Here is a 57,671-nt window from a genome sequence, read left to right as displayed (position 1 = left end):
CGGCCCCTCGGCCAGGGCCCGCGCCACCTTCTCGGCCTCCGCCCGCAGCTCACCGGCCGGCACCAGCCGGTTCGCGATACCCAGCTCGTACGCCTCCTGCGCGCTGATGCTCCGCGGGAAGAGCAGCAGGTCAGCGGCCCGCCCCGGTCCGACAACCCTCGGCAGCGTCCAGGAGATCCCCGAGTCGGCAGTCAGCGCCACCCCCGCGAACGAGGTGTTGAACGCCGCCGTGTCCGCCACGATCCGGTAGTCCGCGGCGAGCGCGAAGCCGAAGCCCGCCCCGGCCGCCACCCCGTTCACGGCGGCGACGACCGGCTTCGCCGCCCCGGCCAGCGCCCGCACGATCGGGTTGTAGTGCTCCCGCACCGTGCTCATGGTCTGCCCCGACCCGGCCTCCCGGTCCGCGGCCAGCAGCCCGATGTGCTCCTTGAGGTCCTGCCCGACGCAGAAGGCCCGGTCACCGGCGGCGGTCAGCAGGATCGCCCGCACGGCGGCGTCGTCCGCCGCGGACCGGACCGCCTCCCGCAGGGCGACCTTCGCCTCCACGCTCAGCGCGTTCATCGCCTCCGGGCGGTTCAGCGTGATCGTCGCGAGTGCGTCGCTCACCTCGTAGAGCACGGTGTCGGTCATGGCGTATCCCCTCCGGGTCGCGGATCTGCGGCGTACCGGCCGGTACGCCCCGGGTCTGCAGGACAGCATGACGGAGATCGCCTACGGCGAACCGGACCGGACGTGTGACCTGCGTCAAAGAATTCTCGTCCGGATTGCTTCGGCGGATGTGTGTGCGGTGGCGGAGTATCGCAGTCTCATCGCCGAATTGAGTGGTTTTGCTCGCGTGCGTTGCCCAAGCGATGCCGACCGATGTTGGTCATCGGGTCCTGAGATGCGGGATAATGGCTTGGAAGCAATGTGTTCGATGCCGGTGTCGCGGGTCCTGCCATAAGGGCCGCGCACGTGTGCCCTTCTTCAGGGCCGTCGGCTTTGACGATGAGCTGGGTTTCAGGAAGGGGAACGAGCATGGCGGCCATGAAGCCGCGAACGGGTGATGGCCCGCTCGAGGTGACCAAGGAGGGGCGGGGCATCGTCATGCGCGTTCCGCTCGAAGGCGGCGGTCGGCTCGTCGTCGAGCTGACCCCTGACGAGGCCGACGCGCTGGGCGACGCCCTCAAGAAGGTCGTCGGCTGACGCGCAAGCGACCATACCCCTTCAGTTGCCCCGGCATCACCTGTGGTGCCGGGGCGGCTGTTTTCTCACCGATGACACTCGCCTGCCCCGGCTTCCGGCTCCGCTAACGTCCGGCCCGGCTAGCGTTTCACCGCGCACAGCAGCCCGTCGCCGACCGGCAGCAGGGACGGCACCAGCTCCTGGCTCTCGCGCACCGCGCGCAGCAGCTCGCGCAGCCGCAGCACCTCCGTGGGCTGCGGACCGGAATCCACCGTCCGGCCGTTCGCGAAGGCGCCCTCGAAGACGACCAGCCCGCCGGTGCGCAGCAGACGCAACGATTCAGCGAGGTAGTCCATGACCTCGAGGCGGTCACCGTCGCAGAAGACCAGGTCGTAACCGGCGTCCGCGAGGCGGGGCAGCACGTCCAGGGCGCGGCCCGGGATGAAGCGGGCCCGGTTGCTGGCGAAGCCGCAGGCGCGGAAGGCCTGGCGGGCGAACTGCTGGTGCTCCGGCTCGGGGTCCACGGTCGTCAGAACACCGTCGGGCCGCATACCGTGCAGGAGGTGGATCCCGGAGACACCGCAGCCGGTCCCGATCTCCGCCACGGCCTTGGCGTCGACGGACGCGGCCAGCAACCGCAGCGCGGCGCCCGTGCCGGGCGTCACCGAGCGCAGCCCTGCCTCACGGGCGCGGTCCCGGGCCCAGTGCAGCGCTTCGTCCTCGGCGACATAGGCGTCGGCGAACGCCCAGCTCGTCTGCCGGTTGCCGGTAATGACCCTCTCCTGTCCCCGTGAATGCCTGGGCGTGACTGTATCCGTTGGGCACGGGAACCCGCAGATGGGACCGGTCGTTTAAAGGGATGAGCAAGTGGCGCGGGCCAGGACGGGGGGCGGGCGGTGAAACAGGACGTCGAGCAAGTGCCGACGCAGCAGTACGAGGCGTATCAGCCCAGATCAAATTCTCGTAAAACCGCTTATCCGGTCCTAACGGGCGAGGTGGCTATGGTAGGGGCTCCACTGGACACCACCAGAGCTGACAGGGGAGGTGCGGCTGCGCCTGTTGATCGCGCAGGAGTGCTGCGGCGCTTCCTCGGATCCGCGGGCAGGCCGACATCCGTGAACGACACCGCTGCTGACCACAGTCACGCCGCTGACTTCGCCCAGACCGCGACCTTCACCACCGACGCGGACGGGCAGGCGTGGACTCCGCCCACGTGGGAGGAGATCGTCAGCACGCACAGCGGCCGCGTCTACCGGCTCGCCTACCGTCTGACCGGCAACCAGCACGACGCGGAGGACCTCACGCAGGAGGTCTTCGTCCGCGTCTTCCGCTCCCTGTCGACCTACACGCCGGGCACCTTCGAGGGCTGGCTGCACCGCATCACCACGAACCTGTTCCTGGACATGGTCCGCCGCAAGCAGCGCATCCGCTTCGACGCGCTCGGCGAGGACGCGGCCGAGCGGCTGCCCAGCAAGGAGCCCTCGCCGCAGCAGGTCTTCAACGACGCGCACTTCGACGCGGACGTCCAGCAGGCCCTCGACACCCTCGCCCCGGAGTTCCGCGCCGCGGTCGTCCTGTGCGACATCGAAGGACTGTCGTACGAGGAGATCGCCGCGACCCTCGGGGTCAAGCTGGGCACGGTCCGTTCGCGGATCCACCGCGGCCGCTCCCAGCTGCGCAAGGCTCTCGCGCACCGTTCTCCGGAGGCGCGTGCCGAGCGCCGCTCCTTCGTGCCCCGTGTTCCCGCCCTGGGAGGAGGGGGCGCGAGCGCGTGAGCGGATCTCGTCCGAAAGCTTCCGAGGGTCACCTCGCAGAGCAGCATCTGGGAGACCGACTCTCCGCCCTGGTGGACGGAGAGCTCGGTCATGACGCGCGTGAGCGCGTACTGGCGCATGTGGCCACCTGCCCGAAGTGCAAGGCGGAGGTGGACGCCCAGCGCCGGCTGAAGAACGTCTTCGCGGAGGCGGCCCCGCCGCCCCCTTCCGAGAGCTTCCTGGCCCGCCTGCAGGGACTACCCGCGGGCGGCGGCCCGGACGGTGATGTCACACCGCCGGGCGGGGGAGGGCTGCCCGGAGGCCTCTCCGGACGGTTCGGATCCTCCGGGGCCTTCGGAGTGAAGCGCGGCGAGCGGTTCGAGTTCGGGTACGCCCCGGCCCGGCCGCACCTGCCGGTGCTGCCCGCCTCCCCGGGAAGCCCGAGCCTCCCCTCCGGCCACCGGGGCGTGCCCCCGGGGAGGGGCTTCCGCATCCACGACGTCGGCCGGCCCGACACCGACCGGTCCTCCTCGCGGCTGCGGTTCGCGTTCGTCGCCGCCGGTGCCGTGTCGCTGGCCGCGATCGCGCTGGGCGGCGTCACCACCGTCACCCCGACCGACACGGAGGCCCGCGGCGGCCAGGGCACGGGCAGCAACGTGACACCGATGCGCACCCAGGGCACCGGCGCCGCGGCACCGCCGGAATCCCAGCGCCGCCGGACGGCGCCGCTGCTCGGGCAGGTGCACGGCCAGAACATGCTCGGCCACGCCCCGGTCGCCCCGACCGAGGTGTCGGCGCCGCTGCTGCCCGGGATGCCGTCCGCCGCCCGGCACCACGCGCTGCACGCACTGACCGCCCCGGTCGTGGCCGGTGCCGCCGCCATGTCCCCGCTGATACGCCCGCTCGAGGCGGCCACGCCGGCCGCCCTGACCTCGTGGTCCTCGGTCCCCGAGATCACTGCTCCCCTGTTCGCCGTGCCCCTCCAGGGCCCGACCTCGTCCCCCTCTTCCCCTGCCTCCTCGCGTACGGCTCACTGACCGGCCTCTGCGCACCGGCCCGCGAACCTGATTGAATCCGGGGGTTGTCGCCCGCGGCCGAGGTGTGGCCGGGCGCCGATTCGACGAACTGCGGCCACCGCGACGAGCCGTGCCGCGGCTGTGGGGAGAGCATGAACGAGGGGAAGCCCACGAAGGCGAAGTGGTGGAGCCGTCCACGGCCGCAGGACCTTCCGGGGGGCCCGGAGGGTACGGACGGAGCCGCGGCGGAGAACCAGGGCGCGCACGGGCCGGTGACGGCCCCGGCGGACCCGGCCGGCACCGACGGGGACTTCGAGCTGGCCCGTCCTGCGGCTCGGCACGACGGAGACGGTGACTACGAGTTGAGGCGTCCCGAAGCGGTTCCGGCCGGGGGCGCGGGGGATTCCGCCGCATCGCCACCCGGGTCGGCGGAGACCGGCGACGGCGTCGCCGACGGCGCCCCGGAGGCCCCTGCCGCGGTCCCCGCTGCCCGGGAGGCCGGCCAGGACGTCCCCGTCGCCTCCGGCGCACCCGCCGTGCCCGCCGAAGGCGCTCGCAGGCCGCTGCACGACCCCGACCCCTACAGCACCCCGCCCTACGGCGAACCCGGCCCCTGGGCGCCCGCGCCGCCCGTGCAGCACCCTGCGACGCCCCCCGCGCCGGGCGGGGCGATACCGGGGCAGCCGACCCTGCCGGGCACCCCCGCCGTGCCGTCGGCGCACGGCGTACCGCCCGCTCCGGCTCCTGGCGTTCCCGCGCCTGCCGTTCCCGGGTCGCCCGAGATGCCGCCGCCTGGCGTTCCCGCGCCCGGCATCCCTGCGCCTGCCGCTCACGCGCCTGCCGCTCACGCGCCTGCCGCTCACGCGCCTGCCGCTCACGCGCCCGTCGAGGTGCCGCCCCCCGGCACCCCCGTGCCCGTGCCGGCCCTGCCGGTCCACGTCGACGCGCCGGCTTCCGCCTCCGACCCGTGGCAGCGCTACGACCCCTGGGCGGCTCCCGCTACCGCCGGGGGGCACGGGCCTCTCCAGCAGAATGGCGCCGCCGTGCTCAGCACGGAACAGCGGCGCAAGCGGGGCAAGAAGTCCCTGGTACTCGGTGCCGTGCTGCTCGCGCTCGTGTCCGGCGGCATCGGTGGCGCCGTGGGGACGTATCTGGAGCGGAACGGGGGCGTCGGGACCGTCGAGCTGCCGCAGGCCGGGAAGGAGGCCGCCGCGCGGGACGCGGACAGTGTGGCCGGGATCGCCGGGCGGGCCCTGCCCAGCGTGGTCACCCTGCATGTCAGCGGCGCGGGCGAGCAGGGCACGGGCACCGGCTTCGTGCTCGACACCCGCGGGCACATCCTCACCAACAACCACGTCGTGCAGCCCGCCGGATCGGGCGGCGAGATCACCGTGGCCTTCAACGGCGGCCAGTCCGCCCAGGCCGAGGTCGTCGGCCGGGACAGCGGCTACGACCTCGCCGTCGTGAAGGTGAAGGGTGTCAGCGGACTCACCCCACTGCCTCTCGGCAACTCGGACAACGTGCAGGTCGGCGACCCGGTCGTGGCCATCGGCGCCCCCTTCGACCTGGCCGGCACGGTCACCTCCGGCATCATCAGCGCCAAGCAGCGGCCCATCACGGCCGGCGGTGAGAAGGGCGACGGCAGCGACGTGTCGTACGTCGACGCGCTGCAGACCGACGCGCCCATCAACCCCGGCAACTCCGGAGGGCCCCTGCTCGACGCCCGGGCCCGGGTCATCGGCATCAACTCGGCCATCCGCTCGGCGGACAGCGGCTCCACGCAGGACAGCAGCCGGTCCGGATCGATCGGCCTCGGCTTCGCCATACCCATCAACCAGGGCAAACGCGTCGCCGAAGAGCTGATCAACACGGGGAAGGCGACCCACCCGGTCATCGGCATCACCCTGGACATGGACTACACGGGTGACGGCGCCCGCGTCGCCACCGAGGGCAGCGAGGGCGGGGCGCCGGTCACCGCGGGCGGCCCGGGCGCCAAGGCCGGGATCAAGGCGGGCGACGTCATCACGGAGGTCGACGGACAGCGTGTGCACTCCGGCGAGGAACTGATCGTCAAGACCCGGGCGCACCGGCCGGGCGACCGGCTGGAGCTGACCGTCGAGCGCGGCGGCAAGGAGCGGAGGGTCTCACTCGTCCTCGGATCGTCCGGTGGCTGAGACATGAGGTCCGGGGCCCGCGAAGACGTCTCATCAGGCCCCACAAGGGACCGACAGGGCAAACAATCGGGAAAGCGCTCCCACCTCCCGCACTCGGAGGTCCCGGGACAGTACCGGTCGGACAGGATCGCCGGGTACCGTGGATCCGGCCCGGACCACGGCAAGACCCGCACCGACCACGAGGGCCGAGGACCGAGGACATCGCTAGGAGCTTCAGGTGTTCAATGACGTAGGACCACTCGAGCTGGTGACGCTCATCGTCCTTGCCGTGCTCGTCTTCGGTCCGGACAAGCTCCCCAAGGTCATCCAGGACGTGACGCGCACGATCCGGAAGATCCGTGAGTTCTCGGAGAGCGCCAAGAACGACATCCGGGAGGAACTCGGCCCGGAGTTCAAGGACTTCGAGTTCGAGGACCTCAACCCCAAGACGTTCATCCGCAAGCAGCTGGACAACGAGGACCTGGGGCTCAAGGAGATCCGCAACGGCTTCGACCTGAAGAAGGAGATGGCCGAGGTCACCGACGCCGTCCACAGCCGTGACTCCGACGCCTCCTCCGCGTCGTCCGCGGGCGCCGCCGGTTCGTCCGGTGGCCGCATCGACATGACGAAGAAGCCGGAAACGCCCGACCCGGACGACCGGCCGCCTTTCGACGCGGACGCCACCTGAGCGACACGCCCGGGGGCGTACGCCCCCGGGCGCGTGACGCGTTTCATACTCCGGTCGGGCTGTCTACGGCCTGAACCGGGCGCCCGTGCGGCCCACGCGCCGGGCGGTTTCCCTGCTGCTCGCAGCGGTGTGGCTATGCTGCCGAGTTGTTGTGCGGACCGTGACGAGTACGCCCGAAGGGGGGCGGGCCGTTCCGGTCCGACTAGAGCGAGGAGGCGTCCGGGCACATGGAGACGACGAGTCGGGCAGTCGCGCAGACGCCGGCCGCGGAGGGTGGCCAACAGGCCCCCTCCGCCCGGCGTACGGTCGACGGCTACCTGCGTGCGCCCTTCCCGTGGTACGGCCTCGACGAGGCCTTCACGGGACCGCGCTGGCTGATGCAGGTCGGTATGACGGCCGACGGGGCCGTGGAACACGGGTCGATCGGGCACGGGGACGCGCCCACGGTGCGCAACGAGCATGCCGCCGGGGGTGACCAGGAGGCCAAGGAGAAGTTCGCGGTCGTCGTGACCGTGGCGGCCAATCCCTCACGGCGCACGGCGGACGGAACGGGGCTGCTGGAGGCCACGTCGGTGTCGTCCGCGGCCTGGCTCGCGGGGGTGGGGCTGCTGTCCTTCACCTGGCCCGGGTCGATGGACCACGCGCTGCGGGACGACTGGCTGGAGCAGCAGACCGAGACGGCGTGGGTGCTGGCGGACGACCTGGACGGGGACGACTGGTCGACGCTGTCGCTTCCCGTGGACGGGGTGCCGACGGCGTTCCACTACCGGGAGTCGGAGTTCGGCTGGGTGCTCGCCGGGTCCACCTCGGCCGGGGTGCATGTCGGGGCGTACGGCAGGGGCATGAGTGCGTACGGGCTCGGCTTCGCCGTGGTGAAGGACATCGCCGCTTACGCGTGAGTTCCGGGGCGCCGGTCGGTTCGGCGCCCCTTCGCCACAGGGCCTCGGCTGTGTGGGCGGCTGCGGGTGCGACGTGGTTGCTCGCGCAGTTCCCCGCGCCCCTGGGGGGCGCCGCCCCCCAGGGCTTCTTGATCTAGAACTTGTTCCTCGGAGTGATCCCCAGCGACAGGCCCGACAGGCCCCGCTGCCGCCCTCCGAGCTTTCCGGCGATCGCTCGCAGCGCCGAGCCCGCCGGGGAGTCCGGGTCCGTCAGGACGACCGGCCTGCCGTCGTCGCCGCCCTCGCGGAGGCGCACGTCGATGGGGATGCTGCCGAGGACCGGGACGTTCGTGCCGGTCGTGCGGGTCAGGCCGTCGGCGACCGTCTGGCCGCCGCCCGTGCCGAAGACGTCGACCATCTCGTCGCAGTGCGGGCAGGGCAGGCCCGACATGTTCTCGACCACGCCGACGATCTTCTGGTGGGTCTGGACGGCGATGGAGCCCGCGCGTTCGGCGACCTCGGCCGCCGCCTGCTGAGGGGTCGTGACGACGAGGATCTCGGCGTTCGGGACCAGCTGGGCGACGGAGATCGCGATGTCGCCGGTGCCGGGCGGCAGGTCCAGGAGCAGCACGTCCAGGTCGCCCCAGTACACGTCCGCCAGGAACTGCTGGAGGGCGCGGTGGAGCATCGGGCCGCGCCAGACGACCGGGGCGTTGCCCGGGGTGAACATGCCGATGGAGATGACCTTCACGCCGTTCGCCGACGGCGGCATGATCATGTTCTCGACCTGGGTGGGACGGCCGTCGGCGCCCAGCATGCGCGGCACGGAGTGGCCGTAGATGTCGGCGTCGACGACACCGACCTTGAGGCCGTCGGCCGCCATCGCCGCGGCCAGGTTGACCGTCACCGAGGACTTGCCGACGCCGCCCTTGCCGGAGGCGACCGCGTAGACGCGGGTGAGGCTGCCGGGCTTGGCGAAGGGCACCTCGCGCTCGGTCTGGCCGCCGCGCAGGGCGGACGCCAGTTCCTTGCGCTGCTCGTCGCTCATCACGTCGAGCGTGACGTCGACGCGGGTGACGCCCTCGACCGCGGAGACCGCGTCGGTCACGCGTTGCGTGATCGTCTCCCGCATCGGGCAGCCCGAGACCGTGAGGTACACGGTGACCGCGACCGCCCCGTCCGCGCCGATCTCAACGGACTTGACCATCCCGAGGTCGGTGATGGGCTTGTGGATCTCGGGGTCGTTCACCGTCGCCAGTGCCTCGCGCACCGCGTCTTCCGTAGCCATAGGACGATGGTACGGCGCTGTACCGGTGCGTAGGAAAGCGTCTCACCGGTCGTCTGCGTCACGTCCCCGTGACCGTTCCGCCGGGAATACGACGGGGTCGTGACGGTGGCCGTTCTGCCGTTCCTCCATCTCCTTGATCGTGTCCTGCAGCTCCGAGCGGATCCAGTCGCGGGTGGCGACCTCGCCCAGACCGATGCGCAGGGCGGCGATCTCGCGCGTCAGGTACTCGGTGTCCGCGATCGACCGCTCGTTCTGCTTGCGGTCCTGCTCCAGGTTGACCCGGTCCCGGTCGTCCTGCCGGTTCTGCGCGAGGAGGATCAGCGGGGCGGCGTAGGAGGCCTGGAGGGACAGCATCAGGGTCAGGAAGATGAACGGGTACTCGTCGAAGCGCAGGCCGCGCGGCGCGAAGATGTTCCACACCACCCACAGGATGATGGCGACCGTCATCCAGACGATGAACCGCCCGGTGCCCAGGAAGCGCGCGATGCGTTCCGACAGCCGCCCGAAGGCCTCCGGGTCGTACTCGGGCAGGATCCGGCGCCGGCGCGGCAGCGGCTGGTCGAGGCGGGTGGTGCGCGGCCGGGAGGCGGCCGTGGCGCCCGCCGGGGTGCGTTCGCGCATGCTCTCGCGCTCAGGAACCATCGGTCGCCACCTCCTCGTCCAGGTGGAACTCCGTCTCCCGCCAGTCCTCCGGGAGCATGTGGTCGAGTACGTCGTCCACGGTCACCGCGCCCAGCAAGGAGCCGGCCTCGTCGACGACGGGCGCCGCGACCATGTCGTACGTGGCGAAGAAGCCCGCGATGGCGGGCAGCTCCGCCTCGGGGTCGAGCGGCTGCAGGTCGTTGTCCAGGATGGAGCTGACCAGGGAGGGCGGTGGTTCGCGCAGCAGGCGCTGGAAGTGGACCGTGCCCAGGTACTTGCCGGTCGGCGTCTCGTCCGGGGGCCGGCACACGTACACCTGGGCGGCGAGAGCGGGGGAGAGGTCGCGGTTGCGGACCCGGGCCAGGGCGTCGGCGACGCTGGCATCCGGGCGCAGCACGATCGGCTCGGTGGTCATCAGACCGCCCGCCGTGCGGTCCTCGTACGACATGAGGCGGCGCATGTCGGCCGCGTCGCCGGGCTGCATCAGGCTCAGCAGCCGCTCCTGCTCGTCCGTCGGCAGCTCGCCCAGCAGGTCGGCCGCGTCGTCGGGGTCCATGGCCTCCAGGACGTCCGCTGCGCGCTCCTCCTTCAGCTTGCCGAGGATCTCGATCTGGTCGTCCTCCGGCAGCTCCTCCAGCACATCGGCCAGCCGGTCGTCGTCGAGGGCGGCGGCGACCTCGGCCCGGCGCTTGGGGGAGAGGTGGTGCAGGACGTTGGCCAGGTCGGCGGGGCGCAGCTGCTCGAAGGTGGCCAGCAGGTTCTCGGCGCCCTGCCCCTGCTCCTCCAGGGTGAAGCCGGTGACGGCCGTCCACTCGACGGTCAGCGCCTCGCCCTTGGCACGCCGGAACGCGCTGCCCTTCCTGCCCTTGCGGACGAAGACCCGGTCGATCTCCCACTCCCGGCGGGCCGGCAGCTGATGCACCGACAGGTCGAGAACGGTGACCTCCTCACCGGCCTCGGTGAGCGTCACCCGCCGGTCCAGCAGCTCCCCGAAGACCAGCCGCTCGGTGGGCCGCTGCTCGAAGCGCCGGACGTTGAGCACGCCGGTGGTGATGATCTGGCCGGACTGGATCGCGGTGACCCGGGTCATCGGCAGGAAGATACGGCGGCGGGTGGCGAGTTCGACGACGAGGCCGAGCAGCCTCGGCGGTCGCTGACCCATCCGCAGCATGACGACCAGATCGCGCACCCGCCCCACCTGGTCGCCGGCTGGGTCGAAGACGGCGACACCTTGGAGGTGCGATACGAAGATCCGGGGGACGCCCGCTGCCATGGCCGCGGCTCCTTTTCGTGCGGGGTGGTTCGTGGTGGCTGTCTGTGCGGCTGTCTTTGTGCCTGTGTCTTCCGAATTGCCCGCTCGGGTGGGCTTCAGGCTAGCCCGTCCCGATCGGGGCCGCGTCGGCGGGCGGTCCGGACGGACTGGCTCCGATCTGCCCGCACGACCCCGGTACCCTGCGGTACGCCGTTCAGGTCTCCCGTCAGAGAGGCAGCCCCACCTGTGACTCCGATTCGCCAGAGCCGCAGCCGCAGCCGCAGTGCCGCACTCGCCAGCGCGACGTGCGCGTTGCTCGCGACGGGAACGGTGATCACCGGCTGCGCGGAGGATCCGAACGAGGGCACCAACGGGGTCGGCAGACTCCCCGCCGCCAAGATCCAGGGGCAGACCCGGTCGGCCGCCGAGTCCGCCGGGGCGGTCCGGGTGCACGGCAACGTCGTCAGCGGCGGGCGGACCTACGCGCTCGACATGCGACTGAAGGACGACGGCGGCGACGGTTCCGTCACCTCGAAGGGCGCGACCTTCAAGCTGCTGCGCATCGGCGAGCAGCTCTACGTCATGGCGGGCGCCGAGTTCTGGAGTCACGGCAGCGGCCAGGGCGGGGACGGCAAGGGGGACGCGGCGGCGGCCTCCAAGCTCGGCGGCAAGTTCGTGAAGGTGCCGCAGGGCGACCCCTCGTACAAGAAGTTCAGCGGTTTCACGGACAAAGCTCTCCTCCTCGACGGTCTGCTGACCCTGCACGGGACGCTCGCCACGGACGGCCACGACGAGGAGGCCGGCGTCCGCACCATCCGCGTCACCGGCGACAAGGGCTCCGGCGGCACGCTGGAGGTGTCCCTCGAGGGCAAGCCGTATCCGCTGCGCCTGGAGCGGGCCGGTGGCGCGGGCACCCTCACGTTCTCCGGCTGGGGTGAGGACTTCTCCCTCAGGGAGCCGGAGAAGAACGAGACGGTGGACTACGGCCGGCAGCTGCCGGCGTCCTAGGCCGTCACGTCTTGCGCTTCTTCAGCAGCAGGCGCGGCAGGCCGGCCGGGACGGGCCGGCGGGTGAGCGCCGGGGACGGCAGGGGCGGCTCGGACAGGGAGCCGTCGGGCAGGGGCGCCGTCGCCCCCGTCGGTTCCAGGCGCAGCACCCGGCACTCGCGGGCCCAGCGCTCGGGCACGGCCTCGCCGTCGGGCGCGTTCAGCCGTTTGCCCTTCAGCTCGGCGACCGCCGCGTCCCACGCCTCGGAGCCCGGTTCGAGCTGGGTGACCCGCGCCGTCCAGGTGACCAGTCGGCCGCCCTTGTCCTTGCTGCGGACCGTCACCTTCGCCTCGGTGCCGTCGGCCAGCCCCGGCAGCGGCTGCTCGCCCGGCCCGTCGCCGACCAGGCACGCGGCACCCTCGTGCCACACGTGCCACAGCGCGCGCGCCGGGCCGTCGGGGCCCTGGACCCAGACGAGGCCGGACTTCTTCGTGGCCTCCTCGACGAGGGCCTGGTCGAGCAGCTCGCTTGTCATGGGACCCAGCCTAACCAGGCTGCTCACAGCCATCCGTTCCGCTTCAGCGTGCGGTGGATGCCGAGGCAGACGACCACGGTGAAGCCCAGGATCACCGGATAGCCGTAGCGCCAGTGCAGCTCCGGCATGTGGTCGAAGTTCATGCCGTACACGCCGCACACCATCGTCGGCACGGCGATGATCGCGGCCCATGAGGTGATCTTCCGCATGTCCTCGTTCTGGGCGACGGACGCCTGCGCGAGGTTGGCCTGGAGGATGGAGTTGAGCAGCTCGTCGAACCCGAGGACCTGCTCCTGGACGCGGGCCAGGTGGTCGGCGACGTCCCGGAAGTACTTCTGGATGTCCGGGTCGATCAGCCGCATCGGCCGCTCGCTCAGCAGCTGCATGGGCCGCAGCAGCGGCGACACGGCCCGCTTGAACTCCAGCACCTCGCGCTTGAGTTGGTAGATCCGCCCGGCGTCCGAACCGCGCGGAGCGCCCTTGCGCCCCGGGGAGAACACCTCGGTCTCGACCTCGTCGATGTCGTCCTGCACCGCGTCGGCGACGGCGATGTACCCGTCGACGACGTGGTCGGCGATGGCGTGCAGCACGGCCGAGGGGCCCTTGGCGAGCAGCTCGGGGTCGTCCTGGAGGCGGTGCCTGAGGGCCCGCAGGGAGCCCTGTCCGCCGTGCCGGACGGTGATGAAGAAGTCCCGTCCGGTGAAGCACATGACCTCGCCGGACTCGACGACCTCGCTGTTGGCGTCGAGCTGGTCGTGCTCGACGTAGTGGATGGTCTTGAAGACCGTGAACAGGGAGTCGTCGTAGCGCTCCAGCTTGGGTCGCTGGTGGGCCTGGACGGCGTCCTCCACGGCCAGCGGGTGCAGCCCGAACTCGCCCGCGATGCCGGAGAATTCGGCCTCCGTCGGCTCGTGCAGGCCGATCCACACGAAACCCCCGTCGCGGCGCACCAGGCGCACCGCCTCGTGCGGGGTCAGGGCGGTCTCGGTCTCGACGCGGCGGCCGTCCCGGTAGACGGCGCAGTCGACGACGGCCGTGGCCGCCCCGGGGCTGCGGGTGGCGTCGTACGTCCCGCCGTCCTTGCGCAGTGACACACGGGACGGACGGACGACAGCGCGCAGGTCGCGGATCATCGACATGGCGGGCTCCTTCGCGGGCAGGCAACGAACGGCGCCGGCGACGGGTGGAACCACCCGGAATGAGGACGTAGTGACTACTGATGTTTGGCACGTCCACAAAGCGGGGAGCACCGCACCGTCGCGGTGGCCGGTTTCGTTACTGATTCAGCTACTGAGGCAGATCAGGCAAAGCGAAACGAAGCGCTCTTCCGCGGTGAAGCGAGTGCGAGAGGTGGCAGCCAGAGACAGAAGCAGCTACATCGGCGGCGCGAAGAGCGTGGTGCTACTGCACGGTCGACTTCGATCCATTGCAGCCCCACCTCCTCCGGCCGGTCCCTCGTAAGGGAGTTCCTTCGGCGTCGGGGCTTGATCGCGACGCTTCTGCGTGCTACCCCGAACCACCGGGCAAGAGTAGCAGCCGGCACAACTGTCAAGGTGCTGCTTTGCCCGCTACTGACGAGTTCTATGCTCGCCGCATGGCAGATGTTCTTCCTCTGGTCGAAGCCCGGTTGCGCACGGCGCTGGGCGAACCGGACGCGCGCGCGGCCGTCACCTTCCTGGGCACGGACCGTATCGAGGTGCTCCGCTTCCAGGAGGGCGACATCGTCCGCTACGCCACGCTCGGCATGTCCGCGCATCCCATGACGGACCCCACGGCGGTGGTCGCCGACCCGGTCAAGGGCCCGCGCGCCGAGCTGGTCCTCTCGGTCCGTACCGGGCGCGCCGACACCGGCAAGGTGCTCCGGCCGCTCGCCGTGCTGGCGGCGTCTCCGCAGGTGGAGGGTCTGGTCGTGGCTCCCGGGGCGTCCCTCGACGTCGGTGAGCCGCTGTGGCCGGGCGCCCCGTTCACCTCGGTCCTGGTCGCCGAGCCGGGCGGTCTGGTCGAGGACCTGGAGCTCGACGAGCCCCTCGACCCGGTGCGGTTCCTGCCGCTGCTGCCGATGACCCCGAACGAGGCGGCCTGGAAGCGGGTGCACGGCGCCCAGGCGCTCCAGGAGAGGTGGCTGAACCAGGGGACGGACCTCCGGGATCCGTCCCGGAAGTCCGTCCCGCTGGAGTGAGCAAGCTCACCAACCCTCGTTCGCGAGGCGTCAGTTGGCGAACACGGTGACGCCGTCCTCGGTCGCGTGCTTCGGCTCCAGCTCCTCGGCTTCGTATGTGAGGGCCTTCCGCCGCACGACCACCACGACCGCGCCCGCGACCGCGGTGAGTGCCGCCACCACGAACGGGATGTGGATGTCGGTCCACTCCTCGATCTTCGGCGCGAAGTACGGAGCGGCCGCCGCCGCGAACCAGCGCACGAAGTTGTAGCCCGCGCTCGCCACCGGCCGGGGGGCGTCCGAGACGCCGAGGGCCAGCTCGGTGTAGACGGTGTTGTTCACGCCGATGAAGGCGCCGGACAGGATCGTGCAGACGACGGCCGTGGTGTGGGAGCCGTAGCCGAGCACCAGCACGTCGGCCGCGAGCAGCACCAGCGAACCGCCGAGCACCTTCAGCGAACCGAACCGCTTCTGGAGCCGGGGCGCCACGATCACCGAGAAGACGGCGAGCAGCAGACCCCAGGCGAAGAACACCGCTCCCGACCGGTACGGGCTCATGTTCAGCACGAACGGCGTGAAGGCCAGCACGGTGAAGAACGTGTAGTTGTAGAAGAACGCCGAGACCGCCGCGGAGGCGAGGCCGCCGTGGCCGAGGGCCTTGATCGGGTCCAGGAGCGAGGTCTTGCGGGCCGGCGTCGGCTGCTCCTTCAGGAACACCGTGATGCACAGGAATCCGATGGCCATCAGGAACGCCGTGCCGAAGAACGGGTAGCGCCAGCTGGCGTCGCCGAGCAGGGCGCCCAGCAGCGGACCGCAGGCCATGCCGAGGCCGAGAGCCGACTCGTACAGCAGGATCGCCGCGGCGCTGCCGCCGGCCGCCGCGCCGACGATGACCGCGAGGGCCGTGGAGACGAACAGAGCGTTGCCGAGGCCCCATCCGGCCCGGAATCCGACCAGTTCGCCGACGGAGCCGGAGGTGCCCGCGAGTCCGGCGAACACCACGACGAACGCGAGGCCGAGCAGCAGGGTCTTGCGGCCGCCGATCCGGCTGGAGACGAAGCCCGTCACCAGCATCGCGACGGCGGTGATGAGGAAGTACGAGGTGAAGAGCAGGGAGACCTGGCTCGCCGTGGCGTCGAGGCCCTGGGCGATGGACGGCAGGATCGGGTCGACGAGCCCGATGCCCATGAAGGCGACGACCGACGCCCCGGCGGTCGCCCATACGGACTTGGGCTGCTTCAGGAGGCCGCCCGCTCCGGCGTCGAAGGGGTCCATTGCTTGCTCCCTTTCTCAAGCGCGGATAGTTGGTATATACACATACTAAGTTAGCGAGGCTAATTAATGCAAGCTACATCTAGTGCGGGTGGTGACGGGTTCCGTCCGGATGGGTGATCGTCCTTGACGCGGCGGGGCGGGGGTAGGACCGTGGGGCCCTATGAGGGGCGAACCCAGTTGCCCGAAGTGCGGTGGCCGGGTCAGGGCTCCCGGCCTCTTCTCCGACTCGTGGCAGTGCGATGCGCACGGCACCGTCCATCCGGTGCAGCCCGTGATACCGCCGAGCGTCGACGCCCTCGACGTCGTGGTGCACCGCACCCGGGTGCCGCTGTGGATGCCGTGGCCGCTGCCGGTCGGGTGGCTGTTCACCGGGGTGGCCTGCGCGGGGGACGACCGCACGGGCGGCCGCGCGACGGCCGTCGCCTGCACGGGACCCGGGCCGCTCGGCGGGATGGGCGAGCTGATCCTGGTGGCCGAGGAGCTCGGGGTCGGACTCGGGGCGCGGTACGCGGGCATGGACGGTCCCGACCCGGGGCCGCACATGAACGTCGAGAAACCGCCTCAGGCGAAGGTGCTCGCCGCCGGGCGCCCCACGCCGCTGTGGCACGTGGCCGGGGCGCCGGACGACCGGGCCGTCTTCGCCGGTGAGGCGCTGGGGATGTGGCTCTGGGCCGTGGTGTGGCCCGAGCAGTCCGGGCTGCTGATGTACGACGAGCTCGTGCTGACGGATCTGCGGGACGCCGGCGCCGAGGTCGAGCTGGTGCCGTGCGGCGCCTTGTCGCCGCGCCTGCTGGGAGCCTGAGGGGTGCAGGGGACGTCTGCAAGGGGTGTGTAGGGGGCGCCTGCCTGGTTCGGGTGTGACAGGGGGGCGTCGAAAAGCTGGTTATCCTTGAGCAGTCCCGTCGTCCCGCCCGTGTCTGGAGTCCGTGTCGTGCGTATCGATCTGCACACCCACTCCACCGCTTCCGACGGGACGGACTCGCCCGCCGAGCTCGTGCGCAAGGCCGCTGTGGCCGGGCTGGACGTCGTCGCGCTCACCGATCACGACACCACCCGCGGGCATGCCGAGGCGATCGCCGCGCTGCCCGAGGGAGTCACTCTGGTCACCGGGGCCGAGCTCTCCTGCCGGATCGACGGGATCAGCATGCACATGCTGGCCTACCTCTTCGACGCCGAGGAGCCGGCGCTGCTCGCCGAGCGGGAGCTGGTCCGGGACGACCGGGTGCCGCGCGCCCAGGGCATGATCGCCAAGCTTCAGGAGCTGGGCGTTCCCGTGACGTGGGAGCAGGTGGCACGGATCGCCGGTGACGGGTCGGTCGGGCGCCCGCACGTGGCGAGCGCGCTCGTCGAGCTGGGTGTCGTGCCGACCGTGAACGACGCCTTCACGCAGGACTGGCTGGCCGACGGCGGCCGGGTCTTCGTGGAGAAGCACGAGACCGACCCCTTCGAGGCGATCCGGCTGATCAAGGGTGCGGGCGGGGTCGCGGTGTTCGCTCATCCCGGGGCCAGCAAGCGGGGGCTCACGGTGCCGGAGGCCGCCATCGCCGAGATGGCCGCGGCCGGGCTGGACGGCATCGAGGTCGACCACATGGACCACGACGCCGAGACGCGTGCGCGGCTGCGGGGGCTGGCGAAGGAGCTCGGTCTTCTCGTGACCGGGTCGTCGGACTACCACGGCAGCCGGAAGACGTGCGTGCTCGGGGAGTACACGACGGATCCCGAGGTGTACGGGGAGATCACGCGGCGGGCCTTCGGGGCGTTTCCCGTGCCGGGGGCCGGCGGGGTCGCCTGAGGTTTCCCTGTAGGTCCGTTTCTCTCCCACCCGGCACCGCGCGCTGTGCCCACCCGTTCCCGCGAACGGCCCGGCCACAGCGGCAGCCCCCTGCGCAAGGCTCACTCATGTTCGACCTCGCCGTCTTCGGCTCCCTGTTCCTGACCCTCTTCGTCATCATGGATCCCCCCGGGATCACACCGATCTTCCTCGCGCTCACCGCCGGCCGGCCCGGCAAGGTGCAGAAGCGGATGGCCTTCCAGGCCGTGTGTGTCGCCGGTGGTGTGATCACCGTGTTCGGGCTCCTCGGGCACCAGATCCTGAACTACCTGCACGTGTCCGTGCCCGCGCTGATGATCGCGGGCGGTCTGCTGCTTCTGCTGATCGCGCTGGACCTGCTCACCGGCAAGACCGACGAGCCGAAGCAGACCAAGGACGTCAACGTCGCCCTCGTACCGCTGGGCATGCCCCTGCTGGCCGGGCCCGGGGCGATCGTGTCGGTCATCCTCGCCGTGCAGAAGGCCCACAGCGCCGCCACGCAGGTGTCCGTGTGGGCGGCGATCCTGGCCATCCACGTCGTGCTGTGGCTGGTGATGCGGTACTCGCTGGTGATCATCCGGATCATCAAGGACGGCGGTGTCGTCCTCGTGACCCGGCTCGCGGGCATGATGCTCTCCGCGATCGCCGTGCAGCAGATCATCAACGGCGTCACGCAGGTGATCCAGGGGAGCTGACGGTCCGCGTCAGGCCTGGCGGGTCAGGACGCCGCGGATCTCCCGGGCCGGGCCCGGGTGGCCGAGGTACTCGTCCATCCTGTGCGCGCGCTCGCGGGCGTTGGGGACGGCCAGCTGGGTGAGCTTCCCCCACCGTTCGTCCTCCAGGGGGCAGCCGATGGCCACCGCGTCGGTGGGGCACCAGACGTTGACCCAGTCACGCACCCCGGGCGGCCGGTGCGGGCCGCGGGCGAGGAGCCGCTCGTTGACGCCGTCCAGGCCGAGCGGGCTGCCCGCGGTGACGAGCAGGACCGGGTCGAGGCCGTCGGGCAGCCGGGCCAGGAGGTCCATGCCCACGACCGTGCCCAGGCTGTGCGTGACGAGCACCAGCTCGCCGCTGGTGGGCATCGTCTCCATGACGCTGTCCAGCACCGCCTGGCGCACGGCGCTGTCGCCGAGGTACAGGTCGACATCCCGCAGGAACGTGGCGATGGTCCACTCGTCCAGGTCCGACTTGGCCGCGAGCCAGCTCAGCGGCCGGTGCAGCGCCCCGACCAGGCCCGCGCCGAAGCCCTCCGTGGTCGCCGGACCGTTCTGGGGCATGCCGGCCCGGGCGGCCGCCTCGTAGAGCAGCCGCTCGTAGGAGCCCGCGGGCGACTGCGAAGCGAACACCTCGGCGGCAGCGGCGGCGCTCACCCGGTCGAGGCCGATGGACTCGGCGGCGCTCTCCCCGCCGCTCACGAGGTCGTGCAGTCTCGTGCCGTAGAACGGGAACCACACGTCCTCCGGGTCGAGCGGGTGCAGGCCCGCGAGGGTGAGGCCGCGGTTCAGGCCGGCCGTCCAGGTGCGGCGGAGATCGTCGGGGTGGTTGTCCTGCTGGTCCCGGCCGTGCAGGAAGACCACGTGCTGACGGCCGCCGAAGGCGGTACCGCGGGCCCGGAGCCCGACCTGGGGTCTGCGGGCCGCGGTCTCGCTCCCGGTCGTGGGGACGGACACCGGGGCCGCTGGGGCCGCTGGGGTCGCTGGGGCCGACGGGGCGGTGCGGCCTCCTGCGGGCGCCGGCCTGTCGGGCCGGGGCGCGGCGACGGGCGACCCGAGGGCCGGCGCGGTGGCCATGGCCCGGTCCAGTCCGGTGTCCGGGCCCATCTCGGTCAGCAGGGCACGCCGTCCCGCGTCGAGGTCCAGCCCGGCCAGGTGCTTGAGGATCGAGCTGATCCGGACGCCCTCGTTGGCGACCCACTCGATGGCGTCGTCGCCGTCGCCCTGCTGCCAGGGCCGGCCGTCCTTGCGCAGGACACGGCCCTGGCCGTCCTTCTTCGGCACGCCGCTGTGGTGCAGCGCCACGACCTCCCACTGGTCGTTGAAGACGGGGGAGCCGGAGTTCCCCGGCTCGGTGTCGGTCTTGTAGTGGACGAAGTCGTCGAGGCGGACCAGCACCGCGTTGTCGCGCAGCGCGATCTCCTTCAGCCGCCCCTGCGGATGGCCGATGATGTTCACCTTCTCGCCGAGCACCAGTTTGCCGATCTGCACGCTCAGCCGGTTCCACCCGAAGATCTCGCCCGGGGCCGGGCCGTCCGGGGCGGGCGCCACCGCCACCAGGGCGAAGTCGAGCCGCCGGTCCGCCGCGAAGAAGGCCCCTGGGTCGAGCTCCATCCGGACGACGGTGTCGGGCAGGTTGTCCGCCGTGACCTGGGCGTTGAACTCCACGAAGCAGCGGCGGGCGAAGGCCTCGTCGGGCAGGACGTGGTGGTTGGTCATCATCAGCCGCGGCGAGACCAGGAAGCCGGTGCCGTGCGGCAGCTCGCGGCCGTCGCGCCGCAGGGTGATCCGGGCGACCGTGGCCCCGGCCCTGACCCCGCGCGGCAGGAAGCTCCAGGCCTGGAGCTCGTTGGAGAGGTCGATGATCCGCTCGTAGGCGTCGGGCAGGTCCATGGCCTCGCGGTGGATGTCCGCCACCACCGACGAGGCCGACAGACCGCCCCGGTCGAGGATCCGGTCGGCGCGCACGGCGAGCGCGTCCGGGGAGTCCGGGAACCGCACACCGGCGGCCAGCCGGCCTTCCACCCGTTCGCGCTCCGCGGCGGAGTCCACGTAGCGCCGCGCGGCCTCGTCGGCGGCCTGCTCGTGCAGCTCCTTGTGCGACAGGTCCGTCACCGACATGGTCCACCGTCCTGTTCTGGTGTGTGCTGTGCCCCTCAGCCAGTACGCCCCCGGCCACGGAGGTCCGCAACAGCGGAGCCCCCGCTCGGCCGATGCCGGGCGGGGGCTGCGAAGTGTGGGAGAGCTGCGCGCGTTATGAGGCCGTGGTCTCGGCCGGGCGGATCCAGAGGCGCTGCCCTATGGCTGCCGCCTGCTGAACGATGCGGTTGACGGAGGCGGCGTCCACGACGGTCGTGTCCACAGGTGTGCCGTCGACGTCGTCGAGTCGCATGATTTCGAAGCGCAAGGGCTTCTCCCTTCGTCTGGTCATCCTCCTGAGGAGAACTACTCGGTGTGCGGTCCACCGGGCTCTCGTGCCCGGTGTTCCATATGGGTCAACAGGGATGCGGGGGTCAAACATTCCCTACGCTAAGGAAATTTTTCGAACGGCTAATTACCAAGCCGTAAGAGTGTGGTTACGGGACCGACCGGGACCGGTTGTGTTCGCAGCGTGACCGCCGGGACAATGGAGCTGATGAACGACGACCTCGCGCCCCTCAGCGCCCGCATCGACCGCACCAACGAGCTGCTCCAGCGCATGCTCGCCGAGGTGGCGAAGACGCCCTCCACCCACGCGATCTTCGTCGATGCCGGGTATCTGTACGCGGCTGCGGGACGCCTCGTCGCCGGTACCGAGGACCGCCGGGCGTTCGACCTGGACGCCGAGGGCCTGATCGACGCGCTCATCGACACGGCCCGCACGATCTTCGCGGACAGCCGGCTGCTGCGCGTCTACTGGTACGACGGCGCCCGCCGCCGCATCCACACGGCCGAGCAGCAGACCATCGCGGAACTGCCGGACGTCAAGGTGCGGCTCGGCAACCTCAACGCCAACAACCAGCAGAAGGGCGTCGACTCCCTCATCCGCTCCGACCTGGAGTCCCTCGCCCGGCACCGCGCCATCAGCGACGCGGCCCTGCTCGGCGGCGACGAGGACCTGGTGTCGGCGGTCGAGGCGGCCCAGGGGTACGGCGCCCGGGTCCACCTCTGGGGCATCGAGGCACCGGAGGGCCGCAACCAGGCGGAACCCCTCCTGTGGGAGGTCGACAGCCAGCGCACCTTCGACCTCGACTTCTTCAAGCCGTACGTCTCCCGCCGCACGGCCCCCGCCTACGAGACGGCCGCGGGCCGGCCCACCCGCGAGGACGTGCGGTTCGTGGGCGCGCAGATCGCCGCGAAGTGGCTGGCGGCACGCGGCCGGGACACGCTGGTGGAGCTGCTGCCCGGGCACCCGTACCTGCCCGGCTCGGTGGACCAGGACCTGCTCGTGGAGGCGGAGGGCCTCCTGCAGTACTCACTGCGCGGCCAGGCGGACCTGCGGCGGGCGCTGCGGGACGGCTTCTGGGATCACCTGCGGACGCAGTACTAGGCCGCCCCGGGAGTCGGCGGGGTTGCCAGGCCGGCCCTGCGCGGTCCCGGGAGTCGGCGAGCCGGTTGGGCGGGTCCGATGCTGTCCCGGGAGTCGGCGAGGTGGTCAGGCCGGTCCGATGCCGTCCCAGAAGTCGGCGAGGGCGAGGGCCGTCGGCAGGGGCCGGTCGGCGTTGGGGGAGTGCTCCGCGCCCGTGATGACCGTGCGGCGTGCGTTCAGCCGCAGGGCCATGTCGTCGAGGACCGCCACCGGCCAGGTGTCGTCGTGCGCGCCCGACAGGACGTGGAACGGCAGCGGAACCTCGGCGAGTTCGGCCACGCGGTCCGGCTCGGTGCACAACTGGCGCCCCGTCGCGAGCAGTTGGGCAGGACTGTGGCCCAGCCAGCGGCGGCGCAACTGGTCCTGGTCACCGAGGCCGCGGGCGGGCCCGCCTACGTCCTCCGGCGGCCCCATGGCCTGGATGGCCTCCCACACCTTCTCCATCGACAGCACGGCGAGCGCGTCCCGCAGCAGCTTCACGCGCTGCTGCTGGGAGACGGAGATCTCCGCCGGGCCGGACGAGACCAGGGTGAAGGAGACGAAGGGGGAGTGGTCGAGCAGCACGGCCGCACGGGCGATCTGCCCGCCGAGGGAGTGCCCGACGAGGTGCACGGGCCCGCCCAGCGCATCGGCCTGCGCGAGCACGTCCTGCGCCAGTTCCCGCTGGGAGTAGGCGGATTCGTCGTCCAGAGGGCCGTCCGACTCGTGCTGCCCCCGCCCGTCCACGGCGACGACCCGGTACCCCCGCTCTGCGAGCGGCTCGTGGACCAACCTGAAGTCCTCCTTGCTCCCGGTGAACCCGGGCAGCATCAAGGCGACTCCCCTGCCCTCCACACCGGCCTTCGGCGACGAGTCGACGACGGCGAACTCACCGCGCGAGGTGCGCAGGGGGTAGGCACGGGCGCCCGGGGGCGGAGGGAAGGCGGGGTGGCTGGTCACGGGGCGAGGGTAGCGGCTGGTGGGCGGGCCCGTGCCCCGGGTGAATGCCGACGGCCCGGCTCCCTGTGAGGGGAGCCGGGCCCGTCTGAGCCGGGATCTCGGCGGCGGCCGGGGCGGGCTCGGCGGCCTTGCGGGTGCGGCGGCGCGGCTTGGCCTCCGTGCCTTCGGCCGTGTCGACGGCGCCCTCGGCCGCTGCGGCGGCCCGTCTGAGCCGGGATCTCGGCGGCGGCCGGGGCGGGCTCGGCGGCCTTGCGGGTGCGGCGGCGCGGCTTGGCCTCCGTGCCTTCGGCCGTGTCGACGGCCTCCTCGGCCGCTGCGGCGGCCTTGCGCGTGCGACGCGGCTTGGCCTCCGCGGCATCCGTCGCCTCGGCCGTGGCCGCGGGCTCGGCCGCCTTGCGGGTGCGGCGGCGCGGCTTGGCCTCGGTGGCCTCCGCCGTGTCGACGGCCTCCTCGGCCGCCGTCGCCTTGCGCGTGCGCCCGGGCTTCGCCTCGGCCGTGTCCTCCGCCGCTGCGGCCGTCTTGCGGGTGCGGCGCGGTTTGGCCTCGGTCGCCTCGGCCGTGTCGACGCTCGCCTCGGCCTTCGCGGCCGTCTTGCGGGTACGACGCGGCTTCGTCTCCGTCGGCTCCGGCGCGGACTCGGTGGTCCCCTCGGCCGTGTCGACCGCCGACTCGGCCGCGGACGCCGCCGTGGCCTTGCGGGTGCGGCGGCGCGGCCTGGCGGCGGCAGCCTCGGGCAGCGCGGCATCGGCGGCGGCCGGGGTCTCGGCGACGAGCGCCGGCTCCGCGTCCGACGGCGTCACCGCGGCCTCGGTCTCCACCGCCGGCGTCTCCGACCGGCGCGTACGGCGCCGGCGCGGCTTCGCGGCCGTCTCAGGGGTCTCCGCAGCCGTGCCCTCCGCCGTCGCGACGGCGGACTCGGCCTGCTCGGACACGGGGGACTCGACCGGCGCGACCGGGGCCGCCTCGGACTGGGCCCCGCCGCGGGTGCGACGGCGGCGGCGCGGGGTGCGCGGAGCCGTCACGGCGTCTGCCTCGATGGAGCCATCGGTGACCGTAGCGGCCGGTGCGGGGGCGCCGACGGACTCGGGCGCCCCGTCCACCGTGGCACCGCCGCGCGTACGGCGGCGGCGACGCGGCGTACGCGACGACCGCTCGCGGTCGGCCGAGCGGGACTCGTCCCGGTCGCCGCGGCCACCTCGGCCGCCGCGACCGCGCGGCCCGCGGCCGCCCGGCTCGCCCAGGTCCTCCAGCTCCTCCGCGTCCAGCCCGGCGCGCGTACGCTCCGAGCGCGGCAGGACACCCTTCGTGCCCTCGGGAATGCCGAGGTCGGAGTAGAAGTGCGGAGAGGTGGAGTACGTCTCCGGCGGGTCGCTGAAGCCCAGGTCCAGCGCCTTGTTGATCAGCTGCCAGCGCGGGATGTCGTCCCAGTCGACCAGCGTGATCGCCGTACCCTTCGCGCCCGCGCGGCCGGTCCGGCCGATGCGGTGCAGGTACGTCTTCTCCTCTTCCGGCGACTGGTAGTTGATGACGTGTGTCACGCCCTCGACGTCGATGCCGCGGGCGGCGACATCGGTGCAGACGAGCACGTCCACCTTGCCGTTGCGGAAGGCGCGCAGGGCCTGCTCGCGGGCGCCCTGGCCGAGGTCGCCGTGGACCGCGCCGGAGGCGAAGCCGCGCTGCTTGAGCTGGTCGGCCAGGTCGGCCGCCGTGCGCTTGGTGCGGCAGAAGACCATGACCAGTCCCCGGCCGTCGGCCTGCAGTATGCGCGCCACCATCTCGGGCTTGTCCATGTTGTGCGCGCGGTAGATGAACTGCTTCGTGTTCGCGACCGTCGCGCCCGCGTCGTCCGGCGAGGTGGCGGAGATGTGCGTGGGCTGCGACATGTAACGGCGGGCCAGTCCGATGACCGCGCCCGGCATGGTGGCCGAGAACAGCATGGTCTGGCGCCGCACCGGCAGCATGTTGATGATCTTCTCGACGTCGGGCAGGAAGCCCAGGTCGAGCATCTCGTCGGCCTCGTCGAGGACCAGGCTCTTGACGTGCTTCAGGTTCAGCTTCTTCTGCCCGGCGAGGTCGAGGAGCCGGCCCGGGGTGCCGACGACCACGTCGACGCCCTTCTTCAGGGCCTCGACCTGGGGCTCGTAGGCCCGGCCGCCGTAGATGGCGAGGACGCGGACGTTGCGCACCTTGCCCGCGGTCAGCAGGTCGTTGGTGACCTGCGTGCACAGCTCGCGCGTGGGGACGACGACGAGCGCCTGCGGGGCCTCGGTGAGGTCTTCCGGCTCGGCGCGGCCGGCCTCGACGTCGGCGGGGACGGTGACGCGCTCGAGGAGCGGGAGGCCGAAGCCCAGCGTCTTGCCGGTGCCGGTCTTGGCCTGGCCGATGACGTCCTTGCCCGTCAGGGCGACGGGGAGCGTCATCTCCTGGATGGGGAAGGGAGTGATGATGCCGACGGCCTCCAGGGCCTCGGCGGTCTCGGGGAGGATTCCGAGCTCTCGGAACGTAGTCAGGGTGCTGCCTCTTCTGTGTGGGCGGCGCGAGGCGAGCGCGGGGTCGTGTCAGACCGTGCCGGGGACGTCGGCTGCCTACGGGCGGGCCGTAGAGCACGGGACCGCGCCGACGCTCTAGCGCTCGTGCCGCTGAGGGTGTCCCCCTCCGGGTCTCGTACGCACTGTGGCGGACGGCCGGGGAGGGCTGTCGGGTCGGAGCCGATCGGGCCACCGACCGGGCATCCTCATACGTGCGGCCTGTCGAGGTACGTCGACGTACCAGCAGGCGCATTACCACCATACCCCGGAATCCCGCACATGCGATGGCCGATTCGGTCACGTAGTCGTCGTCACAGTGATTGACCAGGGCCTTACGCCTCCCGGCGGGCGGGCTATGGTGCGCTTTATGACGAGCTCTGACAAGCCTGAGAACGCCTCGGACACCGCCGCCGCAGAACAGACCTCAGTCGCCGCCCGGGACTGGGCGACGGCCTCCGCCGACCCGCAGTACCGCGCCGCGGTCGTGGACCTGCTCGGTGCGCTCGCGTACGGCGAGCTGGCGGCGTTCGAGCGGCTCGCGGAGGACGCCAAACTGGCGCCGACGCTGGCGGACAAGGCGGAGCTGGCGAAGATGGCGTCCGCGGAGTTCCACCACTTCGAGAGGCTGCGCGACCGGCTCGCCGAGATCGGGGAGGAGCCGACGCGGGCGATGGAGCCGTTCGTCGCCGCGTACGACGGGTTCCACAAGCAGACGGCCCCTTCGGACTGGCTGGAGGGCCTCGTCAAGGCCTACGTGGGCGACTCCATCGCCAGCGACTTCTACCGGGAGGTCGCCGCCCGGCTGGACTCCGACTCCCGCAGCCTGGTGCTGGCCGTGCTCGACGACACGGGGCACGGCGGCTTCGCCGTGGAGAAGGTGCGGGCCGCGATCGACGCCGACCCGCGTGTGGGCGGGCGGCTCGCGCTGTGGGCGCGGCGGCTGATGGGCGAGGCCCTGTCGCAGTCCCAGCGGGTGGTCGCCGACCGGGACGCGCTGTCGACCATGCTGGTGGGCGGTGTCGCGGACGGCTTCGACCTCGCCGAGGTCGGCAAGATGTTCTCCCGGATCACCGAGGCCCACACCAAGCGGATGGCCGCACTGGGGCTGGCCGCCTAGGACCTGTCGCTCGGATCAGGTCGGCCGAGAGAGGCCGCGCCGTTCAGCCGACCCGAGCCCCGCGACGCCGGCAATGACGTAGACGACAGGCCGTGGCTGTCCCGGACGGTCCACTTCTTCATCGGAGCCGCCACCATCGGCGACCCCTCAGGCGGTCGCCGATCGGCGGCGCAGTCTTCCCGCGGGGCGCAGCAGCAGCGACAGCGACGCCACCGAGACGATCACCGCGCCGAGCAGGACGAGCAGCACGTGCCCGGCGTCCAGCGCGCTGTGCATGACGAAGGACCCGAACAGGGCACCGGCGACGCCGGTCGACAGCACCATGTGGCGGGCCGGGAGACGGTGCGGCAGGCGGTGTGTGGCCGCCCACGCCAGAGCCAGGCCGAGGATCGCGGAGCTCAGCGCTTCCAGGAGCATGTCGGGGTCCCTCCCACATCGCCGGCCTACCCAAATCGGTCGTAGCCCGTCTTACCCCTGACCTGCGGAATCCAATCCACCTCTGTGGGCGACTTGTGCGCCATCCGTGGAGGAAGCGGTGCGCCGCAAGGGGAGTCCGAGGGCAACGCAGAAGGGGTGTCCGAACGAGGGCAACGCAAACGGGGCGGGGCGGCCGAAGCCGCCCCGCCCCGCTGCATGCATGCGCCTACAGCGCGCCGAAGCCCACCTTGCGCGGGGCCGGCTCACCGATCTCGACGTACGCGAGACGGTCGGCCGGGACGAGGAGCTTGCGGCCGTGCTCGTCCACGAGGCTCAGCAGCTGCGACTTCCCGGCCAGTGCCTCGGCGACCACGCGCTCGACTTCCTCGGCGGTCTGACCGCTCTCCAGAACGATCTCGCGGGGCGCGTGCTGCACGCCGATCTTGACCTCCACGGCTATGTCCCTCCGACGGTCAGTGATGTGCGCGACCTTCCGCGCCGTACGCAGCACACATTAGCCCGGTGAGGGGACGTACATGCTCCGCCCGGGAACGCCAGGAGCGAACACCGGGCGGGAACACAGCGCCTGTCAGTGGTGCGGCTGGTCCATGCCGTGCAGTGGGAAGCCGGCGATACCGCGCCACGCCAGTGACGTGAGCAGCTGCACGGCCTGGTCGCGCGGGACGCTGCGGTCGCTGTGCAGCCAGGACCGGGCCACCACCTGGGCGAGGCCGCCCAAACCCGAGGCGAGCAGCATCGACTCCGCGCGCGACAGGCCGGTGTCCTCGGCGATGACGTCGCAGATCGCCTCCGCGCACTCGTTCGTGACCTTGTCGACGCGCTCGCGCACGGCGGGCTCGTTCGTCAGGTCCGACTCGAAGACCAGGCGGAAGGCGCCGCCGTCGTCCTCGACGTAGGCGAAGTAGGCGTCCATCGTCGCGCGGACGCGCTGCTTGTTGTCGGTCGTCGACGCGAGCGCGTTCCGGACGGACTGGATGAGCGACTCGCAGTGCTGGTCCAGCAGCGCGAGATAGAGGTCGAGCTTGCCCGGGAAGTGCTGGTAGAGCACCGGCTTGCTGACGCCTGCGCGCTCCGCGATGTCGTCCATCGCGGCCGCGTGGTAGCCCTGGGCCACGAAGACCTCCTGGGCGGCACCCAGGAGCTGGTTGCGTCGGGCACGGCGCGGCAGGCGGGTGCCCCGCGGGCGAACCGCCTCTGTCTGCTCGATGGCTGTCACGCCGCCTCCCATGTTCGTCCATGTGCGGATCTGGCCGCGTCGCCATCGTACTTTTCGGTAACCGTGGTGTGCGCGGTGAGAGCGCAGAATTTCACGGACCGGACGGTTGCGAAAGCGGTTGCGAAGGTTTCAAACAGGGTCAGAGCGGGCAAAATGCAGCCTCTTTCCTGTCCGGCGGAGTTGCTCGGCGCCCGTCGGCGGCGAGTGTCACCGGTAGTCGTCCTCGTCGAGCGAGACGATCCGGGCCTGCTCCACCAGGTCGGCCTCATTGGCGCGGTCCGGGTCGACGTCGGTCAGCGGGTCGTCGCGGTCCGGCGCGATGTCCGCCTGCTGCTCGGCCGCGTCGACCTCGGGGGCCTCGACGTCCAACTCCTGCGCCTCCGGCGCGTCCTCGACCTCGAACGTCTCCGGGTCGGTGGGGTCTACGGCCATGCTGGGCTCCCTTCCTACGAACGTCCCTGGGAATGCAGGGGCCACACGCGGGTGCCCTCTGTACGAGCCTAGGAGACACTCGATCCGGACGCTATGCGATCCGCGTCCGGGACGTGACGCAGTGCTCATCCCCCTGACGGCTACCCATGCGCGCTCGGGTGCCTCTTCTCCCGCCGCCTCAACGGGCGGATTCCTGTGACGGCGAACACAGGCGAACACATGAGCCACTGCGTGATCGTCTCGTAACATTGCCGCATGTCTTCGACCGAGCTGCCCTTCGTGCCGCCCGCCAATGTGCTGCCGAGGGTGGGGACCGTCCGGGTCGCGGAGGGTGAGCGCCTGCGGTCGGTCGAGCTGCCCGGGGTCACGCTGACGGTCCGGTCGAGGCCGCCCGCGCGCGCGGGGCTGCCGCCCGCGTTGTACGTGCACGGGCTCGGCGGTTCCTCGCAGAACTGGTCGGCGCTGATGGCACTGCTCGACGACTCGGTCGACAGCGAGGCTCTCGACCTGCCGGGGTTCGGCGACTCCCCGCCCCCGGACGACGGCAACTACTCCGTCACGGGGCACGCGCGCGCGGTCATCCGTTACCTCGACGCCTCCGGACGCGGTCCCGTGCACCTGTTCGGGAACTCGCTCGGCGGCGCCATCACCACCCGTGTCGCCGCGGTTCGGCCCGATCTGGTCCGTACGCTCACCCTTGTGTCGCCCGCTCTGCCGGAAATCCGAGTGCAGCGCTCCGCCGTGCCCACGGGGCTGCTGGCGGTGCCCGGTGTCGCCCTGCTCTTCACCCGGTTCACCCGGGAATGGACGGCGGAACAGCGGGTCCGTGGCGTGACGGCACTGTGTTACGGCGATCCCGGGCGGGTGACGCCGGAAGGATTCCGCAACGCCGTGCAGGAGATGGAGCGGCGGCTGCGGCTGCCGTACTTCTGGGACGCGATGGCGCGCTCCGCGCGCGGGATCGTCAACGCGTACACGCTGGGCGGCCAGCAGGGGCTGTGGCGCCAGGCCGAACGGGTTCTCGCACCGACCCTCCTCGTCTACGGTGGCCGTGACCAGCTCGTCGGCTTCCGCATGGCCCAGAAGGCGGCCCGCGCTTTCCGCGACTCCCGGCTGGTGACGTTGCCCGACGCGGGTCATGTGGCGATGATGGAGTACCCGGAGACCGTGGCCCTGGCGTTTCGTGAACTCCTCGAGGAAGCAGGAGAGTTGGGCGCGCAGCGGGCGAGGCGGGCCGGCCGGGCGGATGCCGGGGGCGACGCCGTCGACAGAGAAGGCACCGACGAGAGCATGGGGGGCTGAGGCGCGACGTGGGACGCCACAGCCGCCGCGGACCGGTCGTCAAGGGCGACAGCGCGGACACCGCCGCAGCACGGGACGGCCGGACCCCGCCCGCGCAGGGTCAGAGGCCGGGCCGGCCGGGCCAGGCGCCGGACGCCGGCCGGGGAGCCCGGACCGCGCCGCCCGGCGCCCCGCAGGGCGGCTGGCCGTCCCAGGGCCCGCGCAGGATGCCGGGCCCGCGGTCCGCGTCGGACTGGTCCGCGCCGACGGAGGGCACGCCGCCGCACGGTATGCCGCGTCTGCCCGACGGCTGGCACCCGGACGGCACACCGGCCCAGGGCCTCCCGAGGCTGCCCGACGGCACGCCGGTGCGCGGGGCACCCCGCATTGCCGACGGCACTCCGGCGCGGGGTGTTCCGCGGCCGGCTGACGGGTCTTCCGGGCAGGGTGTTCCTCGGATTGCCGACGGGACTCCGGCCAGGGGCGTTCCCCGGATGGCGGACGGGACTCCGGCGCGAGGTGTGCCGAGGCCGCAGGACGGGACTCACGGGACTCCGGCCGGGGGTGTGCCGAGGCTGCCTGACGGCACGCCCGCGCACGGTGTGCCCCGGGTTGCCGGCGGTACGCCCCCGCGCGGGGTACCGCGGTTGCCCGACGGGACCCCCGCGCACGGTGTCCCGCAAGCCCGGGGCGGTCATCCCGAGCAGCGGGAAGCCGGCGGTGGCTGGGGTGAGTTGCGGGGGAGCGGCGGGGCGCGCGCCGGTGCCGGTGTTCCCATACCGCGGCAGCGCCGGGCATCCGTGCCCGGGCCGCGGCAGGACTATCTCGATGCCTTCGTCGAAGAGGAGGACGACGTCTTCGCGCCCCGTACGCCCGCCTCCGCGCACGCCGCGGACGCCTCCGTCACGGACTGGAGCGTCGGCATCCCGGCCGACTCCGGGTCCGGCGGCCACGACGACGCGAGGCCCACCGGCACGCCCGTACCGGGCAAGGGCGGCAAGGGCCGCGCCTTCACCGGCATCGCGGCCGCGGCCGTCACCACCGTGCTGGCCGTGATCGTCGCCGGCCAGGTCGCCGACGACGCCGGTGGCGCCGACGTGCAGTCGCAGTCCGCCACCGACCAGGCCCGCGACACCAGGGGCCCCGCGTCCCGCGCGGACGGCCGGGCGCCCGCCCCCGAGGCCACGCCACTGACCTACGACGAGAAGATGGGCAGGATCTACCCGCTCGGCGCCGAACTCAAGGGCTCCGGGAAGTTCGACGCCGTTCCCGGCATCGCCGAGGCGCCGGGGGCCGGGCAGAAGTTCACCTACCGCGTGGACGTGGAGCAGGGGCTCGGACTGGACGCCGCGCTGTTCGCCGAGGCCGTGCAGAAGACGCTCAACGACCAGCGCAGCTGGGCCCACAACGGCGCACGCACCTTCGAGCGCATCTACTCCGGCAAGCCCGACTTCGTGATCACTCTCGCCAGCCCCGGCACGACCGCCGACTGGTGCGCCAAGTCGGGCCTGGACACCACCGAGGACAACGTCTCCTGCGACTCGGCCGCGACCGAGCGCGTGATGATCAACGCCTACCGGTGGGCGCAGGGCTCCGAGACCTACGGCGACAGCAAGATCCACGCCTACCGGCAGATGCTGATCAACCACGAGATCGGCCACCGCCTCGGATACGGCCACGTCACCTGCGACAAGGACGGCGACCTCGCGCCGGTCATGCAGCAGCAGACCAAGTTCCTCGACCATGACGGCATCCGCTGCCGTGCCAACGCCTGGCCGTACCCCGGAAGTTGAGAGGCGTCCCCGGCGGTGTGGCGCGGCTCGCGTCGGCATGCCCGGAAAGTCCGGTCATGGGAGCCCGGTCGACGTGACCTGCCTCCGCGTGGACTTCGGCGCGCCGCGTGCCGTCGCCGCGAGGGTCCGGACGCGGCGACGGGAGGCGGCCGCGGTATGACGATCCGTGTCTGCTTGATCTCTTAGCGCGACAGAACGCGATCTGCACGGGAAAGTTACGACCGTTCACCCCTTTTGGTGGTGCGACGGACAACCGTCCGTCGCACCCCCGCCTTGTCCGCATACGTTCTTCCCGCTGCGAGCCGCCGGGCAACGGCGGCTCCCCATACGGGAGATCGGGGGTGCACTCGTGCGCATCGGACTGCTTACGGAGGGTGGGTATCCGTATGTGAGCGGTGACGCCAGGCTCTGGTGCGACCGGCTGGTGCGCGGGCTCGCCCAGCACGAGTTCGACGTCTACGCGCTCAGCCGCAGCGAGCACCAGGAGGACGAGGGCTGGATCCCGCTGCCACGGAACGTCCGCCGGGTGCGCACCGCGCCGCTGTGGATGGCCGAGGAAGACGAGGTGGTGCTTGGGCGCCGTGCACGCCGGCGGTTCACCGAATGCTTCGGGGAACTGGCGGGTGTGCTGTGCGGGGCGACCGGCACCGCAGAGGGGCCTGATGGTGCGTCGACCCTTGAGGCGGACCGTTTCGCCAACGCTCTGTACGGGCTTGCGGAGCTCGCCTGCGAGGAGGGCGGCCTGACGGGCGCACTCCGCTCCGAAGCCGCCGTGCGCACACTGGAGCGCGCCTGTCGCGCGCCCGGAGCCCACCGCGCGGCGCGTGAGGCGCGCGTACCGGATCTGCTCGCCGTGGCCACCTACCTGGAACGCGCCCTGCGCCCCCTCTCCCTCGACTGGTACGAGGACGACGGGCTCGGTGCGGTCGACCTCTGCCATGCCGCGTCCGGCGGCACGGCCGCCCTGTCCGGCCTGCTGGCCCGGCACTTCACCGGCGTGCCCCTGATGGTGACCGAGTACGGCGTGCGCCTGCGGACGCACTACCTCACCGCCCCGGACGCCCCGCCCGCCGTACGGTCCCTGCTGGCGGCCTTCCACGGCCGACTCGCGGCCGAGGCCTACGGGCGGGCCGAGGTCGTCACCGCCGGCAACACCCACGCCCGCCGCTGGCAGGAACGCTGCGGTGCCGACCGCGAGAAGCTCCGCACGGTCTACCCCGGCATGAACGCCCGGCCCTTCGCCGAGGTGGGCGAGTCCCCGGAGTGCGCGGACCCGGACACGCTCCTCTGGGTCGGCCGCGTCGAGCCCGCCAAGGACCTGGTCTCGCTGCTGCACGCCTTCGCGGAGGTCCGCAAGCAGCAGCCGAGGACGCGCCTGCGTATCGTCGGCGCCCCCGCCGGCCCCGAGGGCGCGGCCTACCTCGGCCACTGCAGGACACTGGCCGCCCAGCTCTTCCCCGACGAGGCCGAGGGCCCGCACGCCACCGGGGACAATCCGGTGTCCTTCGAGGAGATCGGCGGCCCCGAACTCCCGCTCGCCGCCGACGCCTACGCCTCGGGCGCCGTTACCGTCCTCTCCAGCGTCGTCGAGGGCTTCCCCGTCGGCCTCGTCGAGGCCATGCTCTGCGGGCGCGCGACGGTGTCGACGGACGTCGGCGCGGTCGTGGAGGTCATCGGCGGCACGGGGCTCGTCGTACCGCCGCGCAATCCGCGGGCGCTCGCCGAGGCGTGCGTCGCGCTGCTGCGCGACCCCGAGCGTCGCGCGCGCCTGGGTGCCGCCGCTCGCGCCCGTGCCCTCGAACTGTTCACGGTCGAGCAGAACATCGAGGCATTTCACGGCATCTACCTGGAGATCGTCTCGCGGGCGCCCGTCCGCCGTGTCGTCCTCGACGGAGCGGGGGAGCCGCTGCCGTTCGCGGTTCCCGCCGAGGCCCACGTGCCCGTCCACTGGACCGCCGCGTCGCCCCGCCTCGCCGCCCGCAGCGGCCCCGGCTGGGCGGCAGGCAGTCCCGTACGCGCCACCACTCCCGTCCCCGCTCCGGAGGGCGCGCGATGAACGACTTGGGCGAACTGGACCGTCCGGGAACCCCGACCGGCCGCGGGGCGCGCGACGCCCGCCCGGAGAAGGAACCGGACACGACGAACCCGGACCCGGCCACGCCGGGGGCGGTCTCCGAGCGCAAGGTGCCCGGGGGTCGGGAGCCGGCCTCCGAGCGCAAGGTGCCCGGGAGCCGGGATTCGGTCGCCGATCGCAAGGCGTCCACCCCGCGTCGGGGCGCCGGCGACCCGGTGAAGGCGCTGATGCACCGTCACCGGGAGCTCTGCGAGCGTGCGGTGGACCCCCTCGAGATCGCCGCGGGACTGGAGGCACACGGCATCACCGACCGCACCGCCGCCCGCTTCCGCCACCGGGACGTCTTCTCCCTCGCCGAGGAGATGTACGCGCGGGTCTCCCGTGACGGAGACACACCCCTGCCCACCCCGCCCGCCGCTCCCCGGGTGCGCGCCGACTGGGCTCTTCTGACCCTCCTGCCCGGTGCGCTGTGCGCCGCCACCGTGACCGCCGTGCACCACACCCACGGGCAGTCACGCCTGTTCGCGACCGCAGCCGGCGCCCTCGCCGTGGCCCTGGCCCTCCACGCGGCCCTGTGCCGAGGCCCCCTGAGCAGGACCGATGCGGGCCGGCCCGGACCGCGACCCGGCGCAGCCTCCGGCAGCACCACCCCATGGACCGTGTGGCTCGTCATCTACTCCCTTCTGGGCAACGGTCTGCTCGACAGCGCTCTCACCGGAGGCCCCGACGCCCTGCCCACCGGCACGGCCGACGGCCCCTGGCCCGTCACCGCCGCCCCGGCCCTGGCCCTCGCCCTGGCCTGCGCGCCCGCCGCCTGGACCGCGCACCTCTTCACCGTGCGCGCCCGTCGCAAACTCGCGGGCAGCCGCGGCCTGGAGGACTTCGCCGCCGCCGTACGCCCCCTCCTGCTCGGCACGTTCGCCCTGTTCCTGGGCGCCCTGGCGGCCCTGCTCACCCTGTCCACGGCAGTCCTCCACGAGCCCGCGGCCTACGCGCAGGCCCTGGCCCTGGGCTCCCTCCTCTTCCTGGCCCGCCTCCTCACCACGCACGGCTTCACCTACGCCCCCGCCGTGGTCCTCACCGCGACGGCCACGGTCGAGGCGGCCGCCCTCGCCACCGTCTTCGCCTCCCGACTCCCCGGTTTCCGCTTCCTCGCCACCCCTGTCGAGACCCTCGTCACCACCTGGGGCGCCGGCAGCGTCCCCGGCCTCGCCTGCGGAGCGGCGGCCCTGGCCCTCCTGGTCCACACGACTCGCAAGCTGACCCGGGCCTCGGCCCACGCACCGCCGGAACCCGCACGGTGACCGCCCCCGGCCCCACCGCCGCAGGCAGCACCCGTCACATCCCTTCCTTTCCGCCTCGAGGAGAACCCGCATGACCACCCACCCAGGAACCCCGATGACATGGGGAGCCGCGCGATGAGAGTCCTGCTGATCGGAGCCAACGGCTACATCGGTCGCTTCGTCGCCGACCGTCTGCTCGCCGACCCGGCCGTGCAACTCACCGCCCTCGGTCGCGGGGACGACGCCGACGTCCGCTTCGACCTCGCCTCCGGCAGCCCCGGCGCCCTCACCCGCTTCCTCGACGCGGTCCACCCGGGTGTCGTCGTCAACTGCGCCGGTGCCACCCGCGGCGGGGCCCGCGAGCTCACCCGCCACAACACCGTCGCCGTCGCCACCGTCTGCGAGGCCCTGCGCCGCAGCGGCTGCGGCGCCCGGCTGGTGCAGATCGGCTGCAGCGCGGAGTACGGCCCGAGCCAGCCCGGTTCCTCCACCGCCGAGGACGCCGTGCCCCGGCCCGGCGGCCCGTACGGCGTCAGCAAACTCGCCGCCACCGAACTGGTCCTCGGCTCCGGCCTGGACGCCGTCGTCCTGCGCGTCTTCTCACCGGCCGGGCCCGGAACCCCCGCCGGCTCCCCGCTGGGCCGTCTCGCCGAGGCCATGCGCCGCGCCATGCAGTCCGGCGACGGCGAGCTGAAACTCGGCGGCCTGGGTGCGCAGCGCGACTTCGTCGACGTCCGTGATGTGGCCCGTGCCGTCCACGCCGCCTCGCTCTCCGCCGCGCAGGGTGTCATCAACATCGGCTCCGGCCGGGCCGTGCGGCTGCGCGACGCCGCCGCGGTCCTCGCCCGCGTCGCCGGATACGGCGGTGCCCTCCACGAACTCGACGGCCCACCCGGCGCCCTGCGCACGGCCATCGGCCACCCCCGCCCCGACCCGGACCACGCGTCCCCGGTCGCATACCCGTACCCCGACGGCTGCGGCAGCTGGCAGCAGGCCGATGTGCGCACCGCGCGCGACCGGCTCGGATGGCGTCCCCGGATCGGCCTGGAGGAGTCCCTCGCCGACATCTGGATGGAGGCGGCATGCCGCATCTGACCAGATCCCTGCGGCGCGCCTCGGGCACGGAACTGCGCCTCGGCGTCGGCGTCCCCGGCTATGCGCACCCCCTCCTCGCCCCCACCGAGTGGGGCGAGCTGGCCCGCCCCGGCACCCCGCTGCACTGGGTGGTCCTCAACGTGGCCGACGGCCCCGGCGCCCGCCCCGACCCGCACTGTCTGGAGGCGGCCGGCCGCCTGCGCAACGCGGGCGTCCGCGTCCTCGGCCACCTCGACACCCGGTACGGCACCCGCAATTTCGGCGAGCTGATCTCGGACGCCCACCGGTTCGTCGACTGGTACCGGGTCGACGGCTTCCTCCTGGAGCGCTGCCCGGCGGACCACGCCGGGCTGCCCGAGGTCCGCCGCACGGTCGCCACGCTCCGCGTGATCCGTGACGCTGCCCACATCGTCCTCGGCCACGGTATCCACCCGCACCCCGGCTACGCCGAGCTCGCCGACCAGCTGGTCACCTTCTCCGGGCCCTGGAGCGACTACCGCTGGTCGCAGGTGGCCGAGTGGACCACCGACCATTCGCCCGAGCGCTTCTGCCACTTCGTCCACGGCGTGCCCCGCCCTCACCTGGCCGAGGCGCTGCGCATCGCCCGCCGGCAGGGCGCCGCGACGGTCTGGATCACCGACCACACGGACCGCGGCGGACGCATCGACCCCTGGGAGGCCATGCCCGGCTACTGGGACGCATTCGTCTCGCAGGTCGGAACAGGTGTCTCGGAATGAAAAAGGGCATGGCACTGTTACGGGGAGAACAACCGTAGTGATTGACCGACCAACGGAGTCCCCGTGTCGCTGCCACCCCTGGTCGAGCCGGCTTCCGAGCTCACCGTAGACGAGGTCCGCAGGTACTCCCGCCACCTGATCATTCCCGACGTCGGGATGGACGGGCAGAAGCGGCTGAAGAACGCCAAGGTGCTGTGTGTGGGCGCCGGCGGCCTGGGCTCGCCGGCGCTGATGTACCTGGCCGCCGCGGGCGTCGGCACCCTCGGCATCGTGGAGTTCGACGAGGTCGACGAGTCGAACCTGCAGCGCCAGATCATCCACAGCCAGGCCGACATCGGCCGCCCCAAGGCCGAGTCCGCCCGGGACAGTGTCAAGGGCATCAACCCGTATGTGGACGTGATCCTTCACGAGGAGCGGCTCGAGGCCGACAACGTGATGGAGATCTTCAGCCAGTACGACCTGATCGTCGACGGCACGGACAACTTCGCGACCCGCTACCTGGTCAACGATGCCTGCGTGCTGCTGAACAAGCCGTACGTCTGGGGCTCCATCTACCGCTTCGACGGTCAGGCGTCCGTCTTCTGGTCCGAGCACGGCCCCTGCTACCGCTGCCTGTACCCGGAGCCCCCGCCCCCCGGCATGGTCCCCTCCTGCGCCGAGGGCGGCGTCCTGGGCGTGCTGTGCGCGTCCATCGGCTCCATCCAGGTCAACGAGGCCATCAAGCTCCTCGCCGGCATCGGCGACCCGCTGGTCGGCCGACTGATGATCTACGACGCCCTGGAGATGCAGTACCGCCAGGTCAAGGTCCGCAAGGACCCGAACTGCGCGGTCTGCGGCGAGAACCCGACCGTCACCGAGCTCATCGACTACGAGGCCTTCTGCGGCGTCGTCTCCGAGGAGGCCCAGGCGGCGGCCGCCGGCTCCACGATCACTCCCAAGCAGCTCAAGGAGTGGATCGACGACGGCGAGAGCATCGACATCATCGACGTCCGCGAGCCGAACGAGTACGAGATCGTCTCCATTCCGGGCGCCCGGCTGATTCCGAAGAACGAGTTCCTCATGGGCACCGCCCTGGAGAGCCTCCCGCAGGACAAGAAGATCGTCTTGCATTGCAAGACGGGTGTCCGCAGTGCGGAAGTCCTCGCGGTCCTGAAGTCCGCGGGCTTCTCGGACGCGGTCCACGTCGGCGGCGGTGTGATCGGCTGGGTCAACCAGATCGAGCCGTCCAAGCCGGTGTACTGAGCCGAATCCGGCCTCCCTTTCCGAGCGGCGGGGGCTTCGCGCACCACAGGTGCGTGGGGCCCCCGCCGTCGTCATGAGCAGACCTTGCCGTCCTTCGGTACCGAGCCGTCCAGCAGGTACGCGTTCACCGTGGAGTCGACGCAGTCGCTCCCGCTGCCGTAGGCGCCATGCCCCTCGCCCCGCCAGGTGAGCATCACCCCGACGCCCTTGCCCAGCTCGTCGGCCATCCTCCGCGCGCCCTCGTACGGGGTGGCCGGGTCGCCGGTGTTGCCGACCACCAGGACCGGTGCCGCGCCGGGGGCGCTCACCTCCGGGGTGTCGTGCTGTCCGGGCACCGGCCAGTCGTGGCACCAGCCGGCCGTGTCCCAGCCGAGGAACGTCCCGAAGACCGGGGAGATCTTCTCGAACCGGGGCAGCAGCTGCTTCGTCCGGGTCGCGGTCGGCCGCTGCCTGTCGTCCAGGCACGATATGACCCGCTGGGAGTGGGTCGTCGTGCCGTAACGGCCTGACGGGGTGCGTTCGTTGTAGCGGTCGGCGAGGACCAGCAGCTCCGAGCCGTCGCCCTGTTCGGCCGCGTCGAGGGCGCTGGTCAGGGTCGGCCAGCTGTCCTTGCTGTACAGCGGCAGGATGATGCCCGTGACCGCGAGCGTCTGGGTCAGCTTCCGCCCGGGCGCGCCCGTCGCCAGGGGCCTGGCGTCGATCCGCCGCAGCAGGTCCGCGATCTTGCGTGTGCCGTCCCGCGGGTCCTGGCCCGTGGACTCGAGGTAGCCGTTCAGCGCGCGCTGGAACCCCCTGGCCTGGTTCTCGGCGTGGCCCACGGTGTCGGCGCCGGGGTCGACGACCGCGTCCAGCGTCATGCGTCCCACGTTCTTGGGGAAGAGGTGGGCATAGGTGCCGCCCAGTTCGGTGCCGTAGGAGATGCCGAAGTAGTGCATCTTCTCGTCGCCGAGGACTTCCCGGATGCGGTCCATGTCGCGGGCCGAGTCGGCGGTCGAGACGTGTGCCATCAGCTTCCCGGCGTCTTTCCGGCAGCCCTTGCCGAAGGCGGCGGCGTCCTCGAAGTACGCCTTCTCCTCGGCGGGGGTGTCCGGCGAGACGTCCACCGACTCGGCGGCCTGGATCTCCTTGTCGCTCCGGCAGCGCACGCCCTCGCTGGCACCCACACCGCGCGGGTCCCAGCTCACCAGGTCGTACCGCTCGCGGAGTGAGGAGACGGTCGGCGCGTACGACGGCATCATGGACACGCCCGAGGCGCCTGGGCCGCCGAAGTTGAACAACAGGGAACCGACGCGGTCGCCGCCGCGCGCCTTGGCACGGATCAGCCCGAGGCCGATCGTCTCGCCGTCCGGCTTCGACCAGTCCAGCGGCACCTTCAGCGTCGCGCACTGCCAGTCGCTGCTCGGCGCGGGGCCGTCGGCGGTGGCCTTGCAGCGGCCCCAGGAAAGCCCGCTCCTGTCGTCGTCGGACGAACCGCCGCCGCAGCCCGCGGCCAGCAGGGCCGAGGCGGCCGCCAGAGCGGTCCCTCGAACGAAGCGCGTCATTGCCCATCCCCCCTCGCAGGCCGTCCGCTCCGTGCCGCGGATGGCGGTCAGGCCATGGTAGGCAGAACCGGCGTCGGCCGTTTCAGCCTGTGGATAACTTCTGACCTGCGAATTTTCTGTGGGCGCTGGGGGTGTCAGGTGCAGACGGTGCCCGTCGGCGGCACCTTCCCGTCCAGCAGATAGCCGTTCACCGCGCCCTGCACGCACTTGTTCTCGCTGTCGTACGCGCCGTGCCCCTGGCCGCGGTACGTCAGCTCGACACCGACCCCCTTGCCCAGCGCGTTCGCCATCGCCCGTGCGCCTTCGTACGGCGTGGCCGGGTCGCCGGTGTTGCCGACGACCAGAATGGGCGCCGCGCCCGGAGCGCTCACGTCCGGGTGGTCGGCGGCGCCCGCCACGGCCCAGTCGGTGCAGGTGAGCATGGACCAGGCCATGTAGTCGCCGAACAGGTCGGACGCGGCCCGGAACTCGGGCAGCTTCCGCTCGACATAGGCGGTGTCGTAGCGGGGTTTTTCGTCGGCGCAGTTGATGGCGACGTTGGCGGGGGTGATGTTGCTGTACTCGCCGTTCTCGCTGCGCCCGTTCATCGAGTCGGCCAGAGCCATCAGAATCCTGCCGTCTCCGTCGTAGGCCTGCTCCAGGCCCTCCGTGAGGTACTCCCAGAAGTCCTGCGAGTACAGGGCCTGCAGGATGCCGCTGGTCGCCGCGGTCTGGGTCAGCTGGCGCGGGAAGATGCCCGGGAGCGGATTGCGGTCGAGATCGTTCAGCAGCCTGGCGATACGGTCCTTCACGTCCTGGGCGCTGTCGCCGACGGGGCACTCCTCGGTCTTCGAGACGCAGTCCTCGGCAAAGTTGTCGAGCGCGAGCTGGAAGCCCTTGGCCTGCCCCAGCGAACCCTGCTCGGGGCCCTGCGTGGGGTCGACGACGGCGTCGAACACGGCACGGCCGACACGCTCGGGGAACAGGTGGGCGTAGACGCCGCCCAGTTCGGTGCCGTAGGAGACGCCGAAGTAGTGCAGCTTGTCGTCGCCGAGGACCTGCCGCATCAGGTCCAGGTCGCGGGCCGCGTCGGTGGTGCGCACGTGCGGCAGGATCTTCTCCGAGTTCTGCTCGCAGGCGTCGTTGAAGTCCTTGGTGTTCTCCAGGAGCTCGGTGCGTTCGGCGGCGTCGTCGGGTGTGGCGTCCTGCTGGAAGTAGGCGTCGAGCTGCTGGTCGTTCTCGCAGATCACGGGGTCGCTGCGACCGACCCCGCGCGGGTCGAAGCTGACCAGGTCGTAGCGGGTGCGCAGGGTCTCGTAGCCGTCCGCGAAGGCGGGCAGCGAGGTGACGCCCGAGCCGCCGGGGCCGCCGAAGTTGAAGATGAGCGAGCCGATGCGTTCGTTCTCTTCGCCGGTCGTCTCGACCCGGATCAGCTCGAGGCCGATCGTGTCGCCCTTCGGATCGCCCCAGTCGAGCGGGACCTTCATGGTCGCGCACTGCCACTCGCCGTCGTCCGGCAGAGGAGAGGGCGAGGCGCCTCCGCCCTGGGCCTCGTCCGGGGCCGGGCAGGCCGTCCAGCTCAGTTCCTGCCGTGTGAGGTCCTCGTCCCCGGCGTCGTCGCCGCAAGCCGCCAACAGGATGGACAGCAGCACGGCGGAGACGATCGGAACGGCGGCGCGCAGCCGGAGGAGGGATGGCATGCTTCCATCCTGCGGCGGTACCGAACGCGGCGCGCGGGACGCGTGCCGTACGAGGTAGCAGAGGTCGCCGGTGCCTAGAGTGCCTGCTTGCGTGTGAGGTGGTTGAAGACCAGCCAGCCCGGCAGCACGGGAATCCACAGCGTCAGGAGGCGGAACAGCAGGACCGCCGGTGCCGCGACCTCCTTCGGGAGCCCGACGGCGATCAGACCGACCGTCAGGGTCGCCTCGACCGCGCCCACACCACCCGGTGTCGGCGCCGCGGACCCCAGGGCGTTGCCCGCGAGGAAGACGACGGCGACGCTGGCGATGCTGATCGACGTGGACTCGTCACCGAAGGCGCGGATCGACGCGTCGAGGCACATCACGAAGCAGGCGGTCAGCAGCAGCATGCCGCCGATGCCGGTGATCAGCTTCTGCGGCCGCTGGAGCACGTCCAGCATGCGCGGCACGACACCCGCGAACAGCGACCGCACGCGCGTGACGATGAACTTCCGCAGGAACGGCACCGACGTCACCACGAGTACGAGCACCGCCACCGTCAACAGACCGGCGATGACGGTCCGGGAAGGCGACAGCGACGGCGTCTTCTCGGTACCGGTCAGATAGCCGAAGGACAGCAGCATCAGGATGTGGCAGCCGAGTCCGAACAGCTGCGACGCGCCGACACTCGCCACCGCGAGCCCCGGCCGCACTCCCGCACGCTGCAGGAAGCGGGTGTTCAGCGCGACACCGCCCACCGCCGCCGGGGCGACGATCTTCACGAACGACCCGGCGACCTGCGCCGCCACGGTCCGCACGAACGGCACGCGCTCGGGCACGAATCCCAGCAGGGCCATCGCCGCCGCGACGTAGCTGCACATCGAGAACAGCACGGCCGCGGCGACCCAGCCCCACTCGGCGTTCGAGATGAGCGGCCCGAACTCGATGTGCGTGAGCTGCGTCAGCAGGAAGTACGCGCCGATCGCGCCGGCGATGAAACTGATCAGCGTGCGCGGACGCACCCGCTCCAGCCGGGCCGGCTCGACGGGCGCCTGCGGCCGGATGCGCAGCACCGCGTGCCGGATCTGCGTGAGCAGGTCCTCCTCGCGCGCCTCCTCCAGCGCCTCGTCGATCGCCCGCTTCTCGGCCCGCTGCTCCGCCCGTACGGCCTTCTTGTCGGGCTTCTCCAGGATGGGCACGGGCTCGTCCGCGTCCCCTTCCAGGCGGGTCTGCTTGCCCTGCCGGGACGCCTCCAGGACCGCGTCACGCTCCCGCTGTGCCCGCTCACGGGCCAGTCTGCGCAGCGTCGCGCGCGTGGAGCGGCTGAGCGCGATGGGCTGGAGCATCGGCAGGCAGTCCGCCACCGCGTCCGGACCGAGCACGCCCACAGCCGAGGCCACGGCCCGCTCGGCGCCCACCCGGAGGCCGAGCGTCACCAGCAGCTGGGAGGTGTCCATGCGCAGCAGCAGATCACCGGCCGCGATCTCGCCGACGCGCAGGTCGGTGAGGATCACCGTGCCGGAACGATCCACCAGAATCGCGTCGCCCACCAGCCTGCGATGCGCGATACGCCGCGACTGCAGGGCCTTCACCTGGTGCCAGGTGTCGCGCAGCAGGCCGTCGGTGATCTCCTCGTCCGACAGCGAGTCGAGGGTGCGTCCGCCGCTGTGCTCGTAGACGAGTATCACCGCGTCGGGGCCGAGTTCGGAGGTGGCGATCAGCTTGGGTGCGTTGGCGCCGGCGGCGATGGCCGCGTACGCCAGCAGGGCCTCCTGCTCCAGGGCCTGGCGCAGCGACTGGAGGCTGCTGCGGGTGGCGAAGCCGCGCAGGGTGAGGTTGCGCCAGGCGCGGTAGAAGAAGCCCTGGGCCTGCTGCTCCCGGTCGACCACCGTGACGTCCAGGGGCGGGCCGTCCTCGAGCGTGACGAAGTAGCGGCGGCCCCGGTCTCCGGTGTCCGGGTTGTCCGAGGTGTCCTCGCGTGAGGCGCTGACCGGGCGGAAGCCGACGGTCCGCAGGCCTGCCATCAGCGTCTGCCCGGTGGGCCGGACGTTGGGCGAGCCGACCGCGTACAGCGTGCCGTAGGCAACCGTCCAGCCGATCAGCACGGTCAGGATGATCGAGAACGGGGTCGTGTACCCGGTGACGAGCATCGAGAAGGCGTCGAGGAGCAGCACGACCCACAGCACCGCGCGCCATCTCGGCCGGCGCGACATGCCGACGGCCGTCATGTAGGCGATGACCGGGGCCAGGTATCCGTGCACGGGGTCGGTCAGCGCGTGGATGTCGCCGGGGGAGGGCTGGGTGAGCGCCTCCTGGATCGAGCCGGGGGCGGCCCGGGCGACCCACAGGTCGGTGGCGAGGGTCACACCGTGCGCGAGGACCGCCGCGAGCACACCGTCGGCGATGCGCAGTCCGTCCCGTTTGATCAGCCGCTCGATGGCGAAGGCGACCGGCACCAGCAGGATCGCGATGCTGGAGGCCAGCCCCGCGATCTTGATGAGCAGGTCGGGGGCCTGCCCGGTGCCCTTGTTGATGTCCTGTTCGAGACCCGAGGTGGTGCCGTGCGCGAACGCGGCGATCCCGATCAGGATCGCGACGGCGAGCACGCCCACCAGGAGGCGCATCAGGTCGGACGGGCGGTGCACGCGCGCGGGGAGCAGCGGTTCGTCGCCCTCCACCTCGTCGATGTGCGCGAAGTCGGGCTCCTCGGCGGCCGGCCGGGTCTTCTTCGCGGCCCCCTTCGGACCGTCGTCCGCAGCGCCGGGGCGCGACGCGGCGTCAGAGGTGCCCTCTGTGCCCTCGGGGTGCGCACCCTGCTGCTTCATCGTCTCTTCTTGGTCTCGTATCACCGGTCACCGCCCGCACGATGGTGGCATGCCGCACCGGCACACGGGGCAATCAGGGTGCACATGCGGGGGCGGACAGTCTGCCCGACGCGCTCCTGCCGGGCGAGGAAGACGCCCGGGAGCACGCCCGGCCCGTTGTCGGTGGGGTGGGGCAGGATGGGGTGGATGAGTGAGGAGAGCCCTGAGGGGGGCCGGTACGAGGAGGGGCCCGCGCCGGCGCTGCCCGAGTACGCCGAGCGGGTGCTCGATGTCGCCGAACTGATCCCGCCGGGCCGTGTCATGACCTATGGGGACGTCGCCGAGTGGCTGGAGCAGGGCGGCCCGCGGCAGGTCGGCCGTGTGATGGCGCTCTACGGGGGAGCCGCTCCGTGGTGGCGGGTCGTCCGCGCGGACGGCGTCCTGCTGCCGGGGCACGAGCAACGGGCCCTCGGCCACTACCGGGCGGAGGGGACGCCCATGAAGGGTGCGAGCCGCGCCGCCGAGGGCCACCTGCCGCGCATCGACATGAGACGGGCGCGGTGGGACGGCGGTGATCGCGCGGAGGGTCACACCTGACAGCTTCCGCCATCGGACGGCCTCCCGTGTGACCCGTGAGCCGTACGGGGGAATCGGGGCACATCGGGGGCATGACGTACGTTCGTGAGGCGAGGGGCATGAGTGCCGCGAGTGGTCGGTGGGAAGAAGGGGAAGTCCTGCTTCCGCCTCACCCGTCGGCGTAGCGTCGGCTGCGCGTGCCCCCGTCACCCCGCGGTCCCCGCCCGCCACGCGCGGTGGCCCGCCAACCAGCACTTCCACCAGAACCGGCGAACCACGTGAGCTCCTTTTCCTTCACCAGCGGCCTGTCGCACCCCCGGGTGCGGCGGGGGAGCCGTGGCGCTTACCGACTGGTACGTACCCCTCCTGCCCGCATGGACCCCCCTCTTTTGGACGCCTCGCAGCGCTCCGTGGTTGACCACACGGCGGGCCCGTTGCTCGTTCTCGCAGGCCCGGGCACCGGCAAGACCACCACGCTCGTCGAGTCCGTGGCCGAGCGCGTCGCCCGGGGCGGGGACCCCGAGCGCGTCCTGGTGCTCACCTTCAGCCGCCGGGCCGCCGTCGAGCTGCGCGACCGCATGGCCCAGCGGGCCGGTGCCGCCCGCGCTCCCCAGGCGACCACCTTCCACTCGTTCTGCTACGCCCTGGTCCGCGCCCACCAGGACAGCGACCTGTTCGTGGAGCCGCTGCGGCTGCTGTCCGGCCCCGAGCAGGACGTCTCGGTGCGCGAGCTGCTCGCGGGCCAGGTGGATCTGGAACGGCTCGGGCTCGCGCACGTGCGCTGGCCGGACGAACTGCGCGCCTGCCTCACCACCCGCGGTTTCGCCGACGAGGTCCGTGCCGTTCTCGCCCGTAGCCGTGAACTGGGCCTCGGGCCCGGCGCCCTGGACGCCTTCGCCCGCCGCACGGGACGGCCCGACTGGCGAGCGGCGGCCGCCTTCCTCGCGGAGTACCTGGATGTGCTCGACCTGCAGGGCGTGATCGACTACGCGGAACTCGTCCACCGCGCGGTGCTCCTCGCCCGCCGCCCCGACATCGCGGCGTGGCTGGCCGCCCGGTACGACGCCGTATACGTCGACGAGTACCAGGACACGGATCCCGCTCAGGTGCGGCTGCTGGACGCCCTGGCCGGCGGCGGCCGCACGCTCGTGGCCTTCGGCGATCCCGACCAGTCGATCTACGCGTTCCGCGGGGCCGACGTGAACGGCATCCTGGACTTCCCGCACGCCTTCCCGCGCGCGGACGGGCGCCCGGCGCCCGTCTCGGTGCTGCGCACGTCCCGCCGCTCCGGGGCCGGCCTGCTGGCCGCCACCCGGCTGCTCACCCAGCGCATGCCGCTGACCCGTCTGCCCGCCGAGAAGGTGCGCGCCCATCGCGAACTCGCCCCCGTACGGGACGGCGGCCGCGTCGAGGCGTACACCTACCCGACGTCCGGGACGGAACTGGACAACATCGCCGACATCCTCCGCAGGGCCCACCTGGAGGACGGCGTCCCGTGGAGCGACATGGCCGTCCTGGTGCGCGCCGGCTCCCGCACCATCCCCACGGTCCGCCGCGCCCTCACGGCGGCGGGCGTCCCCGTCGACATCGACGGGGACGACGTGCCGCTGCGGCACGAACCGGCGGTGGCGCCGCTGCTGACGGCGTTGCGGGCGGTGGCCGCGGCGGAGGCGGGTTCTCCCGAGCCTCAGGAGGCCGAGGGGGACCTGGCTTCCGAGGACGCCCCTTCCGCGCGGCAGGGCACCTGCTGGCTCGACACCGAAACCGCCCTGACCCTCCTGACCTCCCCCCTCGCGAGCATGGACGCCGCCGACCTGCGCCGCCTCGGCCGCGCCCTGCGCGACGAGGAGCGGGCCGCCGGCAACCCGTTGCCGCCGCCCTCCGACGTGCTGCTCACGCAGGCGCTCGCCGAGCCGGAGCGTCTCGCCGTGCACGACCCCACGTACGCGCGTGGCGCCCAGCGCCTCGGCGCGCTGCTGCGCAAGGCCCGCGAGCGCCTGGCCGGCGGCGGTACGGCCGAGGAGGCGCTGTGGGACCTGTGGGAGGGAACGCCGTGGCCCACACGGCTGGAGCGGGCCGCCCGCCGGGGCGGAGCCGCCGGGCGCAACGCGGACCGCGACCTGGACGCCGTCTGCGCCCTGTTCGCCACCGCCGCTCGCGCCGAGGAGCGCACCGGCGGCCGGGGCACCCTGAACTTCCTGGAGGAGATCGACGCCGAGGACATCGCCGCCGACACCCTCACGCGGCGTGCCGTACGCCCCGACGCCGTCCGCCTGATGACCGCGCACCGCTCCAAGGGCCTTCAGTGGCGCCTCGTGGTCGTCGCGGGCGTCCAGGAGGGCCTGTGGCCGGATTTGCGCCGCCGCGGCTCCCTCCTGGAGGCCGACCGCATCGGCCGCGACGGACTCGCCGAGCCCCTCACCCCCGGCGCGCTGCTCGCCGAGGAGCGCCGCCTGTTCTACGTGGCCGCCACGCGCGCGCGTGAGCGCCTGGTCGTCACCGCGGTCAAGGCCCCCGCGGACGACGGCGACCAGCCCTCCCGCTTCCTGACCGAACTCGGCGTCGAACCCAAGGACGTCACGGGACGCCCACGCCGCCCGCTGTCCGTCGCCGCACTCGTCGCCGAACTGCGCGCCACCACGGTCGACCCACGCGTCTCCGAGACCCTCCGGGAGGCCGCCGCCCGCCGTCTGGCCCGGCTCGCCGCCCTCGCCGACGAGGACGGCCGCCCCCTGGTGCCGTCCGCGCACCCCTACCGCTGGTGGGGCATGTTCGAGCCGACCGAGTCCAAGGTGCCGCTGCGCGACCGTGACCAGCCCGTCGTGCTCTCCGGCAGCGCCCTCGACCAGCTGGCCAACACCTGCGCCCTGCAGTGGTTCCTGGGCCGTGAGGTGAAGGCCGACGCGCCCGCGACCGCCGCCCAGGGCTTCGGCAACGTGGTGCACGTCCTCGCCGACGAGGTCGCCTCCGGGCACACCCCGGCCGACCTCGGCGTCCTCATGGAACGCCTCGACTCCGTGTGGAACGCGCTGGCCTTCGACGCGCCGTGGAAGTCGGCCCAGGAGAAGGACAACGCGCGCGTGGCGCTCGAACGGTTCCTGCAGTGGCACGTCATGAACCGCACCGGGCGTACCCCGGTGGCCAGCGAGCACGACTTCGACGTCACCCTCGAAGCGGGCGACTACCAGGTGCGCATCCGCGGCCAGATGGACCGGGTCGAGGCGGACGGCGACGGCCGTGCCTACGTGGTCGACTTCAAGACCGGCAAGCAGGCGCCCGCTTCCAAAGAGGTGGAGCGCCACCCGCAGCTCGCCGTCTACCAGCTGGCCGTCCGCGAGGGCGCCGTCGACGAGGCCTTCGACGGCATACGCCCCGAGCCGGGCGGCGCCGAACTCGTCCACCTCCGGCAGGGAGCGGCCAAGCGCGACGGCGGCGAGAGCCTGCCCAAGGTGCAGGCCCAGGAGCCGCTGGAGGGGGAGTGGGTCGGCGACCTGCTGGCCACCGCCGCCGGCAAGGTCCTCGACGAACGGTTCACACCGACCGCCGGGCAGCACTGCACGCACTGCGCGTTCCGGGCCTCGTGCAGCGCGCGGCAGGAGGGGCGTCACGTCGTCGAGTGAGGTATCGCACCACGCGTGCTGACCTGTGCTTCTTCCTCCCCGGCGGGCCATCCGGCCACCACTGTCAGTGGCCGCCGCTAGCCTTTCGATGTGCCCGCAAGTATCACCGACCCCGAACAGCTCAAAGAGCTCCTCGGCATCCCCTTCACCCCGGAGCAGATGGCCTGCATCACCGCGCCGCCCGCACCACAGGTGATCGTGGCCGGAGCCGGCTCGGGCAAGACGACGGTGATGGCGGCACGCGTGGTGTGGCTGGTCGGCACCGGCCAGGTCGCCCCCGAGCAGGTGCTCGGCCTCACCTTCACCAACAAAGCCGCTGCCGAACTCGCCGAGCGCGTCCGCAAGGCACTGGTGCGGGCCGGCGTCACCGACCCGGACGCCATCGACCCGGACAACCCGCCGGGCGAGCCGGTGATCTCCACGTACCACGCCTTCGCGGGCCGCCTGCTGACCGACCACGGCCTGCGCATCGGGCTGGAGCCCACGTCCCGGCTGCTCGCCGACGCCACCCGCTTCCAGCTCGCCGCGCGGGTCCTGCGCGAAGCCCCCGGTCCCTACCCCGCCCTGACCCGTTCCTTCCCGGACCTGGTCGGCGACCTCCTCGTCCTCGACGCCGAACTCGCCGAGCACCTCGTACGCCCGGAGGCCCTGCGCGCGTACGACGCCGAACTGCTGCTGACCCTGCGGGGCACCAAGCTCAGCAACGCCGACCTGCGCAAGGTCCCCGACGCGGCCGCCGCCCGGCGTGAACTCGCCGAGCTGGTCACCCGCTACCGGGCCGCCAAACGCGAGCGGGACCTGCTCGACTTCGGCGACCAGATCGCCCTGTCCGCCCGGCTCGCCGGAACCCCCGAGGTGGGCCGCGCCCTGCGCGACGAGTTCCGGGTCGTCCTGCTCGACGAGTACCAGGACACGTCGGTCGCCCAACGCGTCCTCCTGGCAGGCCTGTTCGGCGAAGGCACCGGCCACCCGGTCACCGCCGTCGGCGACCCCTGCCAGGCTATCTACGGCTGGCGCGGCGCCTCCGTCGCCAACCTCGACGACTTCCCCGAGCACTTCGCCCACGCCGACGGCCGCCCCGCGACCCGCCAGTCCCTCAGCGAGAACCGCCGCAGCGGCGGGCGCCTCCTCGACCTCGCCAACGGCCTCGCGGAACCCCTGCGCGCCCTCCACGCGGGCGTGGAGGCACTCCGCCCGGCCCCCGGCGCCGAACGCGACGGCATGGTCCGCTGCGCCCTGCTGCACACCCACGCCGAGGAGATCGACTGGGCCGCCGACTCCGTCGCCCACCTCGTCCGGACCGGCACGGCACCCGGCGAGATCGCCGTGCTGTGCCGCACCGCGACCGACTTCGCCGAGATCCAGGGCGCCCTGGTCGCCCGGGACATCCCCGTGGAGGTCGTCGGCCTGTCCGGGCTGCTGCACCTGCCCGAGATCGCCGACCTCGTCGCCGTCTGCGAGGTCCTCCAGGACCCCGGCGCCAACGCCTCCCTGGTACGGCTGCTGACCGGCCCGCGCTGGCGCATCGGCCCGCGCGACCTCGCCCTCCTGGGGCGGCGCGCCCGGCTCCTCGTGGCCCACGCGAGCGTGGCGGACGACGACGACCAGGACCGTCGCCTCGCCCAGGCCGTCGAGGGGGTCGACCCGTCCGAGGTGATCTCCCTCGCGGACGCCCTCGACACGTTCCTGGAGACGCCGCTGGACGGCCGCGGGGACGACGACGGACTGCCGTTCTCGCCCGACGCGCGCGTGCGCTTCGCCCGGCTGGCCACCGAACTGCGTGAGCTGCGCCGCTCCCTGGCCGACCCGCTGATGGACGTCCTGCACCGCGTCCTCGCCGTCACCGGCCTGGAGGTCGAGCTGTCGGCGTCCCCGCACGCCCTGGCCGCCCGTCGCCGCGAGACCCTGTCCAACTTCCTGGACGTCGCCGCGTCCTTCGCCGCCGGAGACAACGAGGCGACCCTGCTCGCCTTCCTCGGCTTCCTGCGCACCGCCGCCCAGTACGAGAAGGGACTCGACAACACCCTGCCGGGCGGCGAGAACACCGTCAAGGTGCTCACCGCCCACAAGTCCAAGGGCCTGGAGTGGGACGTCGTGGTCGTCCCCGGCCTGGTCACCGGCACCTTCCCCAGCAGTCAGGGCCGCGAGAAGTGGACCTCCCAGGGCAAGGTCCTGCCGCACGGGCTGCGCGGTGACGCCGACACCCTGCCCGACGTCATGTCCTGGGACGCCAAGGGCCTGAAGGCCTTCCACGAGGCCATGAAGGACCACCAGCACACCGAGGAACTCCGCCTCGGCTACGTCACCTTCACCCGCCCCCGCTCCCTCCTCCTGGGCTCCGGCCACTGGTGGGGGCCCACCCAGAAGAAGCGCCGCGGACCGTCCGCGTTCCTCCAGGCCCTCCACGAGCACTGCGAGGCCGGGTACGGCGAGATCGAGGCCTGGGCGGACGAACCCGCCGACGACGAGGAGAACCCGGCCCTGCACCGGGCGGCGGCCGGCCAGGTGTGGCCGCTGCCCCTGGACGAGGCCGCCCTGGCCCGCCGCCGTGCGGCCGCCGAGACCGTCCTGGCCCACCTCGAGGACCTCGCGTCCCATGACCACGGGCACCCCGTAGCCGCGCACGACCCGGACGACCTCGACGACCCGGAGTGGCCGCCGCCCCCCGAGGACGACGAGCCTCCTTACGAAGAGCCTCCGTACGACGAACCGGATCCCTTCGAAGAGGCCCTCTTCGCAGATGACCCCTTCGAAGACGCCCACAGGGAAGACCCGGCGGACGGGGACGCCCGGCCCACCGTCCCCCACCAGGCGGCCCCACCGGAGCCCCCTTCCGCCCGCCCACGCCCCAGGGCCCCCGAGCACCCGGCCACCCGGGTCCGGGAACACCCGCACCTCACCCCGGAGGACGCCCGCACCATCGCCTCCTGGGACCGTGACCTCGACGCCCTCACCGGTGAGCTCCTGCGCGCCCGCGACAGCGTCACCGACGTCCCCCTCCCGGCGTCGCTCTCGGCGACCCAGCTGCTGCGCCTGGCCGCCGACCCGGACGGCTTCGCCCAGGAGCTCGCCCGCCCCATGCCCCGCCCGCCCCAGCCCGCGGCCCGGCGAGGCACCCGCTTCCACGCCTGGATCGAGGCCCGCTTCGAAGAGCTCACGCTGCCCATGCTGGAGCCGGAGGAACTGCCCGGCAGCGAGGCCGAGATCGCCGACGAACGGGACCTGGAGGCCCTCAAGGACGCCTTCGAGCGCACCGAGTACGCGCACCGCACGCCCCACCGGGTGGAGGCCCCCTTCCAGCTCGCGCTCGCCGGCCGCATCGTCCGGGGCCGCATCGACGCCGTCTACAAGCAGGGCGACGGGGAGGACGCGACGTACGAGATCGTCGACTGGAAGACCAACCGCTCCCGCACCGCCGACCCGCTCCAGCTCGCCGTCTACCGCCTGGCCTGGGCCGAGCAGCAGGGCGTGCCCCCGGAGTCGGTCACGGCCGCGTTCCTGTACGTGCGCAGCGGGGAGGTCGTACGCCCCGAGGAGCTGCCGGACCGCGCCGCCCTGGAGCGGCTGCTGCTCGAGGAGCCGTCCGACGGGGCAACCGGTGCGGAGAGGGGGGCGCAGACGGGTGCGCGCCCGGGTGCGGGGCCTGGTGAGGAACCGCACTCCGAGGACGTCAGTGCGGGCCGTTAGGCTCGTGACCATGAGCCAGACCCCGGACAGCGTCGTCCGTACGTACATCCAGCAGCACCGCGCCGCCTTCCTCGACGACCTCGCCGAGTGGCTGCGCATCCCGTCGGTGTCGGCCCAGCCGGAGCACGCGCCCGACGTACGACGCAGCGCCGACTGGCTCGCCGCCAAGCTGTCGGAGACCGGCTTCCCCACGGCCGAGGTGTGGCCGACGCCGGGCGCGCCCGCCGTCTTCGCCGAGTGGCCCTGTGACGACCCGCAGGCGCCCACGGTGCTGGTCTACGGCCACCACGACGTGCAGCCCGCCGCCCGGGAGGACGGCTGGGACAGCGAACCCTTCGAGCCGGTCCTGCGCGAGAACCGCCTCTACGCGCGCGGGGCGGCCGACGACAAGGGCCAGGTGTTCTTCCACACCCTCGGCGTCCGCGCCCACCTCGCCGCCACCGGCCGCACCACCCCGGCCGTGCACCTCAAGCTGCTGATCGAGGGCGAGGAGGAGTCCGGCTCGCCGCACTTCCGGGCCCTGGTCGAGCAGCAGGCCGAGCGGCTCGCCGCCGACGCCGTGATCGTCTCCGACACCGGCATGTGGTCCGAGGACACCCCCACGGTGTGCACCGGCATGCGCGGCCTCGCCGAGTGTGAGATACGCCTGTACGGCCCCGACCAGGACATCCACTCCGGCTCCTTCGGCGGCGCCGTGCCCAACCCGGCGACGGCCGCCGCCCGCCTGGTCGCCGCCCTGCACGACGAGCACGGGCGCGTGGCGATCCCGGGCTTCTACGACGGCGTGGTCGAACTCACCGACCGAGAGCGCGAGCTCCTCGCCGAGCTGCCCTTCGACGAGCGGCAGTGGCTGCGCACGGCCAAGTCGTACGCCACCGAGGGGGAGGCCGGCTACACGACCCTGGAGCGGATCTGGGCCCGCCCCACCGCGGAGGTCAACGGCATCGGCGGCGGCTACCAGGGCCCCGGCAGCAAGACGATCGTCCCGTCCTCCGCCGTGATGAAGCTGTCCTTCCGCCTCGTGGCGGGCCAGGACCCCGGCCAGGTGGAAAAAGCCGTACGCGCCTGGGCCGAGCAGCAGGTGCCGCCCGGGATCCGCTGCGACATCACGTTCAGCGGGGCCACACGCCCGTGCCTGACGCCGCTGGACCACCCGGCCCTCCGATCGGTCACCCGCGCCATGGGCCGGGCCTTCGAGAAGCCGGTCCGCTTCACGCGCGAGGGCGGCTCCGGACCGGCGGCGGACCTCCAGGACGTCCTCGGCGCACCGGTGCTGTTCCTGGGCATCTCCGTCCCCTCGGACGGCTGGCACGCCCCGAACGAGAAGGTCGAACTCGACCTGCTCCTCAAGGGAGTCGAGACCACCGCGTACCTGTGGGGTGACCTCGCCGAGAACTGGCGCCATGTGCCTTGAGCGTTCCGTCCGGACCGGTCGCGCGCGGGGGCACACTGGAAGCGCCGCCCCGCACCGCCCGAGCCCGCCGGACCCGGTCGCCTCCCGCCGTACGTCCCCCTGAACCGCCCGCCGAACCCGACCGTCCCACCGGGGAGTTGGAAGCACCCGTGACCACCTGGACCGACCCCAACGCCGACCGCCCCATCTCGCTCACCGCCCCGAGCGGCATCGACCGGGCCGCCCACCACCGGCTCGACGAGGCCTGGCTCGCGGCGGCCTGGAGCCACCCCACGACGCGCTGCTTCGTGGTCTCCGGCGGACAGGTCCTCATCGACGAGACGGCGGACGGGCACACCGAACTCGTCATGACCCCCTCCTTCGAGGCCCCCCTCACCGAGGCGCACCGCTACTTCCTCGGCATCGACGAGGACGGCGTCAGCTACTTCGCCCTCCAGAAGGATTCCCTGCCCGGGCGCATGGACCAGTCCGCGCGCCCGGCGGGCCTGCGCGAGGCGGGCGCGCTGTTGTCCGCCCGCGACGTGGGCCTGATGGTGCACGCGGTGGGCCTGGAGAACTGGCAGCGCACGCACCGCTTCTGCTCGCGCTGCGGCGAGCGCACCGTCATCGCCGCCGCCGGACACATCCGCCGCTGCCAGGCCTGCGGCGCGGAGCACTACCCGCGCACGGACCCCGCCGTGATCATGGCCGTGACCGACGAGGACGACCGCATCCTGCTCGGCCGCCAGGTCCACTGGCCCGAGGGCCGCTTCTCGACCCTGGCCGGCTTCGTCGAGCCCGGCGAGTCCATCGAACAGTCGGTGCGCCGCGAGGTCCATGAGGAAGTCGGCATCAGCGTCGGCCAGGTCGAGTACGTCGCCAGCCAGCCCTGGCCCTTCCCCTCCAGCCTCATGCTGGGCTTTATGGCCCGCGCCACCTCCACCGAGATCGAGGTCGACGGCGACGAGATCCACGAGGCCCGCTGGTTCTCCCGCGACGAGCTGGGCGCCGCGTTCGAGTCCGGCGACATGCTGCCGCCCTACGGCATCTCGATCGCGGCCCGCCTGATCGAGCTCTGGTACGGCAAGCCGCTCCCCACACGCAGTGCCGCCTGACGGCGGCGACGCCCCGTACCGGAACCACACATTCCGTCACTGTCCGGCGGTGCCGGCGCCCGCAAGCCGGCGGCACCGTCACCTACGTCGAGGTGGTCCACCTCGACGTAGGTGACGTGTACGACTCCGACAGCACGGTCGCCGTGGTGCACCAGGGCGATTCGGCGAGGCGAACGAGAAGGCGGCTCCTGAGGTGCTCAGGAGCCGCCTTCCCTGCCAGGCGCACGGCGACTAGGCGCCGACCTTCTGCTTCACCTGAGCCAGCGAGGGGTTGGTGAGCGTCGAGCCGTCCGGGAAGAGGACGGTGGGCACCGTCTGGTTTCCGCCATTCGCCTTCTCCACGAACGCGGCGGACTCCGGGTCCTGCTCGATGTTGATCTCGGTGTACGCGATGCCCTCGCGGTCCATCTGGCTCTTCAGCCGGCGGCAGTAGCCGCACCACGTGGTGCTGTACATCGTCACAGTGCCCAGCATGTCTCTCGTGCTCCTTCGGTGGCTCGGGGCGGGTGGTCGCAGTGGTGGAACGTATGTGAAAGGTCCACCATTCCCGCTCTCCGGGCGCGGCCGGACGTGACGCCTGCCGCATTGGTACGACTATCAGTGCGTGCCTGTGGACAACCGGCACAGCCGTCTCCCACGACCTGGCAGCATGGCCGTGTGACAGCAGCAACGCACTCCACCCTGTTCCCGCAGGTACCGGACTCCGCCGACGCGGTGCTCGACGGGCTCGACCCCGAGCAGCGCGAGGTGGCCACGGCCCTGCACGGTCCGGTGTGCGTCCTGGCGGGCGCGGGCACGGGCAAGACCCGGGCGATCACCCACCGCATCGCCTACGGAGTGCGCGCCGGCGTCCTGCACCCCTCCAGCGTCCTCGCCGTCACCTTCACCAACCGCGCGGCCGGGGAGATGCGGGGCCGGCTGCGCCAGCTCGGCGCCGCGGGCGTCCAGGCACGTACGTTCCACTCTGCCGCCCTGCGTCAGCTCCAGTACTTCTGGCCGAAAGCGATCGGCGGCTCCATGCCCCGGCTCGTCGACCGCAAGATCCAGCTCGTCGCCGACGCGGCGGCCGCCTGCCGCATCCGGCTCGACCGGGGCGAGCTGCGGGACGTCACCGCCGAGATCGAATGGTCCAAGGTCACCCAGACCGTCCCGGCCGACTACGCGCCCGCCGCCGCCAAGGCCGGCCGCGAGTCCCCCCGCGACCCCGCCGAGATCGCCCAGCTCTACGCCGCCTACGAAGAGGTCAAGCGCGAGCGGTCCGTCATCGACTTCGAGGACGTGCTGCTGCTCACCGTGGCCGTCCTGCAGGACCGGCACGACATCGCCGAGCAGATCCGCGCCCAGTACCAGCACTTCGTGGTCGACGAGTACCAGGACGTCAGCCCTCTTCAGCAGCGCCTGCTCGACCTGTGGCTGGGCGAGCGGGACAGCCTGTGCGTGGTCGGGGACGCCAGCCAGACGATCTACTCGTTCACGGGAGCGACCCCGGACCATCTGCTCGACTTCCGCACCCGCCACCCCGGTGCCACCGTCGTGAAACTGGTCCGCGACTACCGTTCCACCCCCCAGGTCGTCCACCTCGCCAACGGCCTGCTCGCCCAGGCCCGGGGCCGGGCCGCCGACCACCGCCTGGAGCTCGTCTCCCAGCGTGCCCCCGGCCCCGACCCGGTCTACGCCGAGTACACCGACGAGCCCGCCGAGGCGGAAGGCGCGGCCCGCCGGATCCGCGAACTCATCGACTCGGGGGTCCCCGCCTCCGAGATCGCCATCCTCTTCCGCACGAACGCGCAGTCCGAGACCTACGAGCAGGCCCTCGCCGACGCCGCAGTGCCCTACCAGCTGCGTGGCGCCGAGCGGTTCTTCGACCGGCCGGAGGTGCGCAAGGCGGGCATCGCCCTGCGCGGCGCGGCCCGCTTCGGCGGCAACGACTCCCTCCTGGACGACGTCGTCGACCTTCCCTCCCAGGTACGCGCCGTGCTGTCGGGAGAGGGCTGGACGACGCAGCCACCCGCCGGCTCCGGCGCGGTGAGAGAGCGCTGGGAGTCCCTGGCCGCCCTGGTGAACCTCGCCCAGGACTTCGCGGCCGCCAAACCGGGCGCCACCCTGGCGGACCTCGTCGCCGAACTCGACGAACGGGCGAACGCCCAGCACGCTCCCACCGTGCAGGGCGTCACCCTCGCCTCCCTGCACTCGGCCAAGGGCCTGGAGTGGGACGTGGTCTTCCTGGTCGGCGTCGCCGAGGGAATGATGCCGATCACCTACGCGAAGACCGACGAACAGATCGAGGAGGAGCGCCGTCTCCTCTATGTCGGTGTCACCCGCGCGCGAGAACACCTCCATGTCTCCTGGGCGCTCTCCCGCTCACCCGGCGGACGTCCCAGCCGCCGCCCCAGCCGCTTCCTCGACGGGCTGCGCCCCGGCTCGACGGCCACCACGGGTCGCGCCACCGCCGGCGGAGCGGGCGGAATCGAGCGCGGAATCCCCGGAACCAGGGGGTCCGCCCCGAAACGGGCGCAGCGAGTCCCCGCCCGCTGCCGAGTCTGCGGCCGCACGCTGACCGACCCGGGCGAGATGAAGCTGATGCGGTGCGACGACTGCCCCTCCGACATGAACGAGGGCCTGTACGAGCGGCTGCGCGAGTGGCGCGCCGACCAGGCACGCAGCAGCGGCCAGCCCGCCTTCTGCGTGTTCACGGACAGGACTCTGATGGCGATCGCCGAGTCCGCCCCCGACGACGAGCGCGAGCTCGCCCGCATCCCGGGCGTGGGGATGCGCAAGCTCACCCGCTACGGCGCCGATGTACTGGCCATCTGCGCAGGCCAGTCACTCGCGGAGAGCACAGATCAGGACTGACACGAACTCGTCGAAAAAATAGTTTGCGCATGCCCCAGCAATCCCCATAGGTTCTTAGGCACGAGAGCAGCGGCCTTCTCGGAGGCCCTGACTCCGTGTTGTACTTGCATATCCGTCGGACTGGTCCATCCAGTCCCCCGAGACGCCGAGAGGAGGCGAGTCCAGTGATCAGCATCTACACCAGCTCCGTCAGCACCGTGAAACTGACCGATCGCTCGGCCGTCTCCGCGTGCACGCTCGGCGTTTCGAACCTGGGCACCGGTCTGTCCGGCATTCGTGCCGTCCGTCCGGCGTCCTCCTCCGTTGCCCCCGCGGGCCTTCCCGTCCGTGAGCGCGATGAGCGACCGACCAAGGCACTGGAAGCAGCA

General features: G+C 72.2%; 46 protein-coding genes and 1 pseudogene (2 of these 47 cut by a window edge). 27 read left to right on the top strand and 20 right to left on the bottom strand.

What is annotated here, in order from left to right:
* Positions 1-630: the 5' portion of a 2-cyclohexenylcarbonyl CoA isomerase gene (chcB, locus tag IO24_RS0105515; protein ID WP_031132439.1), read on the bottom strand. Its footprint begins 174 nt before the window's first position; 630 of the gene's 804 nt are visible here — the first part of the coding sequence; its start codon is at positions 628-630; its stop codon lies beyond the left edge, outside the window.
* A 387-nt stretch (positions 631-1,017) separates the two neighbouring features.
* Here chcB and IO24_RS42680 point away from each other — a divergent pair, with 387 nt between their 5' ends.
* A complete protein-coding gene (locus tag IO24_RS42680; protein ID WP_003966491.1) occupies positions 1,018-1,185 on the top strand; it encodes a DUF3117 domain-containing protein in 168 nt (55 codons plus the stop codon).
* Positions 1,186-1,304: 119 nt separating this feature from the next.
* Here IO24_RS42680 and IO24_RS0105505 read toward each other — a convergent pair whose 3' ends face one another.
* Positions 1,305-2,003: an O-methyltransferase gene (locus IO24_RS0105505; protein WP_269465895.1), complete on the bottom strand. Its 699-nt coding sequence runs from the start codon at positions 2,001-2,003 to the stop codon at positions 1,305-1,307.
* Between the two features lie 234 nt (positions 2,004-2,237).
* Here IO24_RS0105505 and sigE point away from each other — a divergent pair, with 234 nt between their 5' ends.
* The 5 genes from sigE (at position 2,238) to IO24_RS0105480 (ending at position 7,674) form a co-directional block, all read left to right on the top strand.
* Positions 2,238-2,939, top strand: coding sequence for an RNA polymerase sigma factor SigE (gene sigE, locus IO24_RS0105500; protein WP_037667389.1), 702 nt, complete (start codon positions 2,238-2,240; stop codon positions 2,937-2,939).
* Entirely contained in the window at positions 2,936-3,955 is a 1,020-nt protein-coding gene (locus tag IO24_RS0105495; RefSeq protein WP_031132433.1) for an anti-sigma factor family protein, read from the top strand. The genes sigE and IO24_RS0105495 overlap by 4 nt, the downstream gene beginning before the upstream one ends.
* Positions 3,956-4,086: 131 nt before the next feature.
* The gene (locus IO24_RS0105490; RefSeq protein ID WP_031132431.1) at positions 4,087-6,108 is read left to right on the top strand and encodes a S1C family serine protease; all 2,022 of its coding nucleotides are present in this window, start codon (positions 4,087-4,089) and stop codon (positions 6,106-6,108) included.
* Between the two features lie 217 nt (positions 6,109-6,325).
* A complete protein-coding gene (locus IO24_RS0105485; RefSeq protein WP_031132429.1) occupies positions 6,326-6,775 on the top strand; it encodes a sec-independent translocase in 450 nt (149 codons plus the stop codon).
* 227 nt (positions 6,776-7,002) lie between these two features.
* Positions 7,003-7,674: a hypothetical protein gene (locus tag IO24_RS0105480; RefSeq protein WP_031132427.1), complete on the top strand. Its 672-nt coding sequence runs from the start codon at positions 7,003-7,005 to the stop codon at positions 7,672-7,674.
* A gap of 133 nt (positions 7,675-7,807) precedes the next feature.
* Here IO24_RS0105480 and IO24_RS0105470 read toward each other — a convergent pair whose 3' ends face one another.
* From IO24_RS0105470 to IO24_RS0105460, 3 genes are read right to left on the bottom strand one after another with little or no spacing between them, the layout of a single operon-like run.
* Positions 7,808-8,941 carry an Mrp/NBP35 family ATP-binding protein gene (locus IO24_RS0105470; protein WP_031132425.1) on the bottom strand — a complete coding sequence of 378 codons (1,134 nt, stop codon included), beginning with the start codon at positions 8,939-8,941 and terminating at the stop codon, positions 7,808-7,810.
* A 42-nt stretch (positions 8,942-8,983) separates the two neighbouring features.
* Complete coding sequence (locus IO24_RS0105465) at positions 8,984-9,583, bottom strand: DUF1003 domain-containing protein (RefSeq protein WP_031132422.1); 600 nt, start codon at positions 9,581-9,583, stop codon at positions 8,984-8,986.
* The gene (locus tag IO24_RS0105460; RefSeq protein ID WP_031132420.1) at positions 9,573-10,856 is read right to left on the bottom strand and encodes a magnesium transporter MgtE N-terminal domain-containing protein; all 1,284 of its coding nucleotides are present in this window, start codon (positions 10,854-10,856) and stop codon (positions 9,573-9,575) included. Before IO24_RS0105460 ends, IO24_RS0105465 begins: the two co-directional genes overlap by 11 nt.
* A 225-nt stretch (positions 10,857-11,081) precedes the next feature.
* On the opposite strand from IO24_RS0105460, the gene IO24_RS0105455 reads away from it, so the two are divergent.
* Positions 11,082-11,843, top strand: a complete 762-nt coding sequence (locus IO24_RS0105455) for a hypothetical protein (RefSeq protein WP_031132419.1) — start codon at positions 11,082-11,084, stop codon at positions 11,841-11,843.
* Positions 11,844-11,847: 4 nt separating this feature from the next.
* Here the strand turns inward: IO24_RS0105455 and IO24_RS0105450 are convergent, their stop codons facing one another.
* Both IO24_RS0105450 and IO24_RS0105445 read right to left on the bottom strand, forming a co-directional pair.
* Positions 11,848-12,357, bottom strand: coding sequence for a hypothetical protein (locus tag IO24_RS0105450; protein ID WP_031132418.1), 510 nt, complete (start codon positions 12,355-12,357; stop codon positions 11,848-11,850).
* Positions 12,358-12,380: 23 nt separating this feature from the next.
* Complete coding sequence (locus tag IO24_RS0105445; protein ID WP_031132416.1) at positions 12,381-13,496, bottom strand: magnesium and cobalt transport protein CorA; 1,116 nt, start codon at positions 13,494-13,496, stop codon at positions 12,381-12,383.
* A gap of 455 nt (positions 13,497-13,951) precedes the next feature.
* On the opposite strand from IO24_RS0105445, the gene IO24_RS0105440 reads away from it, so the two are divergent.
* Positions 13,952-14,536: a suppressor of fused domain protein gene (locus tag IO24_RS0105440; RefSeq protein WP_031132414.1), complete on the top strand. Its 585-nt coding sequence runs from the start codon at positions 13,952-13,954 to the stop codon at positions 14,534-14,536.
* A 30-nt stretch (positions 14,537-14,566) separates the two neighbouring features.
* Here the strand turns inward: IO24_RS0105440 and IO24_RS0105435 are convergent, their stop codons facing one another.
* Positions 14,567-15,790 carry an MFS transporter gene (locus IO24_RS0105435; protein ID WP_031132412.1) on the bottom strand — a complete coding sequence of 408 codons (1,224 nt, stop codon included), beginning with the start codon at positions 15,788-15,790 and terminating at the stop codon, positions 14,567-14,569.
* Positions 15,791-15,950: 160 nt separating this feature from the next.
* On the opposite strand from IO24_RS0105435, the gene IO24_RS0105430 reads away from it, so the two are divergent.
* The 3 genes from IO24_RS0105430 (at position 15,951) to IO24_RS0105420 (ending at position 18,295) form a co-directional block, all read left to right on the top strand.
* Positions 15,951-16,592 carry a DUF6758 family protein gene (locus tag IO24_RS0105430; RefSeq protein ID WP_031132410.1) on the top strand — a complete coding sequence of 214 codons (642 nt, stop codon included), beginning with the start codon at positions 15,951-15,953 and terminating at the stop codon, positions 16,590-16,592.
* A 129-nt stretch (positions 16,593-16,721) separates the two neighbouring features.
* Entirely contained in the window at positions 16,722-17,582 is an 861-nt protein-coding gene (locus tag IO24_RS0105425) for a PHP domain-containing protein (protein ID WP_031132408.1), read from the top strand.
* Positions 17,583-17,689: 107 nt separating this feature from the next.
* Entirely contained in the window at positions 17,690-18,295 is a 606-nt protein-coding gene (locus IO24_RS0105420) for a MarC family protein (protein ID WP_031132406.1), read from the top strand.
* Positions 18,296-18,304: 9 nt separating this feature from the next.
* On the opposite strand, the gene IO24_RS0105415 is transcribed toward IO24_RS0105420, so the two are convergent.
* Together IO24_RS0105415 and IO24_RS44245 are read right to left on the bottom strand one after the other, a co-directional pair.
* Positions 18,305-20,434 (bottom strand): trypsin-like serine peptidase, encoded by a 2,130-nt coding sequence (locus IO24_RS0105415; RefSeq protein ID WP_031132404.1) that lies wholly within the window; start codon positions 20,432-20,434, stop codon positions 18,305-18,307.
* A gap of 133 nt (positions 20,435-20,567) precedes the next feature.
* Complete coding sequence (locus IO24_RS44245) at positions 20,568-20,720, bottom strand: hypothetical protein (RefSeq protein ID WP_094057445.1); 153 nt, start codon at positions 20,718-20,720, stop codon at positions 20,568-20,570.
* 228 nt (positions 20,721-20,948) lie between these two features.
* On the opposite strand from IO24_RS44245, the gene IO24_RS0105405 reads away from it, so the two are divergent.
* Positions 20,949-21,842 carry an NYN domain-containing protein gene (locus IO24_RS0105405; protein WP_037667473.1) on the top strand — a complete coding sequence of 298 codons (894 nt, stop codon included), beginning with the start codon at positions 20,949-20,951 and terminating at the stop codon, positions 21,840-21,842.
* Positions 21,843-21,947: 105 nt separating this feature from the next.
* Here the strand turns inward: IO24_RS0105405 and IO24_RS0105400 are convergent, their stop codons facing one another.
* Together IO24_RS0105400 and IO24_RS40375 are read right to left on the bottom strand one after the other, a co-directional pair.
* Entirely contained in the window at positions 21,948-22,820 is an 873-nt protein-coding gene (locus tag IO24_RS0105400) for an alpha/beta fold hydrolase (RefSeq protein ID WP_031132401.1), read from the bottom strand.
* Positions 22,750-25,240, bottom strand: a pseudogene (locus IO24_RS40375) (DEAD/DEAH box helicase). Before IO24_RS40375 ends, IO24_RS0105400 begins: the two are co-directional and overlap by 71 nt.
* 475 nt (positions 25,241-25,715) lie before the next feature.
* On the opposite strand from IO24_RS40375, the gene IO24_RS0105390 reads away from it, so the two are divergent.
* Positions 25,716-26,465 (top strand): ferritin-like fold-containing protein, encoded by a 750-nt coding sequence (locus IO24_RS0105390; RefSeq protein ID WP_031132399.1) that lies wholly within the window; start codon positions 25,716-25,718, stop codon positions 26,463-26,465.
* Positions 26,466-26,612: 147 nt separating this feature from the next.
* Here the strand turns inward: IO24_RS0105390 and IO24_RS0105385 are convergent, their stop codons facing one another.
* The 4 genes from IO24_RS0105385 to IO24_RS0105370 form a co-directional block, all read right to left on the bottom strand.
* Positions 26,613-26,882 carry a hypothetical protein gene (locus tag IO24_RS0105385; RefSeq protein WP_031132397.1) on the bottom strand — a complete coding sequence of 90 codons (270 nt, stop codon included), beginning with the start codon at positions 26,880-26,882 and terminating at the stop codon, positions 26,613-26,615.
* A 226-nt stretch (positions 26,883-27,108) separates the two neighbouring features.
* Entirely contained in the window at positions 27,109-27,336 is a 228-nt protein-coding gene (locus tag IO24_RS0105380; protein WP_030854792.1) for a DUF3107 domain-containing protein, read from the bottom strand.
* Between the two features lie 135 nt (positions 27,337-27,471).
* Positions 27,472-28,119 carry a TetR/AcrR family transcriptional regulator gene (locus IO24_RS0105375; RefSeq protein WP_031132394.1) on the bottom strand — a complete coding sequence of 216 codons (648 nt, stop codon included), beginning with the start codon at positions 28,117-28,119 and terminating at the stop codon, positions 27,472-27,474.
* Between the two features lie 207 nt (positions 28,120-28,326).
* Positions 28,327-28,551, bottom strand: coding sequence for a hypothetical protein (locus IO24_RS0105370; RefSeq protein WP_031132392.1), 225 nt, complete (start codon positions 28,549-28,551; stop codon positions 28,327-28,329).
* Positions 28,552-28,806: 255 nt separating this feature from the next.
* Here IO24_RS0105370 and IO24_RS0105365 point away from each other — a divergent pair, with 255 nt between their 5' ends.
* The 7 genes from IO24_RS0105365 to moeZ all read left to right on the top strand — a co-directional run bounded on the left by IO24_RS0105365 (position 28,807) and on the right by moeZ (position 38,056).
* On the top strand, positions 28,807-29,853 hold the full coding sequence (locus tag IO24_RS0105365; protein WP_031132390.1) for an alpha/beta fold hydrolase: 1,047 nt from the start codon (positions 28,807-28,809) through the stop codon (positions 29,851-29,853).
* 8 nt (positions 29,854-29,861) lie between these two features.
* Positions 29,862-31,625: a DUF3152 domain-containing protein gene (locus IO24_RS45110; protein WP_037667384.1), complete on the top strand. Its 1,764-nt coding sequence runs from the start codon at positions 29,862-29,864 to the stop codon at positions 31,623-31,625.
* Positions 31,626-31,974: 349 nt separating this feature from the next.
* The gene (locus IO24_RS0105350) at positions 31,975-33,681 is read left to right on the top strand and encodes a DUF3492 domain-containing protein (RefSeq protein WP_031132384.1); all 1,707 of its coding nucleotides are present in this window, start codon (positions 31,975-31,977) and stop codon (positions 33,679-33,681) included.
* Positions 33,678-35,003 (top strand): hypothetical protein, encoded by a 1,326-nt coding sequence (locus IO24_RS0105345; RefSeq protein ID WP_031132382.1) that lies wholly within the window; start codon positions 33,678-33,680, stop codon positions 35,001-35,003. The genes IO24_RS0105350 and IO24_RS0105345 overlap by 4 nt, the downstream gene beginning before the upstream one ends.
* A 114-nt stretch (positions 35,004-35,117) precedes the next feature.
* On the top strand, positions 35,118-36,077 hold the full coding sequence (locus IO24_RS0105340; RefSeq protein ID WP_031132380.1) for an NAD-dependent epimerase/dehydratase family protein: 960 nt from the start codon (positions 35,118-35,120) through the stop codon (positions 36,075-36,077).
* Positions 36,065-36,814 carry a spherulation-specific family 4 protein gene (locus tag IO24_RS0105335; RefSeq protein ID WP_031132378.1) on the top strand — a complete coding sequence of 250 codons (750 nt, stop codon included), beginning with the start codon at positions 36,065-36,067 and terminating at the stop codon, positions 36,812-36,814. The genes IO24_RS0105340 and IO24_RS0105335 overlap by 13 nt, the downstream gene beginning before the upstream one ends.
* Positions 36,815-36,877: 63 nt before the next feature.
* Positions 36,878-38,056 carry an adenylyltransferase/sulfurtransferase MoeZ gene (gene moeZ, locus IO24_RS0105330; protein WP_031132375.1) on the top strand — a complete coding sequence of 393 codons (1,179 nt, stop codon included), beginning with the start codon at positions 36,878-36,880 and terminating at the stop codon, positions 38,054-38,056.
* 71 nt (positions 38,057-38,127) lie between these two features.
* On the opposite strand, the gene IO24_RS0105325 is transcribed toward moeZ, so the two are convergent.
* The 3 genes from IO24_RS0105325 to IO24_RS0105315 all read right to left on the bottom strand — a co-directional run bounded on the left by IO24_RS0105325 (position 38,128) and on the right by IO24_RS0105315 (position 44,080).
* Positions 38,128-39,597, bottom strand: a complete 1,470-nt coding sequence (locus IO24_RS0105325) for an alpha/beta hydrolase (RefSeq protein ID WP_031132373.1) — start codon at positions 39,595-39,597, stop codon at positions 38,128-38,130.
* A gap of 134 nt (positions 39,598-39,731) precedes the next feature.
* On the bottom strand, positions 39,732-41,276 hold the full coding sequence (locus tag IO24_RS0105320; RefSeq protein ID WP_031132371.1) for an alpha/beta hydrolase: 1,545 nt from the start codon (positions 41,274-41,276) through the stop codon (positions 39,732-39,734).
* A gap of 74 nt (positions 41,277-41,350) precedes the next feature.
* On the bottom strand, positions 41,351-44,080 hold the full coding sequence (locus IO24_RS0105315; protein WP_031132369.1) for a lysylphosphatidylglycerol synthase domain-containing protein: 2,730 nt from the start codon (positions 44,078-44,080) through the stop codon (positions 41,351-41,353).
* 186 nt (positions 44,081-44,266) lie between these two features.
* Between IO24_RS0105315 and IO24_RS0105310 the strand changes: the two genes are divergently transcribed.
* The 5 genes from IO24_RS0105310 (at position 44,267) to nudC (ending at position 54,450) form a co-directional block, all read left to right on the top strand.
* The gene (locus tag IO24_RS0105310) at positions 44,267-44,656 is read left to right on the top strand and encodes an MGMT family protein (protein ID WP_031132367.1); all 390 of its coding nucleotides are present in this window, start codon (positions 44,267-44,269) and stop codon (positions 44,654-44,656) included.
* A gap of 257 nt (positions 44,657-44,913) precedes the next feature.
* Positions 44,914-48,255: an ATP-dependent helicase gene (locus tag IO24_RS0105305; protein ID WP_078899525.1), complete on the top strand. Its 3,342-nt coding sequence runs from the start codon at positions 44,914-44,916 to the stop codon at positions 48,253-48,255.
* Between the two features lie 90 nt (positions 48,256-48,345).
* Positions 48,346-51,942, top strand: coding sequence for an ATP-dependent helicase (locus tag IO24_RS0105300; RefSeq protein ID WP_078899524.1), 3,597 nt, complete (start codon positions 48,346-48,348; stop codon positions 51,940-51,942).
* A 10-nt stretch (positions 51,943-51,952) separates the two neighbouring features.
* On the top strand, positions 51,953-53,356 hold the full coding sequence (locus IO24_RS0105295) for a dipeptidase (RefSeq protein WP_031132363.1): 1,404 nt from the start codon (positions 51,953-51,955) through the stop codon (positions 53,354-53,356).
* A gap of 149 nt (positions 53,357-53,505) precedes the next feature.
* The gene (gene nudC, locus IO24_RS0105290; RefSeq protein WP_031132361.1) at positions 53,506-54,450 is read left to right on the top strand and encodes an NAD(+) diphosphatase; all 945 of its coding nucleotides are present in this window, start codon (positions 53,506-53,508) and stop codon (positions 54,448-54,450) included.
* A 231-nt stretch (positions 54,451-54,681) separates the two neighbouring features.
* Here nudC and IO24_RS0105285 read toward each other — a convergent pair whose 3' ends face one another.
* The gene (locus tag IO24_RS0105285; RefSeq protein WP_031132359.1) at positions 54,682-54,924 is read right to left on the bottom strand and encodes a mycoredoxin; all 243 of its coding nucleotides are present in this window, start codon (positions 54,922-54,924) and stop codon (positions 54,682-54,684) included.
* 183 nt (positions 54,925-55,107) lie between these two features.
* On the opposite strand from IO24_RS0105285, the gene IO24_RS0105280 reads away from it, so the two are divergent.
* Both IO24_RS0105280 and IO24_RS42670 read left to right on the top strand, forming a co-directional pair.
* Positions 55,108-57,303 carry an ATP-dependent DNA helicase UvrD2 gene (locus IO24_RS0105280; RefSeq protein WP_199808896.1) on the top strand — a complete coding sequence of 732 codons (2,196 nt, stop codon included), beginning with the start codon at positions 55,108-55,110 and terminating at the stop codon, positions 57,301-57,303.
* 164 nt (positions 57,304-57,467) lie between these two features.
* On the top strand, positions 57,468-57,671 hold the 5' portion of the coding sequence (locus IO24_RS42670) for a hypothetical protein (RefSeq protein WP_078899523.1). The gene runs 123 nt beyond the window's last position; the window shows 204 of its 327 coding nt (coding positions 1-204); it begins with the start codon at positions 57,468-57,470; its stop codon lies off the right edge, out of view.

Origin of the sequence: Streptomyces flavovariabilis, assembly GCF_000725785.1 — a bacterium.
Lineage (GTDB): Bacteria > Actinomycetota > Actinomycetes > Streptomycetales > Streptomycetaceae > Streptomyces > Streptomyces hawaiiensis.
This window is presented reverse-complemented; position numbering and strand designations above follow the sequence as displayed.

Excerpts from the sequence above, each read along its gene's own strand:
- IO24_RS42680 (WP_003966491.1), top strand. The coding sequence starts at position 1,018 with ATGGCGGCCATGAAGCCGCGAACGGGTGATGGCCCGCTCGAGGTGACC.
- IO24_RS0105430 (WP_031132410.1), top strand. The coding sequence starts at position 15,951 with ATGAGGGGCGAACCCAGTTGCCCGAAGTGCGGTGGCCGGGTCAGGGCT.
- IO24_RS0105285 (WP_031132359.1), bottom strand. The coding sequence starts at position 54,924 with ATGCTGGGCACTGTGACGATGTACAGCACCACGTGGTGCGGCTACTGC.
- IO24_RS0105370 (WP_031132392.1), bottom strand. The coding sequence starts at position 28,551 with ATGGCCGTAGACCCCACCGACCCGGAGACGTTCGAGGTCGAGGACGCG.
- IO24_RS0105415 (WP_031132404.1), bottom strand. The coding sequence starts at position 20,434 with ATGTCGGTGACGGACCTGTCGCACAAGGAGCTGCACGAGCAGGCCGCC.
- IO24_RS0105390 (WP_031132399.1), top strand. The coding sequence starts at position 25,716 with ATGACGAGCTCTGACAAGCCTGAGAACGCCTCGGACACCGCCGCCGCA.
- IO24_RS0105490 (WP_031132431.1), top strand. The coding sequence starts at position 4,087 with ATGAACGAGGGGAAGCCCACGAAGGCGAAGTGGTGGAGCCGTCCACGG.
- IO24_RS0105465 (WP_031132422.1), bottom strand. The coding sequence starts at position 9,583 with ATGGTTCCTGAGCGCGAGAGCATGCGCGAACGCACCCCGGCGGGCGCC.
- IO24_RS0105320 (WP_031132371.1), bottom strand. The coding sequence starts at position 41,276 with ATGCCATCCCTCCTCCGGCTGCGCGCCGCCGTTCCGATCGTCTCCGCC.
- IO24_RS0105345 (WP_031132382.1), top strand. The coding sequence starts at position 33,678 with ATGAACGACTTGGGCGAACTGGACCGTCCGGGAACCCCGACCGGCCGC.
- IO24_RS0105365 (WP_031132390.1), top strand. The coding sequence starts at position 28,807 with ATGTCTTCGACCGAGCTGCCCTTCGTGCCGCCCGCCAATGTGCTGCCG.
- IO24_RS0105450 (WP_031132418.1), bottom strand. The coding sequence starts at position 12,357 with ATGACAAGCGAGCTGCTCGACCAGGCCCTCGTCGAGGAGGCCACGAAG.
- IO24_RS0105480 (WP_031132427.1), top strand. The coding sequence starts at position 7,003 with ATGGAGACGACGAGTCGGGCAGTCGCGCAGACGCCGGCCGCGGAGGGT.
- IO24_RS0105295 (WP_031132363.1), top strand. The coding sequence starts at position 51,953 with ATGAGCCAGACCCCGGACAGCGTCGTCCGTACGTACATCCAGCAGCAC.
- IO24_RS0105310 (WP_031132367.1), top strand. The coding sequence starts at position 44,267 with ATGAGTGAGGAGAGCCCTGAGGGGGGCCGGTACGAGGAGGGGCCCGCG.
- IO24_RS0105325 (WP_031132373.1), bottom strand. The coding sequence starts at position 39,597 with ATGACGCGCTTCGTTCGAGGGACCGCTCTGGCGGCCGCCTCGGCCCTG.
- IO24_RS0105340 (WP_031132380.1), top strand. The coding sequence starts at position 35,118 with ATGAGAGTCCTGCTGATCGGAGCCAACGGCTACATCGGTCGCTTCGTC.
- IO24_RS0105440 (WP_031132414.1), top strand. The coding sequence starts at position 13,952 with ATGGCAGATGTTCTTCCTCTGGTCGAAGCCCGGTTGCGCACGGCGCTG.
- IO24_RS0105405 (WP_037667473.1), top strand. The coding sequence starts at position 20,949 with ATGAACGACGACCTCGCGCCCCTCAGCGCCCGCATCGACCGCACCAAC.
- IO24_RS0105385 (WP_031132397.1), bottom strand. The coding sequence starts at position 26,882 with ATGCTCCTGGAAGCGCTGAGCTCCGCGATCCTCGGCCTGGCTCTGGCG.
- IO24_RS0105315 (WP_031132369.1), bottom strand. The coding sequence starts at position 44,080 with ATGAAGCAGCAGGGTGCGCACCCCGAGGGCACAGAGGGCACCTCTGAC.
- IO24_RS0105445 (WP_031132416.1), bottom strand. The coding sequence starts at position 13,496 with ATGTCGATGATCCGCGACCTGCGCGCTGTCGTCCGTCCGTCCCGTGTG.
- IO24_RS0105420 (WP_031132406.1), top strand. The coding sequence starts at position 17,690 with ATGTTCGACCTCGCCGTCTTCGGCTCCCTGTTCCTGACCCTCTTCGTC.
- IO24_RS0105460 (WP_031132420.1), bottom strand. The coding sequence starts at position 10,856 with ATGGCAGCGGGCGTCCCCCGGATCTTCGTATCGCACCTCCAAGGTGTC.
- IO24_RS0105470 (WP_031132425.1), bottom strand. The coding sequence starts at position 8,941 with ATGGCTACGGAAGACGCGGTGCGCGAGGCACTGGCGACGGTGAACGAC.
- IO24_RS0105435 (WP_031132412.1), bottom strand. The coding sequence starts at position 15,790 with ATGGACCCCTTCGACGCCGGAGCGGGCGGCCTCCTGAAGCAGCCCAAG.
- IO24_RS0105335 (WP_031132378.1), top strand. The coding sequence starts at position 36,065 with ATGCCGCATCTGACCAGATCCCTGCGGCGCGCCTCGGGCACGGAACTG.